Origin of the sequence: Billgrantia lactosivorans (assembly GCF_003254665.1) — a bacterium.
GTDB classification, from domain to species: domain Bacteria; phylum Pseudomonadota; class Gammaproteobacteria; order Pseudomonadales; family Halomonadaceae; genus Halomonas; species Halomonas lactosivorans.
Map to the genome: position 1 here is coordinate 1 of NZ_QHGY01000007.1, position 55,342 is coordinate 55,342.

At 63.1% G+C, this 55,342-nt stretch carries 60 protein-coding genes and 3 tRNA genes; 49 read left to right on the forward strand and 14 right to left on the reverse strand.

Annotated features, from left to right (window positions below):
- Positions 1–146 precede the first annotated feature (146 nt).
- Positions 147–551, reverse strand: coding sequence for an SMU1112c/YaeR family gloxylase I-like metalloprotein (gene gloA2 / locus DIS04_RS14340; RefSeq protein WP_111414478.1), 405 nt, complete (start codon positions 549–551; stop codon positions 147–149).
- 46 nt (positions 552–597) lie between these two features.
- Positions 598–1,653 carry a histidinol-phosphate transaminase gene (hisC, locus tag DIS04_RS14345; RefSeq protein ID WP_111414479.1) on the reverse strand — a complete coding sequence of 352 codons (1,056 nt, stop codon included), beginning with the start codon at positions 1,651–1,653 and terminating at the stop codon, positions 598–600.
- Between the two features lie 116 nt (positions 1,654–1,769).
- Here hisC and DIS04_RS14350 point away from each other — a divergent pair, with 116 nt between their 5' ends.
- The 5 genes from DIS04_RS14350 (at position 1,770) to mnmH (ending at position 6,916) form a co-directional block, all read left to right on the forward strand.
- Entirely contained in the window at positions 1,770–2,666 is an 897-nt protein-coding gene (locus tag DIS04_RS14350; RefSeq protein ID WP_111414480.1) for an AEC family transporter, read from the forward strand.
- Positions 2,667–2,781: 115 nt separating this feature from the next.
- Positions 2,782–3,231 (forward strand): copper resistance protein NlpE N-terminal domain-containing protein, encoded by a 450-nt coding sequence (locus tag DIS04_RS14355; RefSeq protein ID WP_111414481.1) that lies wholly within the window; start codon positions 2,782–2,784, stop codon positions 3,229–3,231.
- A gap of 99 nt (positions 3,232–3,330) precedes the next feature.
- Complete coding sequence (gene radA, locus DIS04_RS14360; RefSeq protein ID WP_111414482.1) at positions 3,331–4,707, forward strand: DNA repair protein RadA; 1,377 nt, start codon at positions 3,331–3,333, stop codon at positions 4,705–4,707.
- Positions 4,708–4,760: 53 nt separating this feature from the next.
- Positions 4,761–5,798, forward strand: coding sequence for a selenide, water dikinase SelD (gene selD / locus DIS04_RS14365; protein ID WP_111414483.1), 1,038 nt, complete (start codon positions 4,761–4,763; stop codon positions 5,796–5,798).
- Positions 5,795–6,916 carry a tRNA 2-selenouridine(34) synthase MnmH gene (gene mnmH / locus DIS04_RS14370; RefSeq protein WP_111414484.1) on the forward strand — a complete coding sequence of 374 codons (1,122 nt, stop codon included), beginning with the start codon at positions 5,795–5,797 and terminating at the stop codon, positions 6,914–6,916. Before selD ends, mnmH begins: the two co-directional genes overlap by 4 nt.
- Positions 6,917–6,919: 3 nt before the next feature.
- Here the strand turns inward: mnmH and DIS04_RS14375 are convergent, their stop codons facing one another.
- The gene (locus tag DIS04_RS14375) at positions 6,920–7,615 is read right to left on the reverse strand and encodes a type 1 glutamine amidotransferase (protein ID WP_111414600.1); all 696 of its coding nucleotides are present in this window, start codon (positions 7,613–7,615) and stop codon (positions 6,920–6,922) included.
- A gap of 46 nt (positions 7,616–7,661) precedes the next feature.
- On the opposite strand from DIS04_RS14375, the gene DIS04_RS14380 reads away from it, so the two are divergent.
- Positions 7,662–7,955 carry an MGMT family protein gene (locus DIS04_RS14380; RefSeq protein WP_111414485.1) on the forward strand — a complete coding sequence of 98 codons (294 nt, stop codon included), beginning with the start codon at positions 7,662–7,664 and terminating at the stop codon, positions 7,953–7,955.
- 52 nt (positions 7,956–8,007) lie between these two features.
- Positions 8,008–8,598, forward strand: a complete 591-nt coding sequence (locus DIS04_RS14385; RefSeq protein ID WP_111414486.1) for a YjaG family protein — start codon at positions 8,008–8,010, stop codon at positions 8,596–8,598.
- Positions 8,599–8,616: 18 nt separating this feature from the next.
- Here DIS04_RS14385 and DIS04_RS14390 read toward each other — a convergent pair whose 3' ends face one another.
- The 5 genes from DIS04_RS14390 to hisB form a co-directional block, all read right to left on the reverse strand.
- Positions 8,617–9,084: a hypothetical protein gene (locus DIS04_RS14390; protein WP_245904573.1), complete on the reverse strand. Its 468-nt coding sequence runs from the start codon at positions 9,082–9,084 to the stop codon at positions 8,617–8,619.
- A 79-nt stretch (positions 9,085–9,163) separates the two neighbouring features.
- Positions 9,164–9,937 (reverse strand): imidazole glycerol phosphate synthase subunit HisF, encoded by a 774-nt coding sequence (gene hisF / locus DIS04_RS14395; protein WP_111414488.1) that lies wholly within the window; start codon positions 9,935–9,937, stop codon positions 9,164–9,166.
- Between the two features lie 3 nt (positions 9,938–9,940).
- The gene (hisA, locus tag DIS04_RS14400) at positions 9,941–10,699 is read right to left on the reverse strand and encodes a 1-(5-phosphoribosyl)-5-[(5-phosphoribosylamino)methylideneamino]imidazole-4-carboxamide isomerase (RefSeq protein ID WP_111414489.1); all 759 of its coding nucleotides are present in this window, start codon (positions 10,697–10,699) and stop codon (positions 9,941–9,943) included.
- A gap of 92 nt (positions 10,700–10,791) precedes the next feature.
- A complete protein-coding gene (gene hisH, locus DIS04_RS14405; protein WP_111414490.1) occupies positions 10,792–11,433 on the reverse strand; it encodes an imidazole glycerol phosphate synthase subunit HisH in 642 nt (213 codons plus the stop codon).
- A gap of 30 nt (positions 11,434–11,463) precedes the next feature.
- Positions 11,464–12,057 carry an imidazoleglycerol-phosphate dehydratase HisB gene (hisB, locus tag DIS04_RS14410; protein ID WP_111414491.1) on the reverse strand — a complete coding sequence of 198 codons (594 nt, stop codon included), beginning with the start codon at positions 12,055–12,057 and terminating at the stop codon, positions 11,464–11,466.
- Between the two features lie 187 nt (positions 12,058–12,244).
- Between hisB and DIS04_RS14415 the strand changes: the two genes are divergently transcribed.
- The 36 genes from DIS04_RS14415 to DIS04_RS14605 all read left to right on the forward strand — a co-directional run bounded on the left by DIS04_RS14415 (position 12,245) and on the right by DIS04_RS14605 (position 45,214).
- Positions 12,245–12,700, forward strand: a complete 456-nt coding sequence (locus DIS04_RS14415; RefSeq protein ID WP_111414492.1) for an acetyl-CoA sensor PanZ family protein — start codon at positions 12,245–12,247, stop codon at positions 12,698–12,700.
- Positions 12,697–15,048, forward strand: a complete 2,352-nt coding sequence (locus tag DIS04_RS14420; RefSeq protein WP_111414493.1) for an AsmA family protein — start codon at positions 12,697–12,699, stop codon at positions 15,046–15,048. Before DIS04_RS14415 ends, DIS04_RS14420 begins: the two co-directional genes overlap by 4 nt.
- 73 nt (positions 15,049–15,121) lie before the next feature.
- Complete coding sequence (gene mutY, locus DIS04_RS14425) at positions 15,122–16,213, forward strand: A/G-specific adenine glycosylase (RefSeq protein WP_111414494.1); 1,092 nt, start codon at positions 15,122–15,124, stop codon at positions 16,211–16,213.
- 33 nt (positions 16,214–16,246) lie between these two features.
- Positions 16,247–16,519: an oxidative damage protection protein gene (locus DIS04_RS14430; protein WP_111414495.1), complete on the forward strand. Its 273-nt coding sequence runs from the start codon at positions 16,247–16,249 to the stop codon at positions 16,517–16,519.
- Positions 16,520–16,597: 78 nt separating this feature from the next.
- Positions 16,598–16,673 (forward strand) — tRNA-Phe (locus tag DIS04_RS14435).
- A 6-nt stretch (positions 16,674–16,679) separates the two neighbouring features.
- Positions 16,680–16,754 (forward strand) — tRNA-Gln (locus DIS04_RS14440).
- Between the two features lie 43 nt (positions 16,755–16,797).
- Positions 16,798–16,873: transfer RNA gene (locus tag DIS04_RS14445), tRNA-Thr, on the forward strand.
- Between the two features lie 107 nt (positions 16,874–16,980).
- The gene (locus tag DIS04_RS14450; protein WP_111414496.1) at positions 16,981–17,841 is read left to right on the forward strand and encodes a ParA family protein; all 861 of its coding nucleotides are present in this window, start codon (positions 16,981–16,983) and stop codon (positions 17,839–17,841) included.
- The gene (gene dnaB, locus DIS04_RS14455; RefSeq protein ID WP_245904574.1) at positions 17,828–19,231 is read left to right on the forward strand and encodes a replicative DNA helicase; all 1,404 of its coding nucleotides are present in this window, start codon (positions 17,828–17,830) and stop codon (positions 19,229–19,231) included. The genes DIS04_RS14450 and dnaB overlap by 14 nt, the downstream gene beginning before the upstream one ends.
- Positions 19,228–19,413 carry a hypothetical protein gene (locus DIS04_RS14460; RefSeq protein WP_111414498.1) on the forward strand — a complete coding sequence of 62 codons (186 nt, stop codon included), beginning with the start codon at positions 19,228–19,230 and terminating at the stop codon, positions 19,411–19,413. Before dnaB ends, DIS04_RS14460 begins: the two co-directional genes overlap by 4 nt.
- Positions 19,414–19,615: 202 nt before the next feature.
- Positions 19,616–19,957, forward strand: a complete 342-nt coding sequence (locus DIS04_RS14470) for a hypothetical protein (RefSeq protein ID WP_111414500.1) — start codon at positions 19,616–19,618, stop codon at positions 19,955–19,957.
- 275 nt (positions 19,958–20,232) lie between these two features.
- Positions 20,233–20,664: a hypothetical protein gene (locus tag DIS04_RS20490; RefSeq protein WP_162623076.1), complete on the forward strand. Its 432-nt coding sequence runs from the start codon at positions 20,233–20,235 to the stop codon at positions 20,662–20,664.
- Positions 20,665–20,692: 28 nt separating this feature from the next.
- Complete coding sequence (locus DIS04_RS14485) at positions 20,693–22,591, forward strand: ParB family protein (protein ID WP_162623077.1); 1,899 nt, start codon at positions 20,693–20,695, stop codon at positions 22,589–22,591.
- Positions 22,588–23,235, forward strand: a complete 648-nt coding sequence (locus tag DIS04_RS14490; protein WP_111414504.1) for a DUF2857 domain-containing protein — start codon at positions 22,588–22,590, stop codon at positions 23,233–23,235. The genes DIS04_RS14485 and DIS04_RS14490 overlap by 4 nt, the downstream gene beginning before the upstream one ends.
- Positions 23,220–24,569 carry an STY4528 family pathogenicity island replication protein gene (locus DIS04_RS20495; protein ID WP_162623078.1) on the forward strand — a complete coding sequence of 450 codons (1,350 nt, stop codon included), beginning with the start codon at positions 23,220–23,222 and terminating at the stop codon, positions 24,567–24,569. Before DIS04_RS14490 ends, DIS04_RS20495 begins: the two co-directional genes overlap by 16 nt.
- A gap of 87 nt (positions 24,570–24,656) precedes the next feature.
- On the forward strand, positions 24,657–25,412 hold the full coding sequence (locus DIS04_RS14505; RefSeq protein WP_162623079.1) for a PFL_4669 family integrating conjugative element protein: 756 nt from the start codon (positions 24,657–24,659) through the stop codon (positions 25,410–25,412).
- Between the two features lie 522 nt (positions 25,413–25,934).
- Positions 25,935–26,453, forward strand: coding sequence for a DUF3158 family protein (locus tag DIS04_RS14510; protein WP_162623080.1), 519 nt, complete (start codon positions 25,935–25,937; stop codon positions 26,451–26,453).
- A 71-nt stretch (positions 26,454–26,524) separates the two neighbouring features.
- Entirely contained in the window at positions 26,525–27,025 is a 501-nt protein-coding gene (locus tag DIS04_RS14515; RefSeq protein WP_111414509.1) for a single-stranded DNA-binding protein, read from the forward strand.
- Positions 27,026–27,027: 2 nt separating this feature from the next.
- The gene (locus tag DIS04_RS14520) at positions 27,028–27,594 is read left to right on the forward strand and encodes a hypothetical protein (RefSeq protein ID WP_111414510.1); all 567 of its coding nucleotides are present in this window, start codon (positions 27,028–27,030) and stop codon (positions 27,592–27,594) included.
- A gap of 617 nt (positions 27,595–28,211) precedes the next feature.
- Entirely contained in the window at positions 28,212–30,254 is a 2,043-nt protein-coding gene (locus DIS04_RS14525) for a DNA topoisomerase III (RefSeq protein WP_111414511.1), read from the forward strand.
- A gap of 752 nt (positions 30,255–31,006) precedes the next feature.
- Positions 31,007–31,678, forward strand: a complete 672-nt coding sequence (gene pilL2, locus DIS04_RS14530) for a PFGI-1 class ICE element type IV pilus protein PilL2 (protein WP_111414512.1) — start codon at positions 31,007–31,009, stop codon at positions 31,676–31,678.
- Between the two features lie 40 nt (positions 31,679–31,718).
- Complete coding sequence (locus tag DIS04_RS14535) at positions 31,719–32,507, forward strand: TIGR03759 family integrating conjugative element protein (RefSeq protein ID WP_162623081.1); 789 nt, start codon at positions 31,719–31,721, stop codon at positions 32,505–32,507.
- A 41-nt stretch (positions 32,508–32,548) separates the two neighbouring features.
- Positions 32,549–33,316 carry a lysozyme family protein gene (locus DIS04_RS14540; protein ID WP_111414601.1) on the forward strand — a complete coding sequence of 256 codons (768 nt, stop codon included), beginning with the start codon at positions 32,549–32,551 and terminating at the stop codon, positions 33,314–33,316.
- A gap of 16 nt (positions 33,317–33,332) precedes the next feature.
- Positions 33,333–33,884, forward strand: a complete 552-nt coding sequence (locus DIS04_RS14545; RefSeq protein WP_111414514.1) for an integrating conjugative element protein — start codon at positions 33,333–33,335, stop codon at positions 33,882–33,884.
- Positions 33,885–33,898: 14 nt separating this feature from the next.
- A complete protein-coding gene (locus DIS04_RS14550; RefSeq protein ID WP_162623082.1) occupies positions 33,899–34,453 on the forward strand; it encodes a hypothetical protein in 555 nt (184 codons plus the stop codon).
- Positions 34,450–36,636 carry a type IV conjugative transfer system coupling protein TraD gene (traD, locus tag DIS04_RS14555; RefSeq protein WP_111414516.1) on the forward strand — a complete coding sequence of 729 codons (2,187 nt, stop codon included), beginning with the start codon at positions 34,450–34,452 and terminating at the stop codon, positions 36,634–36,636. The genes DIS04_RS14550 and traD overlap by 4 nt, the downstream gene beginning before the upstream one ends.
- Positions 36,637–36,686: 50 nt before the next feature.
- Positions 36,687–37,385, forward strand: a complete 699-nt coding sequence (locus DIS04_RS14560) for a TIGR03747 family integrating conjugative element membrane protein (RefSeq protein WP_111414517.1) — start codon at positions 36,687–36,689, stop codon at positions 37,383–37,385.
- Positions 37,386–37,538: 153 nt separating this feature from the next.
- Positions 37,539–37,889 (forward strand): integrative conjugative element protein, RAQPRD family, encoded by a 351-nt coding sequence (locus tag DIS04_RS14565; protein WP_111414518.1) that lies wholly within the window; start codon positions 37,539–37,541, stop codon positions 37,887–37,889.
- Entirely contained in the window at positions 37,889–38,113 is a 225-nt protein-coding gene (locus DIS04_RS14570; protein WP_111414519.1) for a TIGR03758 family integrating conjugative element protein, read from the forward strand. The genes DIS04_RS14565 and DIS04_RS14570 overlap by 1 nt, the downstream gene beginning before the upstream one ends.
- Before the next feature lie 41 nt (positions 38,114–38,154).
- Positions 38,155–38,526 carry a TIGR03745 family integrating conjugative element membrane protein gene (locus tag DIS04_RS14575; RefSeq protein WP_111414520.1) on the forward strand — a complete coding sequence of 124 codons (372 nt, stop codon included), beginning with the start codon at positions 38,155–38,157 and terminating at the stop codon, positions 38,524–38,526.
- 13 nt (positions 38,527–38,539) lie between these two features.
- Positions 38,540–38,920 carry a TIGR03750 family conjugal transfer protein gene (locus tag DIS04_RS14580; protein WP_111414521.1) on the forward strand — a complete coding sequence of 127 codons (381 nt, stop codon included), beginning with the start codon at positions 38,540–38,542 and terminating at the stop codon, positions 38,918–38,920.
- A complete protein-coding gene (locus tag DIS04_RS14585; protein WP_111414522.1) occupies positions 38,917–39,558 on the forward strand; it encodes a PFL_4703 family integrating conjugative element protein in 642 nt (213 codons plus the stop codon). The genes DIS04_RS14580 and DIS04_RS14585 overlap by 4 nt, the downstream gene beginning before the upstream one ends.
- Complete coding sequence (locus DIS04_RS14590; protein WP_111414523.1) at positions 39,555–40,403, forward strand: TIGR03749 family integrating conjugative element protein; 849 nt, start codon at positions 39,555–39,557, stop codon at positions 40,401–40,403. The genes DIS04_RS14585 and DIS04_RS14590 overlap by 4 nt, the downstream gene beginning before the upstream one ends.
- Positions 40,400–41,830 carry a TIGR03752 family integrating conjugative element protein gene (locus DIS04_RS14595; protein ID WP_111414524.1) on the forward strand — a complete coding sequence of 477 codons (1,431 nt, stop codon included), beginning with the start codon at positions 40,400–40,402 and terminating at the stop codon, positions 41,828–41,830. Before DIS04_RS14590 ends, DIS04_RS14595 begins: the two co-directional genes overlap by 4 nt.
- Positions 41,793–42,311, forward strand: coding sequence for a TIGR03751 family conjugal transfer lipoprotein (locus tag DIS04_RS14600; RefSeq protein WP_111414525.1), 519 nt, complete (start codon positions 41,793–41,795; stop codon positions 42,309–42,311). The genes DIS04_RS14595 and DIS04_RS14600 overlap by 38 nt, the downstream gene beginning before the upstream one ends.
- Entirely contained in the window at positions 42,308–45,214 is a 2,907-nt protein-coding gene (locus tag DIS04_RS14605; RefSeq protein WP_111414526.1) for a conjugative transfer ATPase, read from the forward strand. The genes DIS04_RS14600 and DIS04_RS14605 overlap by 4 nt, the downstream gene beginning before the upstream one ends.
- A gap of 116 nt (positions 45,215–45,330) precedes the next feature.
- On the opposite strand, the gene DIS04_RS20955 is transcribed toward DIS04_RS14605, so the two are convergent.
- Together DIS04_RS20955 and DIS04_RS20895 are read right to left on the reverse strand one after the other, a co-directional pair.
- On the reverse strand, positions 45,331–45,465 hold the full coding sequence (locus DIS04_RS20955; protein ID WP_422668052.1) for a hypothetical protein: 135 nt from the start codon (positions 45,463–45,465) through the stop codon (positions 45,331–45,333).
- Complete coding sequence (locus DIS04_RS20895; RefSeq protein ID WP_340148173.1) at positions 45,462–45,686, reverse strand: hypothetical protein; 225 nt, start codon at positions 45,684–45,686, stop codon at positions 45,462–45,464. Before DIS04_RS20895 ends, DIS04_RS20955 begins: the two co-directional genes overlap by 4 nt.
- Before the next feature lie 163 nt (positions 45,687–45,849).
- Here DIS04_RS20895 and DIS04_RS14615 point away from each other — a divergent pair, with 163 nt between their 5' ends.
- Genes DIS04_RS14615 through DIS04_RS14635 form a run of 5 tightly spaced genes read left to right on the forward strand, consistent with a single transcriptional unit; the run spans position 45,850 to position 50,669 of the window.
- Complete coding sequence (locus DIS04_RS14615; protein ID WP_245904575.1) at positions 45,850–46,335, forward strand: TIGR03757 family integrating conjugative element protein; 486 nt, start codon at positions 45,850–45,852, stop codon at positions 46,333–46,335.
- A complete protein-coding gene (locus DIS04_RS14620; RefSeq protein WP_111414527.1) occupies positions 46,332–47,306 on the forward strand; it encodes a TIGR03756 family integrating conjugative element protein in 975 nt (324 codons plus the stop codon). The genes DIS04_RS14615 and DIS04_RS14620 overlap by 4 nt, the downstream gene beginning before the upstream one ends.
- A 14-nt stretch (positions 47,307–47,320) precedes the next feature.
- Positions 47,321–48,751 (forward strand): hypothetical protein, encoded by a 1,431-nt coding sequence (locus DIS04_RS14625; protein ID WP_111414528.1) that lies wholly within the window; start codon positions 47,321–47,323, stop codon positions 48,749–48,751.
- Positions 48,748–49,128 (forward strand): hypothetical protein, encoded by a 381-nt coding sequence (locus DIS04_RS14630; protein ID WP_111414529.1) that lies wholly within the window; start codon positions 48,748–48,750, stop codon positions 49,126–49,128. Before DIS04_RS14625 ends, DIS04_RS14630 begins: the two co-directional genes overlap by 4 nt.
- Positions 49,128–50,669, forward strand: a complete 1,542-nt coding sequence (locus tag DIS04_RS14635; protein ID WP_111414530.1) for a conjugal transfer protein TraG N-terminal domain-containing protein — start codon at positions 49,128–49,130, stop codon at positions 50,667–50,669. Before DIS04_RS14630 ends, DIS04_RS14635 begins: the two co-directional genes overlap by 1 nt.
- 31 nt (positions 50,670–50,700) lie before the next feature.
- Here DIS04_RS14635 and DIS04_RS20500 read toward each other — a convergent pair whose 3' ends face one another.
- From DIS04_RS20500 to DIS04_RS20960, 3 genes are all read right to left on the reverse strand, one after another.
- Entirely contained in the window at positions 50,701–51,060 is a 360-nt protein-coding gene (locus DIS04_RS20500) for a hypothetical protein (protein WP_162623083.1), read from the reverse strand.
- Positions 51,061–51,310: 250 nt separating this feature from the next.
- Positions 51,311–52,150 carry a tyrosine-type recombinase/integrase gene (locus DIS04_RS14640; protein WP_162623084.1) on the reverse strand — a complete coding sequence of 280 codons (840 nt, stop codon included), beginning with the start codon at positions 52,148–52,150 and terminating at the stop codon, positions 51,311–51,313.
- A gap of 26 nt (positions 52,151–52,176) precedes the next feature.
- Positions 52,177–52,530, reverse strand: a complete 354-nt coding sequence (locus DIS04_RS20960) for a helix-turn-helix domain-containing protein (protein WP_111414532.1) — start codon at positions 52,528–52,530, stop codon at positions 52,177–52,179.
- Positions 52,531–52,830: 300 nt separating this feature from the next.
- Between DIS04_RS20960 and DIS04_RS20505 the strand changes: the two genes are divergently transcribed.
- A complete protein-coding gene (locus DIS04_RS20505; protein WP_162623086.1) occupies positions 52,831–53,595 on the forward strand; it encodes a hypothetical protein in 765 nt (254 codons plus the stop codon).
- A 241-nt stretch (positions 53,596–53,836) separates the two neighbouring features.
- Here DIS04_RS20505 and DIS04_RS14650 read toward each other — a convergent pair whose 3' ends face one another.
- Entirely contained in the window at positions 53,837–55,294 is a 1,458-nt protein-coding gene (locus tag DIS04_RS14650; RefSeq protein WP_111414533.1) for a YfjI family protein, read from the reverse strand.
- Positions 55,295–55,342 lie beyond the last annotated feature (48 nt).

The window sequence follows — 55,342 nt, forward strand, 5'->3', positions numbered from 1 at the left end:
GGCATCTTTTCAGAAACCCAGCTTCGAAAGAGGCTGGGTTTCGCCGTTTAGGGGCCTCCCACGGAGAGTAGCGGGGAGCCGCCCTGGACATCGTCAGGCATCTTTTCAGAAACCCCGGCCATCTGGTCGGGGTTTTTCTTTGCCTGTCAATTTCGTTCGTAAAGCTCGATAGGGGTGCCGTCGGGGTCGCTCAGGAAGGTGAAGCGGGATCCTGTCAGCGCGTCGGTGCGCACCGGTTCGGGTTCCACGCCGTGTGCCCTGAGCGTACTTACGCAGGCGTCCAGATCGGTGGTGGCCAGGGCCAGGTGACGCCAGCCGCAGGCCTCGGGGTAGCTGGGGCGGGCCGGCGGCTCGGGAAAGGAGAAGAGTTCCAACTGGATACCGCCCGGCAGGCGCAGGTCCAGCTTATGGCTGTCGCGCTCGGCACGGTAGGTCTCGTTGAGGACTTCGGCGCCCAGCACATGGAGATAGAAGCGCTTGGCCCTGGGATAGTCGCTGGTGATCAGGGCGACGTGATGGACTCCCGTCAGCGGGAGGGGCGACGTGGACATAGGGCACCTCGGCTGGGACGGGCGCCTTGCGGCGCCCCGGGATAGATCAACGACAGAGCAGCTCGAAGGCTTCGACCAGGCTGTCCATCTCGTCGTCGGTGCCGATCGAGATGCGCAGGAAGTCGCGCAGCGCCTCGGTGTTGAAGTGGCGTACCAGGATGCCTCGCTCGCGCAGGCCGACGAAGAGCTGGGCGGCATCGTGCCCGGGGTGGCGCGCAAGCAGGAAGTTGGCCTGCGAGGGCAGAACGTCGAAACCGAGCTCCGTGAGCCGCCGTACGGTGCGCTCTCGGGTGGTGATCACTCGCTCCCGACAGGCGTCGAAGTGCTCACGATCCGCCAGTGAGGCGATACCGAGCGCGCTGGCCAGGCTGTCGACGGGATAGGAGTTGAAGGAGTCCTTGACTCGCTCCAGCCCCTCGATCAGCTCGCGGGAACCGATGGCGTAGCCCAGGCGCAGGCCGGCCAGACTGCGCGACTTGGAGAACGTGCCGGTCACCAACAGGTTGGGGAAGCGCTCGATGAGCGGCACGGCGCTCTCGCCGCCGAAATCGACATAGGCCTCGTCGACCAGCACCACAGGTTCCGTCACACGCTGCAGCAGTCTGGCGATGGCGGCGCGCGGATGCCCATGCGCCGTCGGCGCATTGGGATTGGCGAAGATGATGCCGCCGCTATCGGCAGCGAAGGCGTCCAGGTCGACGCGCCACTGGTCGTCGAGCGGCAGGCTGCGTCTCTCGATGGCGTACAGCTTGCAGTAGACCGGGTAGAAGCTGTAGGTGATGTCGGGCATCTCGAGCGGGCGGTCGTGGCAGAAGAAGGCCTGGAAGGCCAGGGCCAGCACTTCATCGGAGCCGTTGCCCACGAAGACCTGCCCCACCTCGACGCCATGCTCCCGGGCAAGCGCTTGCCGCAACGCGAGGGACTGCGGGTCGGGATAGCGACGCAGGTGATCGACCGGGTAGTCGCGCAGCGCCGCCTCGACGCCGGGGGCCGGCGGGTAGGGGTTCTCGTTGGTATTGAGCTTGATCAGCTTCTCGCGCGGCTGCTCCCCGGGGACGTAGGGCGTCAGCTCGCGCACCGCCGGGCTCCAGAACTGGCTCATGGTGTCTCGATTCTCGCTGGGACAGGACGTCGGGCCATGTTGACCGCTGCGAGCTGACCGCGCAAGCCACTAGCGTGCTAGCCTAGGCGCTTTCGCGTGGATGCTGGAACCGAGACATGACCGCCCAGATCATTGCCACCCTGCTGCCGGTCTTCCTGATCGCCGGCTGCGGTACCCTCTACGGCCGTTTCCGCACGCCCGACATTCGCAGCCTGAACACCCTCAACATGGAGATCTTCGTGCCCATGCTGGTGTTCGCGGTGCTGGCGGATCGGCAGGCACCGCTGGCGGATTACGCCGGCCTGGCGCTGGGGGCGGCCGTCGTGGTGCTGGGCTCCGGGGTGGTGCTGTGGCCGCTGGCCAGGCTGCTCGGTCTGGACACCAAGACCTTCCTGCCGCCGATGATGTTCAACAACTCCGGCAACATGGGCATTCCGCTGCTGGTCCTCGCCTTCGGCGATGCGGCACTGCCCGCCGCGGTGGTGGTGTTCATCGTCGAGATGCTGCTGCACTTCTCGGTGGGGCTCTACATGCTCAGCCCCCGTACGCCGCTGTGGCGGCTGTTGCGCATGCCGATCGTGCTGGCGAGCCTGGCGGGCCTGGGCGTCAACCTGGGCGGCATGCCGCTGCCCGGCTGGCTGCTCGAGGCGCTGCACATGCTGGGCGGGGTGTGTATTCCCCTGATGCTGTTCGCCCTCGGCGTGCGCATGCTCGATATCGACTTCGGCGACTGGAAGACCGGCCTGCTCGGCGCCGTGCTGTGCCCGCTCTCGGGGCTGGTCCTCGCCGCGCCGATGATCCTGTGGCTCGAGCTGACGGGGCTGCAGGCGGCAACGCTGTGGGTATTTGCCGCGCTGCCTCCCGCCGTGCTCAACTATCTGGTGGCCGAGCAGTATCGGCAGGAGCCGCACAAGGTGGCCTCGCTGGTGCTCATCGGCAATCTGGGCAGCCTGGTGGTAATGCCCATCGTGCTGGCGCTGGTCTTTACGCACGTGCTTTCAGGGACGGGCTGAAGCGAACATGACGGACCAGGGCAGAGGAGGCTGTCTGCCAGCGGCTTGAGGGGTTATGCTGTGACATACGCTGACATGGTACTTGGCGACAAACCCATAGGTTAGGAGTGTGCAAATGCAAGTAAGGACTCTGCTGGCTGGCTCGGCCATGCTGGCCTTCCTGGCCGGTTGTGCGGCCGGCCCGGCTGATGACCGTGCCGACATGGCAATGGACGATGCCGAAGTCGTTTACCAAGGTACCCTGCCCTGCCGCAACTGCGCGGGTATCGACCTGAGCGTGACGCTGCGAGGTGACGAGCAGGCAGCGCTCGAGGAGCGAACCTTCGACCTGCGTGCCAGTTACCAGGAGCATCCCCAGGAGCCGCCCGACGAAGAGTATGCGGGCAATTGGGAAGTGCTCAGCGGGACCGCCGTCGACCCCGATGCCACCGTGTACGAGCTGACACCGGACGGCGAGGGCCAGGTCTACTACTTCCTGCGCGTCGACGACCAGACCCTGGAGCTGATCGACCCTCAGCGGCGTCGTTTCCAGAACAACGAAGCCCTGCAGCTGCAGCGCCAGTAAGCCCTGGCGCGAGCGGAAGCGAAGGCGGCCTGCGGGCCGCCTTCGCGCGTCTGGCTGGCCTGGTAGAATGGGCCGAACCGAAGCCTGAGAGGGGCCAGCATGGCCAAAGCGAAGAGCGCCTTCGTCTGCACCGAGTGCGGCGCAGAGTACCGCAAGTGGCAGGGGCAGTGTTCGAGCTGCCTGGAGTGGAACACGCTCAGCGAGGTGCGGCTGAGCGCCCCGCGCCCGGGCGCGGCGTCGGCGAGCGGTGCCGGCCGCAGCGGCTATGCCGGCAGCCTGTCGAAGGAGGTCGTCGACCTTGGCAGCGTCGACCTCACCGAGGTGCCTCGGCTCTCCTCCACCTTCGGGGAGTTCGACCGCGTGCTAGGCGGGGGCCTGGTGCCCGGCTCGGCGGTTCTGCTCGGCGGCCATCCCGGCGCCGGCAAGTCGACCCTGCTGCTGCAGACCGCCTGCAAGCTGGCCCAGGCGCGCAAGGTGCTCTATGTCACCGGCGAGGAGTCGCTCTCTCAGGTGGCGATGCGGGCGCATCGCCTGCAGCTGCCTACCCAGGGACTCAAGATGCTGGCCGAGACCAGCGTCGAGACGGTGCTCGCCGTGGCCGAGCGCGAGCGGCCCGAGATACTCGTGATCGACTCGATCCAGACCATGCACCTGGAGGATATTGCCTCGGCCCCCGGTGGCGTGGCTCAGGTGCGCGAGTCCGCCGCAGTGCTGACACGCTTCGCCAAGCAGTCCAATACCGTGTTGCTGCTGGTGGGTCACGTGACCAAGGATGGCACGCTGGCTGGTCCCAAGGTGCTGGAGCACATGATCGATGCCTCGCTGCTGCTCGAGGGCGGCGCCGACTCGCGCTTTCGTACCCTGCGTGGCCAGAAGAACCGCTTCGGCGCGGTCAACGAACTCGGCGTCTTCGCCATGCTCGAGCACGGCCTCAAGGAGGTGAAGAACCCCAGCGCCATCTTTCTCTCCCGCAGCGAGGAGCAGGCTTCGGGCAGCCTGGTGATGGTGGTGTGGGAGGGCACGCGGCCGCTCCTCGTCGAGGTGCAGGCGCTGCTCGACGAGTCGGCGCTGGGCAATCCGCGGCGGGTCGCGGTGGGCCTCGATCAGAATCGCCTCGCCATGCTACTGGCAGTGCTGCATCGCCATGGCGGGCTGTTCACCGGCGATCAGGATGTCTTCCTCAACGTCGTCGGCGGGGTCAAGGTGCTCGAGACCAGCGCCGACCTGGCCGTGCTGCTGGCGGTGGTGTCGAGCCTGCAGAACCGCTCCCTGCCGCGCGAGCTGGTGGCCTTCGGCGAGGTGGGGCTCTCCGGTGAGATCCGGCCCGTGCCCAGCGGCCAGGAGCGTATCGTCGAGGCGGCCAAGCACGGCTTCACCCGCGCCATCGTGCCGCGGGCCAATGCGCCCAAGCGAGCGCCCGACGGCATGGAGGTCGTCGCCGTGGACAAGCTGGCCGATGCGCTCGAGGCGCTGTGAGAAAGCACCGCTCACTGCGATAGAATGACGATACGACCGCCAAGGAGAACGAGATGAGCGCGATTCGCCTGACCCAATACAGCCACGGTGCCGGATGTGGCTGCAAGATTGCCCCCGATGTACTCGACGGCATCCTGGCCAAGGCCGGGCCGGGGGCCACCCATTCGCGTCTGATCGTGGGCAACCAGGGCCGTGAGGATGCGGCCGTGTATGACCTGGGCGATGGCCGCGGCATGATCGCCACCACCGATTTCTTCATGCCCATCGTCGACGACCCCTTCGATTTCGGTCGCATCGCCGCGACCAATGCCATCAGCGACGTCTACGCCATGGGCGGCAGGCCGGTCCTGGCGCTTGGCATCCTCGGCTGGCCGCTGGACAAGCTGGGGGCCGAGATCGCCGGGGACGTGGTGGCCGGCGCCCAGGGCGTGTGCCGCGAGCTGGGCCTGGCGCTGGCCGGTGGCCACTCGATCGATGCGCCGGAGCCGATCTTCGGCCTGGCGGTCAACGGCCTGGTCGATCTCGAGCACTTGAAGCTGAACAAGGGCGCCCAGGTCGGCGACCTGCTGTTCCTGACCAAGCCGCTGGGCGTCGGCTTCCTGACCACCGCCGAGAAGCAGGGGCTGCTGGAGTCCGGCCACCAGAACCTGGCCCGCGAGACCATGCTGAAGCCCAACCAGATCGGCATGGCGCTGGCCAAGGTCAAGGGCGTGCATGCCATGACCGACGTCACCGGCTTCGGCCTGGCGGGGCATCTCACCGAGGTGTGCCAGGCCAGCGGCGTGGCTGCGCGCATCGACTTCCGCCGCCTGCCGCGGCTGGCCGAGGCCGAGGCGTATCGCCGCCGCGGTGCGGTACCCGGCGGCACCGGCCGCAACCGCAACGCCCTGGGAGCGGCGCTCAAGGACATGGACGAGCCGCACTGGCAGTGGCTGTGCGACCCGCAGACCTCCGGCGGGTTGCTGATCTCGGTGCACCCCTCGTGGGAAGACGACGTCGAGCGCATCGGTCGCGAGCACGGCATCGAACTGGCGCCCTTCGGCGAGGTGGTCAAGGCCGAGGGCCAGGCCCTGATCGAGGTGCGTGGGTGACGCTGCCGCTGATCGAGCCCGAGCTCTCCCTGCTGCGCCAGGGACGGGTACTGATCGATGTGCGCGCGCCGGTGGAGTTTGCCCAGGGCAGCCTGCCCGGGGCGGTCAACCTGCCGCTGATGGACGACGAGGAGCGTCGCCTGGTAGGCATCGAGTACAAGCTGCGTGGCCAGCAGGCCGCCATCGAGCTGGGGCAGCGGCTGGTCAGCGGCGGCATCCGAGCGGCGCGTATCGCGGCCTGGCGGGGCATGGTCGAGGCACATCCCGATGCCGTGGTCTACTGCTTCCGCGGCGGGCTGCGCTCGCAGATCGCCCAGCAGTGGCTGGCCGAGAGCGGCGTGGTGCGTCCGCGCATCCGCGGCGGCTGGAAGGCGATGCGCCAGGCGCTGTGCCAGCGCATCGACACGGCAGCCGAACGGCCACTGCTGGTGGTCGGCGGGCTCACCGGCTGCGCCAAGACGGCGCTGATCCAGGCGCTGCCCAATGGCCTCGACCTCGAGGGCTGCGCCCGGCACAAGGGCTCGGCCTTCGGCCGGCATCCGCTGCCGGCACCCAGCCAGATCGACTTCGAGCACGCCATGGGGAGGTGCCTGCTCGAACTCCCCGGCCCGCTGGTGGTGGAGGACGAGTCGCGCCATATCGGCGCGGCCAACGTGCCGCTCGCCTTCTGGCGCGCGATGGAGCGTGCGCCTCGGCTGCGCGTGGAGATGCCCCTCGACTGGCGCCTGGTCCAGATCCGCAAGGACTACATCGACGATCTCTGGGCGATCTATCGCCATCAGTGCGGCGAGTGGCTGGGCTGGACGCTGATGCGCAAGCAGCTCTCGACGGCGCTGGCGAGGCTGAAGAAGCGCCTGGGCCATGCCCGCCTGGCGCGCCTCCAGCGGCTTCAGCAGCTCGCCTTTCGCGAGCACGAGCGCGGTAACCGGCAGGCCCACGAGGCCTGGCTGGCGCCGCTGCTCACGGAATATTACGACCCCATGTACCGCTACCAGCTGGAGAAGCGCGACCCGGAGCGATTCCTGCACGTCGGCGATTGGGACAGCTGCCTGGAAGCCGCACGCACGTGGTCGGCGCAGGCGGCGCGTGAGTCCTCGGGACAGGCCCAGCCGGCCTGAACCTCAGGCCGCGGCGCCGCGTAGCCACTGGCTGAGCAGGCGATCGAGCAGCGGCGCCAGGCGGTCGAAGCGCCTGGCATCGGCCAGGATGCTCTCGGCGGGCTGGGCATGGGGGCTCGCCTCGCTGCCTTCCGGCCTTTCGCTGCTCGCCAGCAGCGCGTCGACACCGGCGCGGGTGATCTCGAGATGGCACAGCAGCCCGAGCGCTCGCCCGGCATCCCAGGCGAAGCCCTGCACCGGGCTACCGGGGCTGCCGCCCAGCGGCAAGGCGTCGTCGGGCAGGGCGAAGACGTCGCGATGCCACATGAAGGCGGTGAAGCGCTCCGGCAGGTCGAAGGGGCTCTGGGGGGCCAGCGTCACCTCGTGCCAGCCGACCTCGGCGTAGGTGCCGCGGCCCACCGTGGCGCCGAGCTCGGCGGCGATCAGCCTGGCGCCCATGCCGATGCCCAGCAGTGGCTTGTTGCCGTCCAGCGCCCTGGCAATCAGTTTGCGCTCGCGCTTGAGCCAGGGATGGCGCTCGTCGTCGAGGATGTCCATGGGACCGTCGAGCAGGATCAGTGCATCGCCGTCGGCCAGGCTCGGGGGCGCCTCCCCGGCGTGAAGATGGAAGACGGTATGGCTGTGTCCCATGCTGGTCAGCCAGTCGGCGATGCGGCCTGGGCCATGGAGCGGGCTGTGCTGGAGAAGATGCAGGTGCATGGAGACCTCGCCATTCAGGAGATGCGAAAAGGGAGCGGCAGCGTACATGAAACCGGCACTGCGGGAACAGATCCTGACCATCCTGGCCGCGATACCGCCGGGGCGGGTGACCACCTACGGTCGCATCGCCGCCATGACCGAGGGCGCTACGCCGCGCCTGGTCGCCAGGGCGCTGCGCGAGCTGCCCGACGACCATGGCCTGCCGTGGTTTCGGGTGATCACCGCATCGCGTCGGGTGGCCGACCATCCGGGCGCCCTCGAACAGCGCCAACGGCTGGTCGCCGAGGGCGTGCTGTTCGATGCGCGGGGGCGCGTGGCGCCCGAGGCGCTGTGGCCATGAGCCCAAGGCGTCCCATACCTTTCATCTGACCGTCAATTCACGAGGAGAATCCATGAGCCAGCCATCCGCGGGCTTTCATGAGCGGCTGCAGGCGCTCTCGCCGGATCGACAGCAGGCCTTCATGGCGGCGCTGTGTGAGCGGCTGCTGCCCAACTACGCCCTCTACGCCCAGATGACGGGGTCCGGCAATCCGGCCGGCTTGCGTGCGATCCTCGACCTGGTATGGGAGCAGCTCAGCGTGCGCGAGGCGCGCATCGACTTCGAGCGCCAGGCCGAGAAGCTTGCCGAACTCGAACCACCGGCCGACGACGACAGCTTCGGCGCCCGTCGCGCCGTGGAAGTGGTGGTCGCGTTGAGCTCGCTGCTCGACACCCTGCGTGGCGGATCTCCCGACGCCGTGCTCGAGGTCAGCCGGATCTCCAAGGGCGGGGTGCGCGCCTACATCGAGCTGACCGAGGGCGAGGAGGATGCCGGCCGGCTGGCGAAGCTGGTGCGCGAGCATCCCCTGATGGCGGACGAGAACGATTTCCAGGACGCCGTGCTCGAGGCGGCGGAGGGCAAGCTAGACCGCGAGGCGCTCAAGGCGCTGCGGCGCCTGGGGCGCAACGACGGCGTGAGCAATCTGGGGCTCGAGGCCGGCTAGGCGCGGAAGGGCCGACGCCTAGAACCGGATACCGCCGATGATCATGGCGCCGGCGGTACCGAACACGACCAGGTCGACCTCGACGCGCCCCCACTGCAGGCCCACGCTGGGCAGGGCGGCGGGTGCCGTCCCGTAGCGATTGAACGGAATGTTGTCCTGGTACTCGCCGCGGTAGCCGTGCAGCAGCCCGGCAGTCAGCTTGGCGCGCACGGTGACGTTATCGCTCGGATGCCAGAGGGGGAACTCGCGCCCGCCATAGAGGTAGAAGGCTTCCTGGTCGAAGGAGGTCAGGAAGCGGGCAGCGCCGACCAGCCAGCGCTGCGGGTTGTGCAGCTCGAGGCCGATCAGTTCCTGGCGGTCGTTGTGATCGGGCTGGGAGTCGAAGTGCCGCGTGACGAGGCTGGTCTGCAGCAGCGCGTGATCGAGTTCGAGCCGCGGAGGCCAGCTCGGGTGCTGGGCGGCCTGGCACACCGGCAAGGACAGCACGGCCGCGACCAGGGCTGCAGCGCTCCGGCGCCCTATGGCCTTGCCTACGGCCCGCACGCGCATGCTCCTCGCCGCCGCCTCAGAGGCGCATCTCGATGCCACGCTCGGCCATGTAGCGCTTGGCCTCGGGGATAGTGTACTCGCCGAAGTGGAAGATGCTGGCGGCGAGCACTGCATCGGCGCCACCCTCCCGTATCCCGTCGACCAGGTGATCCAGATTGCCGACGCCGCCCGAGGCGATCACCGGCACCGTCACGGCATCGCTGATGGCGCGGGTCACGCCCAGGTCGAAGCCCGCCTTGGTGCCGTCGCGGTCCATGCTGGTCAAGAGCAATTCGCCGGCGCCGTACTCGACCATCTTCCTTGCCCAGGCCACGGCGTCCAGCCCGGTGGGGCGCCGCCCGCCGTGGGTGAAGATCTCCCAGCGCGGCGCTTCGCCTTCGGCGGAAACGCGCTTGGCGTCGATCGCCACCACGATGCACTGGCTGCCGAAGCGGTCGGCGGCCTCGCGCACGAAGTCGGGGTTGTTCACCGCGGCGGTATTGATCGAGACCTTGTCGGCACCGGCGTTGAGCATGGTGCGGATATCGTCGCAGGTGCGGATGCCGCCGCCTACCGTCAGGGGGATGAATACCTCGCCGGCGATGCGCTCGACCATCTCCACCGTGGTGTCACGGTCTTCGTGACTGGCAGTGATGTCGAGAAAGGTGATCTCGTCGGCGCCCTGCAGGTTGTAGCGCTGGGCAATCTCCACCGGGTCGCCGGCGTCGCGGATGCCGATGAAGTTGACGCCCTTGACCACGCGCCCGGCGTCGACGTCGAGACAGGGGATGATGCGTTTGGCCAGTCCCATGATTCAGCTCCCGGCTCGGTCGAGCCCTGCAGTCAGTTCGTCACACAGCTTCTGGCCCTCGGCCACGTCGAGGCTGCCTTCATAGATGGCCCGGCCGGTGATGGCGCCGAGGATGCCCGGCTCGCCCGCGGCCACCAGGGCGCGCAGGTCGTCGAGGTCGGTCACCCCGCCCGAGGCGATCACCGGCAGCCCGCCCTCGCGGGCGAGGGCCGCCGTGGCCTCGACGTTGACGCCGTTCAGCATGCCGTCGCGGGCGATGTCGGTGTAGACGATGCTGGAGACGCCGTCGTCGGCGAAGCGCCTGGCCAGATCCACCGCCTTGACCTGGGAGACCTCGGCCCAGCCGTCGGTGGCGACGTAGCCGTCGCGGGCATCGAGGCCGACGATCACGTGGCCGGGAAAGGCGCGGCACATCTCGCCGACGAAGGCCGGCTCCTTGACCGCCTTGGTGCCGATGATGACGTAGGAGACCCCGGCGGCGAGATAGTGTTCGATGGTATCGGCGCTGCGGATGCCGCCGCCGATCTGGATGGGCAGCTCGGGCCAGCGCCGGGCGATGGCGGTCACCGCCTCGCCGTTGATCGGCTTGCCCTCGAAGGCGCCGTTGAGGTCGACCAGGTGAAGCCGGCGCGCCCCGGCCTCGACCCAGCGCGCCGCCATGGCAACCGGGTCGTCGCCGTAGGTGGTGGCCTCGTCCATCCGCCCCTGCTTGAGGCGGACGCACTTGCCGTCCTTGAGATCGATGGCGGGAATTACCAGCATGTCGTGTCCTCTCGGTGCGCTCGCGGCGCCGGGTTGTCGGGCGGCCAGGCCGGCGGAAAATGAACGCTGCGCCTGGATGACCTGGTGGAGCCTCAGGGCGCCCAGGTGACGAAATTTTCCAGTAGCTTGAGTCCGGCCCGTGAACTCTTCTCCGGATGGAACTGCACGGCGAAGGTGGCGTCACGGCCAATGGCCACATGGGCATCGACATGCCCGTAGCGGGTGGTGCCGTAGACGCAGGCGTCATCCTCTGCCGCCACGTAGTAGCTGTGCACGAAGTAGAAGTGCTCGTCCTGGTCGATACCCTGCCACAGCGGATGCTCGTGGTACTGGCGCACCAGGTTCCAGCCCATGTGCGGCACCTTGAGGCGGCTGCCACGGTCATCGACCATGTCGGTGGGGAAGCGCTTCACTTCCCCGGCGAGGAAGCCCAGGCAGGTGATGCCGCCGCTCTCCTCGCTGTGGTCGAGCAGCATCTGCTGGCCGACGCAGATACCCAGCAACGGCTTGCTCTGCTTGGCCAGCAGCTCCTGTACCAGTCCCCGCAGCTCGGTCTTCTCGAGCTCCCCCATGCAGTCGCGGATCGCCCCCTGGCCGGGCAGGACCAGGCGGGTGGCACCCTGGATGCGGCGTGGGTCGCGGGTGATGACCACGTGCTCGTGGGTGACGTGTTCCAGCGCCTTGGCAACCGAGTGCAGATTGCCCATCCCGTAGTCGATGACGGCAATGGTCATGGCGGCTCCTTTCTGATTCGCTCGTCTGCGCTACAGGCAGCCCTTGGTGGACGGCATCTGCCCGGCCATGCGCGGGTCGGGCTCCACGGCCATGCGCAGGGCGCGGCCGAAGGCCTTGAAGATGGTTTCGGCCTGGTGGTGGGCGTTGAAGCCCTTCAGGTTGTCGATGTGCAGCGTGACGCGGGCGTGGTTGACGAAGCCCTGGAAGAACTCCCAGAACAGCTGGGTATCGAGCCGGCCGATCGTGGCACGCGTGAACTCGACGTCCATGTACAGCCCGGGGCGGCCGGAGAAGTCGATCACGACGCGCGACAGGGCCTCGTCCAGCGGCACGTAGGCATGGCCATAGCGGTGGATGCCGCGCTTGTCGCCGATGGCCTGGCCGAAGGCCTGCCCAAGGGTGATGCCGAGGTCCTCGACGGTATGGTGGTCGTCGATGTGCAGGTCTCCCACCGCCTTGATGTCGAGGTCGATCAGGCCGTGGCGCGCCACCTGATCCAGCATGTGGTCGAGGAAGGGCACGCCGGTCTCGCAGTTCAGCCGACCCTCGCCATCGAGATTCACGGTGACCGTGATCTGGGTCTCCTTGGTGTCACGGGTTACCGTGGCGATTCGCTCGGACATGTCGGACTCTCTCTGGCGCTGGTGCGCGTCGCATGGTATGGGCCCGGCGCGGCCAAAGGCGGCTCCCGGGCGGGCAAGCCACTGCGCTTGCCGTCATGGGCCGTCCATTATAGAGAATCGTCCCCCCCATCCGCTACAATGCGCCCATCACAGCGGCGGCTCCATGCCGCGGCGCAGGGAGACCGCCATGCCGGTAACGCTTCACCACGTAGACAAGAGCGTCTGGGCGTCCGACCCACAGGTGCAGCACGACTTGCAGCGAATCTATGCCGATGCGCCGGTCGAGCGACTGGGCAGGGGGGTGGACGCCTTCCTCCGCGAGCACCTCGAGGCCGGCCACTTCTTCGCCTGCGCACGGTTCAACGATCGCCTGCTGGGCGCGGTGGCGGTGAGCGCCGACGATCAGGCCTGGTGGCTATCGGAACTGTGCGTGCGCAAGGCCACCCGGCGGCGCGGTGTCGGTTCGCGTCTGCTGGCGCTGGTCAGCGATGCCGCCCGCACCGCGGGCCGGGAGCTGCGCACGCACTCTTGGCAGCTGCCGGTCGCCGATCAGGTGCTGCTGACGCGTCTGGGGTATCGCCTGGATATCACCGGCGACCATTTCGTATTGGCTCCACCGCTGCAAGGAGGCGGTAATCCATGAAGCGACTGTTGCAGATGCTGCTGGCCGCCATCGGGGTACTCGGTGTCGTGGTGGCGGCGGCCGTGGTCTATGTCACGACCTTTCTCGACCCCGAGGACTTCAAGCCGCGACTGGTCGAGGTGGTGCGTGAGCAGAGTGGATTGGAGCTGACCCTGGACGGGCCGCTCTCCTGGTCGTTCTATCCGCGCCTGGGGGTGAGCGTGGAGCAGGCCGAAGGCCGCCTCCCCGAGCAGAGCGACGAGGAGGCACCGTTTCTCGCCTTCGCCCATGCCGAGGTCAGCCTTGCCTTCGCGCCGTTGCTGCGTGGCGAGATCGCCATCGAAGGGCTGACGCTCGATGGCATGCAACTGAGCCTGGCGCGCGACGAGCAGGGGCGCGGCAACTGGGAAACACTGCTACAGCGTCTCGACGAGCGCCGCGAAGGGGCGGAGTCGGCGCTGGCGCCGGCCAGCGCGGGGCCCAGCCGGGAGAGCGGGAACCTCGCCGTGGCGCTCAACATCGCCAGCGTCCAGGTGCGCAATGGTGCGGCGAGGTACCGCGACCTGGCGGAGGGAACCGAGTGGATGGTCGAAGAGATCGATTTCTCCGGCACCAACGTCAATCCCCAGCGCGCCTTTCCGTTCAAGTCCTCCTTCCGCTTGAGTTCCCATCCCTCACTCGACTGGCGGGAGCAGGAGCGCAGCCCATCCCTGGAAAGCGACATCTCGCTCGAGGGGCGAATGCGCCTCGTCCTCTCCGAGCGACGCTACCTGCTGGAGGGGCTCAAGCTCAATACCGCCAGCGCCCTGTCGGGCGTCGAGGGCCGGCAGCGGGTCGATCTCAGCGGGGAGCAGTTGATCCTGGATCTGTCGCAGCAGCGTCTGCAGCTGCAACAGGGCCGACTCGAGGCCGGGCTACAGCATCCCGGCCTGGGCGAGGAGCCGGTGCCCCTGGCGCTGGCGCTGGAAGTGGATGCCGACCTGGCGGAGAGCACGGCACAGCTGCGCGACCTGCAGCTGACCGGGCCCGATGAACTGAGCGTGAGCGGGCATCTCAACCTGGCCGACCTCGATCAGTCGCCCAGCTACAGCGGCCAAGTCAGCGTGGCGCCCTTCTCGCTGCGCCCCTGGCTCTCGCGCCTCGACAAGATGTCCGAGATGGCGGACCCGGAAGCGCTCGCCGACGTGGCGCTCACCAGCCCGGTGAGGGGCGACCTGAAGCGCCTCGAGCTGGCGGGCCTGACCATGGTGCTCGATGGCAGCACTTTCACCGGCAGGCTGACCACTGGCTTCGACGGCCAGCTGGTCGATTTCGAGCTGCAGGGCGACCGTCTCGACCTGGACCGTTACCTGCCCCCGGCCGAGCCCGTCGACGACAGCGCCGCCCGGCGCGACCTCCCGGGCATCGACAAGGCCTACGCTCAGGATGCTGCCACGCTGGTGCCCGTCGAGTGGCTGAGCCAGCTGGCCCTGGACGGCGAGCTCGACCTGGCGCAGCTGCGCCTGTCCGGGCTCGACTTCACCGAGGTAGAGCTGGCTCTCTCCGGCAGCGACGGCGAGCAGCGCCTGGATCGCTTCGAATCGGTCTTCTACGACGGCGAGCTGAGCGCCAGCGGCGCTCTCGACCTGACCCGCGAGCCGATTCGCTGGCAGCTACGGCCCAGTCTCTCACGGGTGCGCCTGGAGCCGTTGCTCCAGGCCTTGAACGACGACGACGACGCCCCGGCGCCGCTGCGCGGTCGACTCACGCTCGACGGCGAACTCGAGACGCGCGACAACCGCTGGCCGGCGCTCAAGCGCAACCTCAACGGGCGCCTGGCGGGGCACATCGACGAGGGCGCCGTGCTCGACGTCAACGTGTCGCAGGAGCTGTGTTCGCTGGCGGCCGCGGTCGAGGGCAGCGAGACGAGCCGAGAGTGGAGTGCCGATACGCGCTTCGAGCGCGCCGAAGCGAGCCTGCGCATCACCGATGGCGTGGTCCGCAGCGAGGACATCCTGGTGCTCATCCCCGGCATCGAGCTGGGCGGCAGCGGCGAGTTCGATCTGGGCAGCGAGCGCTTCGACCTGCGCGCCGCCGCCCGCTTCGTCGACGGCGCGGATGCGGCCTGCACGGTCAACCCGCGGCTGGAACGCGTGCCCCTGCCGGTGCGTTGCAGTGGAGAGCTGTCCGGGGAGCGTGGCGAATGGTGCCGCTTCGACCGTGAAGCCTTCCAGGGGACCCTGGCCGAGCTGCTGCGCGACGAGGTCTCCCGGCGTGCCGGCGACGAACTGGAGGAACGCCTGGAGCGCCCGCTCGAGAAACTCGAGGAGCGCCTGGGAGAGGGGGCCGGTCGGGAACTTCGCGACACCCTGCGTGGTCTGTTGAATTGAACACCAACAAGCCAGTCCCTGCGCCGACTCACCGTCGGCGCTTTTTTTCGTCACGTCTGCGTGAAGGTGGTTCATGAGTGAAATGCCTGCGCCGGTGCTCGACGCCGCCGTGTTCCAGCGCCGCCTGTTGGGGTGGTTCGACCGCGAGGGGCGTCACGATCTGCCCTGGCAGCGCAAGCGCACGCCCTACCGGGTCTGGGTCTCCGAGATCATGCTGCAGCAGACCCAGGTGACTACCGTGATACCCTACTTCGAGCGCTTCATGGCGCGCTTTCCCGGCCTGGCCGAGTTGGCGGCGGCCACCCAGGACGAGGTGCTGCACCTGTGGACAGGGCTCGGTTACTATGCCCGCGGACGCAACCTGCACAAGGCGGCCCGGCGGGTCATGCACGAGCACGCGGGCGAGCTGCCGGTGGAGAGCCACGAGGCGCTGGCGGCCCTGCCCGGCATCGGCCGCTCCACCGCCGGGGCCATCATCGCCCAGAGCACCGGCCGGCGAGCGGTGATCCTCGACGGTAACGTCAAGCGCAGCCTGGCCCGCCTGCACGCGGTGGAGGGTTGGCCCGGGCGGCCGGCGGTGGAGCGCCGGCTGTGGGAGCTGGCGGAACACTACACCCCCGGGCAGCGCGTCGCCGACTACACCCAGGCCATGATGGACCTCGGCGCCACCCTGTGCCGCCGCGGCACCCCCGAGTGCGGCCGCTGCCCGTTCGCCGACGTCTGCGTGGCCCATGCCCGCGGCGAGCCACGCCGCTTCCCCGAATCGAAGCCCAGGAAGGCGCTGCCGACGCGCACCACGCAGATGCTGGTGCTGCGCGACGCCGGGGGCCGGGTCCTGCTCGAGCAGCGCCCCGCCAGCGGCTTGTGGGGCGGCCTGTGGAGCCTGCCCCAGTTCGACGACCGGGAAGCGCTGCGCGGCTGGCTCGGCGCGCACGCCCCGCGGGCCGAGCTAGAGCCGGCCTGGGCGACCTTCCACCACACGTTCAGCCACTTCAGGCTCGAGATCACCCCGCAGCCGGCGCGGATCGACGGGCTGGATTCGGTGGGCGAGGGACGTTGCTGGTACGATCCAGGCAACCCCGGGCGCATCGGCCTGGCGGCGCCGGTCAAGTCGCTGCTCGCCTCGCTCGCTCCGTTCGCCCTGAGCGCCCCGCAGGGGCCCTGAGCGCCCGGCTACCTACACGACGAGGAGTACGTCATGAGCCAGACCGTTTTCTGTCGCAAGTACCAGCAGGAGCTCGAGGCGCTGCCGTTCCCGCCGCTGCCGGGAAAGAAGGGCCAGGAGATCCAGGCCAGCGTATCGAAGCGCGCCTGGGAGGAGTGGCAGGCGCTGCAGACCCGGCTGATCAACGAGAAGCACCTCAACATGCTCGATCCCGAGGCCCGGGCCTACCTCAACGAGCAGATGGAGCGCTTTCTCGACAATCGCGAGACCGACCAGGCGGAGGGCTATGTACCGCCCGAGCGCTAGCCTGGATCACGGCATCTGCATGAAACGAAAGGCTTGACGCTGCAAGGATGATCTTGTTTAATACGCACCGTTGGCAGCGGCCAGATAGCTCAGTCGGTAGAGCAGGGGATTGAAAATCCCCGTGTCGGCGGTTCGATTCCGTCTCTGGCCACCACACTGCTGGGGTATCGCCAAGTGGTAAGGCACCGGTTTTTGGTATCGGCATTCCCAGGTTCGAATCCTGGTACCCCAGCCACGCCAACCCTATCCGATCTGCATCTCGCCTGGATCGGTCCCGAGCCGGCATAGCTCAGTTGGTAGAGCAACTGACTTGTAATCAGTAGGTCCCGGGTTCGACTCCTGGTGCCGGCACCATCTCGGGGCATCGAAGGGTTCGCAGATCAGTCACAGCCTCCCACCTGTGACGCAATGCCAAACAGTCCGTTGATCACCGTTCTGTCCAACAGGAACGGGGATTTGGCATGCGTATTACCGCGATACTTTCCACTAAGGGCGGCGTGGGCAAGACCACGACCACCGCCAACACCGGCGGATTGCTGGCCGATGCAGGGCTCCATGTCCTGCTTATCGATCTCGATAGCCAACCGTCGCTGTCGAGCTACTACCCGATCACCGCCCACGCGCCCGGCGGTATCTATGAACTGATCGCACTCAACGAAACCCGCCCCGAGCGGATTGTCTCGCGCACGGCGATCGACGGGCTCGACATAATCGTGTCCAACGATTACCAGGGGCAGCTCCCCCAGCTGCTGCTCAACGCCCCAGACGGGCGCTTTCGGCTCTCGCATCTCCTCGGTAGCGGCGCCCTCGCCGACTACGATGCCATCCTGATCGACACCCAGGGCGCACGCTCCATCACCCTGGAGGCGGCCGTGCTGGCGGCCGATCATCTCCTCTCCCCGATCACGCCCGACCTCCTGTCGGCTCGTGAATTCGTGCGCGGCACGATCGGCATGCTGGACGAGCTGGAAACGCTCACCCGGTACACCTCACTCTCTGTTCCGCCGCTCTCGCTGCTCCTCAATCGCCTCGATGAGACCCGCAATGCCCGCGACATCACCCAGAGTCTGCGCGGCATGTTCGAGAACGATCTGCGCGTCCATGTCATGGACGCCCACATCCGCTTGCTGGCGTCCTTCAAGATGGCCGGGGCCGCGGGGGAGCCAATCCATCGATTCGAACCGGTCAAACCCGCCAGGCGCGTCACTCCCGCCGGTGCCGACCTGATCAAGGCCATGGTCAAGGAGATCAATCCGGATTGGGCTAAGGCCATTGACGCCCTGTCCCCCAGCAAGGGGGGGCTGTGTCATGTCTGCCACTGACACCCTCACCATGCCGGCCACCAACGCGGCCCTGTTCGGCTATTTGCCGCCGCACAGCGTCGAGGCGGAGCAGTCCCTGCTGGGCGCCCTGATGCTCGATAATGCCATCTGGGACGATGTGGCCGATCGACTGTCGAGTGCCATGTTCTACCGCCCGGAGCACCGTCTGGTCTTCGACGCGATGCGGCAACTGGGCGATGAAGGCACCCCCATGGACGTGGTGACCCTTTCGGAGGCCCTAGAGGCCAACGCCCAGCTTGAGCGCATCGGGGGGCTGACCTTCCTCGCCGAGCTCGCGCGCAACACCGCCTCCACGGCGAATGCCGTGGTCTATGCCGGCATCATCCGTGATCGGTACCAGCTTCGGCAGCTGTCGCACACCTGCATGGAGGTGAACCGACAGGCCCTCAATCCCGAGGGACGGTCGGCAAGTGTCATCATCGAGGAGGCCGAGCGGGAGCTGTTCCGCATCGTCGAGGATCAGCCGCAGGAGCCCAGCAGCGTCAGCGTAATGCTCAGCCGTGCGGTGAATGTCATCGATGCCGCGTGCCAGTCCGACGGTGGCATCACTGGCGTCCCGACGGGCTTCGCCGATCTCGATGCCATGACCGCCGGCTGGCAGCCCGCCGATCTGATCATCCTCGCCGGACGACCCTCTCAGGGCAAAACCACCCTGGGTCTGAATCTAATCGAGAACGCCCTGTTCTCGGCGGCCATCGCGGCGCGAGGACCGGTGTTCGTGTTTTCTCTGGAGATGCCCGAGGAACAGCTGATGCTGCGCTTGCTGGCCAGCGTCGGCCGCCTGTCGCTGCAGAAACTGCGTACCGGCAAGCTGGAAGATGAGGACTGGCCGAAGCTCACCGCCGCCGTGGCGCGGGTGAAGAAACTGGAGGGACGGCTGTTCATCGATGACGAGTCGGGCATCTCAGCCTCGTCCCTCAAGGCTCGCGCCCGACGCCTGGCGAGGCGTCATGGGCACCCCTCCCTGATCCTCATCGACTATCTGCAACTGCTCCATGAGCCGGGCGGCGAGAACCGCAACCTCGAGATCAGCACGATCAGCCGGATCCTCAAGGAGCTGGCCAAGGATCTCCGCGTGCCGGTGATCGCCCTCTCGCAGCTCAACCGTCAGCTCGAAACCCGCCCCAACAAGCGGCCCTGCATGGCAGACCTGCGTGATAGCGGAGCCATCGAACAGGATGCCGATGTGATCGCCTTCGTCTACCGCGATGAGGTGTACCACCCGGATAACCCCGATAACCAGGGGCTTGCCGAGCTGATCATCGGCAAGCAGCGCAACGGGCCGATCGGCACCGTCAATCTCGTGTTCCAGGGCGACTGTACCCGATTCGAGACCCTGGAATGGAAACATCGGGAGGTGACGATATGAAACTCCAACAGCTTCCTGAAGTAAGTCAACTCGCTTTCTTGCTGGCTCTGGCCCGCACTATGCCGCATCGCTATCCAGCCATGGAGCGTCAGGCCTATTCGCAGCCGCTGTCGAGGGAGCGCGCCAGGCAAGAGGCGATGAGACTGCTGGGCTTCGAGGTCAACACGGAGGACCGGGAATGAGAAGCGAGACCCTCAACGACTCCAGCACCGTGTATGTCCACTGGGTGGAAGATTACGTCCTCCGACGGCCTGGCCTATCACTGCTCATCGATGGCGGCACTTGGGGCCGCCCAACGTGGTGGGGCGATGCCGATAACTTGGAAGCGGCACTGGAGATCGCCAAGACCGGGCGGCGCGGGAGGCAGCAGGGAGGACATCTCTCATGACCCTTATCGAAACCGTTCTGGGAGCAGAGCCGATCGTCTACATGGACTGGTCACGCCCCCTGTTGCTGCGATCCTTGGGACTTGATGCCCAAATTCTGACCGCCAACCCCTTCGAGTCCCCTATGGCGGACCGCTATGAGGCCGGGGAGCTCGCTTGTACGGAATCTCCCGAACTGTATGGCGTGACACCTCCCGAAGGGTATCGGCTGCTGACAAGCGGGCCGTCCGAAGATGGCGAGCTGGTTTGGGCCATCTACGTGTGCCCCGTCACCCGTCTCGGCGAGCGGTTCCTGGAAGAGATCAGCGGGGCGGACTGCCGGGAGGTGCGCCATGGTTGATTACCTTCGCGGAACTAAACGTGGGATCGAGCGCGTCGTGCGCTATGCCGAGGCACACGGCTGGAGTGTCGAGCGTACTCGGGGTGGCAACGTAAAGCTCAGCAAGTCCGGATGCTCCCCAGTGTTCACTAGGTTCACACCCAGCGATAGCAAGCGCTCTGCGGGCGTGACGTCGACGCAACGAGAGGGACTGACCCATGGCTGACCTCATCAAGCTCCATCGACAGCCGCTGTCGACGGGATGCCGATACTTCGAGATCCCTCGGTGGAACGTCATGACACTAGGAGTAGGCACCCAGCATCTCGACGCCTTCCGTGACCGGTTCCAGGCCTGGCTCGAGGTGCGCCCTCATCGCCAGACCCGTCACAACCACCAGACGCTCTCCCTGCTGGCCGATTGTCGGGTACTGCTGCAGGCCGCTACTTGCCGCCTGAGTACACCCCATGAACGCCTGCGCTGGCAGGTCCTGGAAATGAGCGAACTGACGGATCGCCAACTGATGCTCGTTATCCTCGACACCCTTGGCGAGGTCGATCGCAGTCTGATCGCCCTGCGTCGCGACGAGTGTCGCCTCACCGGCGAACCCGACCGGGAACTGACCCCAATCATTCACAACCTGCTCCGGTTCGTTCGGCGAATCGAACACCTGCTGGACCCAGCGCCGGGTAAGGTGCTGACGCTCAAGGAGGATTCATCGCATGAGTAAACATAGGCACCCCTCCCAGGAGGAGCTGATGGAAAAGCTCAGGACGCCGGGACCGGCCCTTCAGAGCGAGCCGGTCGAGACCGTCGGTCCGCCTCTGGCCGAGCAGGGGATCGAGGTCACCCTGGACAAACTGCGGCCTTACGACCGCAACCCCCGGACGCTGCGCAACCCGAAATACGAGGAGATCAAGGCCTCGATCCGCGAGGTCGGGCTAAAGCATGCACCGGTGGTCACGCAGCGTCCCGGCGATGACAAGTACATGATCAGCGACGGGGGCAACACCCGACTGCAGATCCTGCGCGAGCTCTACGAGGAGACAGGCGAGGAGCGGTTCCGCAAGTTCCACTGCATTTTTCGCCCCTGGGTCTCCGAGGCGCATATCCTCGCCGGCCACCTGTCCGAGAATGAGACCCGAGGCGACCTCTTCTGGATCGAGAAGTCGCTGGGTACCCAGCAACTCAAGGAAACGCTGGAGGCCGAGGCCGGCAGGACGCTTTCCCAACGTGAATTGGCCAAGCGTGCCAAAGAGTTGGGGTTTGCTCTGAACCAAAGTCACATCAGCAAGATGCTCTACACGGTCGAGCACTTCTGGCCGACGCTGCCCCTGACGCTGGAAAGCGGTATGGGCAAGGATCAAGTCCAGAAACTTATCGGTTACCGCGAGGCCTGCCTGCTAATCTGGCGGCGCTGCGAGGTCGACGAGAGCGACTTCGGTCCCGCCTGGCACGAGACCATGGCCTACTTCGATCACGAAGGCCAGACGGTACTGCCGTGGTCCATCGTCGAGGACCGCCTGCTGGGTATGCTCGAGGATGCCACCGGGGCGCACCTCAATCCCATCGATTACGCGCTGCGGACGATCCTCGATTTTCGCAAGCGGCGCTGGTCACTCGAGGAGCACGACGAGGATATCTGGCGGCCGCTTGATGTGGAGATGGAACGCTTGCGCGATCCCGATGCGCATCCCTTGACCTATTTTCCGCCTCTGCCCGGTGAAGAGAGCAAGGGGGAGAGTGGCCGGCGGCGGGCGAATGCAAGACCCACCCAGCCGCAGGAACCGGATTCCATCCCCTTGCCACCGTCTCCGTCAACTGTCCGGAACGACGGGAAGATGGATGACCCGAACCGACAGCAGGATGAAGAGCAACCGGCGGCCACTTCCCGACACGAGCTCGAGGAGCTGAGGCAACAGGTGGAACGCCTGCAGCAGGAGAATGCCTCGCTGCAGAGCCCGCCGTCCTCATTCCAAGCGGCGCCCGATTTCGACGTTGGTGATGACACGGAACTGTCGATGCCTCTGGCTGCCCCGTCCGAGCCGCTGAATGACGAGGAGTGTCAGCGGCGCCTCGATGCCCTGAGCCTGGGAAACAGCCAGGACTCGGGAGAGACGGAGAGTTTCCGGCGCACCCGCGAATGGTTGAGTCGCCAGCAGGGCGAGGAGCCCATCGACTTCGAGGACAACGCCCTGCGTGCCGTGCCGCTGCGCTCGGCAGAACCGATCTATCCGGTCATGGACATCTGGGCCATCGAACCGGCCTTTCGTGACGCCGACCGCATGCGCACCGAGATCGGCTATTTCGCCGTGGCCATCGCTCGCTGGGGCGGCATCAATCTTCCTCACGAGCATCAGGCCGTGATTCCGCATCACGTGAAGCCACATTACAAGGGCCTCGGGTACCACCTCGAGCCGCTCTCGGACGAGCAGGTTCAGAGCCCCCGGGCCCAGCGGGTCTGGCAGCTATTGGCGGGGCTGATCGGCGAAGTGAATCCCGCTTATCCCATCGATGTCACCCTGATGGGTGAACTACTGGGTACAGCCTCGAATGACGACATCTTGCCCGACGAGATCCTGGTGCGCCTTTACCGCATGGTGCGGTTGATGCGCGCCCTGCGAGCACAACTTGGCGAAGGGGGCGAAGACTCATGAGCATGCGGACGTTGACTCATGCACTGCTGGCCCAGGCGATTGGATACGTGAGGGAGGGCAACATGCGCCGCGCCCGGGCCCTCGGCTTCAGCGATGATGAGCTCCGTGAACTGCGGCGCATGTCCGCGACGGATCTGGCATCGCTGGCTAGTGACGGTCCCGCTGTGTGCCGTCTCTCCGTCGATCACGAGATGCTGCTGGCAATCATGCGACGATTGACCCAGGACCACGATCGCGAGCTGCAGATTGATCGCTGTCTGGCGCTCGGCGCGAGCGTTCAGATGATGGGCGACTTCTTTGGTCTCACCGGTAATGATTGCTCGACCCGCCGCTCCTTGCTGGGCCTCGAGACGCGACAGGGCCGTCTGGCCATGCCCGTGGAGGAGGATGAACATGATGCCTGGCATCGCTGGCAGCAGATCGCTCAGGAGCCCCAGGATCCTCAACGGGCGCCTGAGGACATTCGGGGCATGATGGTGTTGGCTGAGGAGACCGGGATCCCCTTGGCCGTGGTCTGGCATCTGGTCAAGGCTTGGACATCTCCGGATGAGCCGCTTAGCGAGCTCCCTCACCACGATGAGCCGGAGGAGGACGAGAGCGAGGATAATCAACTGACGGGAGGGCGGGTATGGGCCGCCATGTAGCTGACTGGCGAATTCTGGTCGGTCGCGCGGCAGCAGCCATTACCCAGCGCCGAGGCCCTCATGCCTCGGCGCTGGAGAGTGGCGACGAGAGTCCGGATGGCCTGCTCTTCCTGGGTAATCCACACGAGACCGTGCCGCGTGCGCTGTTACTCGATCGTCGTCTGGGTGCCGTCGACATCCTTGGCTGGCAGATGATTCGTTTACTGGCCAATGCGGATCGCACGACAGCCTTCCCCACCTACGACGACCTCCAGCCACTGCTGCGCAATGGCGTCGATAGCCAGGCTTCCCGGGGAACCGTTGCGAGGGTTATCGCCGTGCTGCGATTGACCCGGTGGCTGAGTCTGGCGCATCGCGCCAGGAACGAAACCAATGGTCGGGTTATCGGCAATGTATACGTCCTGCATGACGAGCCGGTGGATACAGCGGAAGCCAGTCTGCTGGATGACGGCTACATCGATTTTGTCTTGCAGAGCTGTCGTCACAAGAACCGCATCGTGCGAGAGGTCGCGATTACCATGCGGGCCGAGCTCGAAGAAGCGGGTGCCCTTTCCGATGCGGGTGCCGCGGACCTGGCCGCCGACATTACTCCGGTGACGAGGCTGAATCGTCGGTCTCGGCGTTTCCAGGAGATGCAGTCGCAAGAGAGAGCTCAAAGTTCACCTTGTGATTACGGACAGTTCGCGATCGATTCCCGACAGTTCGCCACGCGAACTCAGTCGAAAAACAAGGGTTTATCACTTAGTTCTCCACGCGAACTAAGTGGCCCTGCTTCGCGAACTGACCTCAGTTCTCCACGCGAACTCATTGAGGAATCAATGCCTTATCGCTTAGTTCGCGACGCGTACTCAGTCCCTACAGTAGTACGTAGTAGTAAGATACTTACTACGAGTACCAGTATTGGAAACCAGGACTCGCGACACGAGCTGTTCTGGTCGGATCATCTCGAGCTGAGCGCCGATGAGAGGCGGGTGCTCAAGGATGGAATGAGCGACCTGCCCAACGATATCCGTCAGGCGGTCTTGGACGAAACGTCGGGACGCGTGGCCGCCGGCAAGAGCGACAATCCGCGAGGTCTCCTCCATGCATTGATACGGCGTGCCAAGACGGGGGAATTCCGTGCAACCCGATTCGCTCAACAACAGGCAGAGCGCCGTGGTGAGCGTTACATCACGGACACTTCGGACTCGGACAAGTCCCATTCACCAAGTGACACATCGCCGACAAGGCCCGTTCCAGCCCACCATTTCGTGAGCCCACCGCCGGCAGTGACTCGCCAAGAGGCGGAAGCGGCCAGAGCGGAAATGCTCGCGTCACTAGGAATCAAACATTAGGCGGGAGCACAGGAAACACGTTTCTGTGCAATTACGTTTTCATATAGCCCGCCGTAGAGCGCACGCGCCACAGTGCAGATCACATTGATGATCAAACTGGAAGGGGGACCGGATATGGCCCTAGAGGCGAACTCGATGGGTGCCTTGCGCAGCAAGATCAATCTAAGCCTGCATACCTATCACGCTACCAGGCTGTGGTGGGGGCGTGGGGTTGAGAGTGGCAAGCCTCAGATCATCGGCTTGCGACAGTTTCTCTTCCTCGTTGGTGCGATCCAGCGCAATGCCACTCGCGACGATCCTTACGCTGATCACTGGATGCTGCTGATCGATGGCAAGCTGGAGGAAGTGCGGGACAAGCTGGATACCGCACTGGCCGATGCCGAGCGGCTCCTGGAGCAGATCCCCAGTGAGCTCACCATCGAAGAGAACGTCAACCAACGGCCCTTCACCACCCCAGTCTATACCGGTGGCCAGCAGGGCTGGTTGGCCCTTCGTCTGCTGATCGACTTCGATCGTTTGGTACGCCACCTCTTGCTCGCTAGCCATGTAGCCATCCTGTCGAGGGATGGAACATACGATCGACTACGGACAGCCAATCACGCGTTGCGCAGCCTGTGCGCCTTTCCCCAGCGCTACCCTGGCTACAGCGGCATCACTCGTGATGACGTTGCCGCCAACAACGCCAAGGCTCGAGAGGCGCGGGAGAAGTTCGGAGAGTTACCCCAGGATGTGCTCGATGGGACGCGGCGCAGCCCGTATGCCCCGTCAGTCCAAAAACCTCAGCAGGTGGCAGCAGAGGATACCGTGTCCGAGGCCAATCCCGATCAAGGTTCCAACAATTAGAAGGAAGGGCCGCTGAAAGGATCGCCTTGAGATCGAGGTAATGGCGATTGGTGACCGTGTCACAAGGAAGCCGTGTGACCATGGCAGAGATAGGACCTCAGGGTGATTCCGCCGGAATCAATTTAACTTAGGGTCACGGCAGCCAGTGGAGGACCTCAGAGTGATTCCGCCGGAATCAATTTAACTTAGGGTCACGGCAAGCCAGTGGAGAACCTCAGGGTGATTCCGCCGGAATCAATTTAGCTTAGGGTCACGGCAGCCAGGTGGAGGACCTCAGGGTGATTCCGCCGGAATCAATTTAACTTAGGGTCACGGCAAGCCAGTGGAGAACCTCAGGGTGATTCCGCCGGAATCAATTTAACTTAGGGTCACGGCAGCCAGGTGGAGGACCTCAGGGTGATTCCGCCGGAATCAATTTAACTTTGGGCCATGACAGGGCGGATGGAAAAGCGTCACAAGTGAAAGCTCAAGCAAGATGGCTAGGGAAGTGATCCTCTTTTGAATGACACAGGACGCATGGACATGGCAATCGAAATGATGGCACCAAGTCGCTACCACGGATCAGCACCAGGTAGCTCCAGTGAGGCCGCACCCAATGCCTACGCAAAGGGCCTTTTGAAACCCTTTAAGGGTAAGGGGGGCATGATCCGATTGAGAGATGAACTCGAGGCGGAAGCAGCGGCGATGGTTCAGGAGGCCGTGAATATCGAGCAGCAATATAACTTCGGTCTACTCTCCAAACTCGGTCTGCTGATACGACATCATGGAGAGCACAATCACCGAGTGCCCTACCTCAGGTGGCGTGACCGAAAAGCCAGGAAGATGGGAAATGCCTTATGGGAGGGAGCGATGGCGCGGCGAGACCTCTCAGAACCAATGCGACGAGAGCTTTATGACATCGAAGTGCTTCGGTGTCTGTTCAATGCCCAGGCGGGCGTCATCAATTCCGAGCTGCGTCGGCTTCGTTCGGTAATCCCCACCTTGGAGCGGGCCGATCAAGTCTTGGCAAGAGAAGTGAAAAAACCTCTCGATATTTTTTAACATTTTCCCGAGACAGACTTGGGCCTTCGCAGGACTCTAGTGGCACACCCCTTGTGGCATAGGAGCTTCTGATGAGCACACGGTTTATTGGTGAGGGCAACATCGGGTCCGATCCGATCGTTAAGATGTTTCCCGACAACGGCAACCAGCCGCCCCGTGGCGTGATGCGCTTGAATGTTCGCTTCGACAACCTGGTACCAACCGAGCATGGGCTGATCGATCGTGGCGGCTTCTGGGCCAATGTCGAAATTTGGGGACGCCAGGTCGAGGAGTGGTCGACGTTGTATCAGCGCAGTCAGCGTGTCCTGGTGATAGGACGCATGGTACTGGATACCTGGGAGAAGGATGGGGAGGAGCAGTCGGCATTCAAGGTCCAGGCGGATCGAGTCGGGATCCTGCCGTATCGAGTTTTGGCTGTGGAGATGGACAGCGCCGCTTCTCAGAGTGGGACGCCGCCGGAACAGCGTACCGCTGTGCCGCCAGCCGACATGCAGCCTTCAACCGACGCCTCCGGCTATGGTGCCGCTGACGGATCTGGCACTGATGGCGGCGGCATGCGAGAGAGGGTGTGACGATGAGGAGTTATTTCCTGCTGCCATTTGGGGTCGCTGCTTTGGCCATCGCCGGGTGTACCACGCACGACCATGTATATTCCCAAGGGCGGTGTTTGACCTGCATCAACAACCCATTCACGGGTGAGCCCGTCAACTACGATACGGAAGATGAGCAGCCGATGCCCTCCGAGCATGCATCCAAGGCAGCAAGTGCTCCCGTAGTGCCGACTACGTTCGTTCTCAACGTCCCGATCGATGTCGATACAGCCTATGCGAGGCTGCGGAGTGCTTTCGGATTCCGGTCGGACGCCGACTTCAATAACGATCTTCGCAGTGATCGGCTCATGCAGATGGATGAGGCATATCACTATGAAGCCACTCCTGGGGCTTTCTATCGTCTCAGCGACTATGACAAGCAGGTGGTCGACGGTGTGGAGCACAGCATCATTCTGAGGGCTGAGATCCAACGAGATGGAGTTGGCTCTAGGATTCAGATGGGGTTCATGCCGGCAGGGAGCAGTCGCACCTTCGACCTCGACGCAATGAAGGCGGCAATTCAGCAGCGTGCCGAGGCCGCGCTGTTGTAACGAGGCAATATGGACCACAGATGCAGATCTGTTCATCACCGATGCCTGGAGGGGACAGCGGAATTCCGGGTGCGCAGCCGAGGAGTGGCTGCTAAAGGATCCAGGCCGTCGGCAAGTGCCTTGCTCCCCCTTGCGGTCTTCTATGTGGCGTTGGCAATGTAGATTACCCACGCACAGATCCGCATTGACGCGCAGGTGGCTTGGCTGGCCGTATCGTGAAAGTTAGGGAAGCCAAGGAGTCAGTTGATTGGCCACGGAGCGAGCTACAATTTTGGAGAACGAAGAATTTGATAGATAAACTGCGCAATGAGCGCATCGGCGTGTCCAATGCCGCCCAACTCCTCGGTGTCAGGGTCTCCGAGCTCAAGGAGGCACTGCGCCAGGGGACGGACCTTCGAGGCCACCCTCCTCCAACACCACTCATCAAGGGAGCTGGTTCTACCGGTACTCAGATGCTGTTCCGTCTCGGTGATGTCATGGACCTAGCTGAGAAGATAGGGAATGGGGACCGGTGATGTCACTCAGGCCAAATCCTTCAATCCCGCGTTATCGTTTCTCCTTTCACCCCACCACAGGCTGACGGAGCCTGTTTCCCCATAATCTCATGGGAGACAGACATGAAGCTTTTTCTCTGCGAGAAGCCGTCACAGGCCCGAGATATTGCCATGGTGCTGGGAGCAAATCAGAAAGATGACGGCTGCTTGCGCGGCCATGGCACCGTCGTCACCTGGGGCTTCGGGCATTTGCTCGAGCAGGCCCCGCCCGACGCTTATGACCCCGCGTTCAAGCGTTGGGCGCTTGATACCCTGCCGATCCTGCCGACGTCCTGGAAGTTGGAGGTCAAAAAGAGTGGACGCAAGCAGTTCGAGACGATCCGCAAGCTGCTGAGGGAGGCCACGGAAGTGGTGGTGGCCACCGATGCCGATCGCGAGGGTGAGACCATCGCCCGTGAGATCCTGGAGTACTGCGATTACCGCGGGCCTGTGAGCCGCCTGTGGCTGTCGGCACTGGACGATACCTCCATCCGCAAGGCTCTGGCCGACATTCGTCCCGGAGACTCGACCTATCCGCTCTACCTGGCTGGCCTGGGGCGAAGCCGTGCCGACTGGCTGGTCGGCATGAACCTGACCCGGGCCTACACTGTGATCGCCAAGCAACAGGGGCACGATGGGGTGCTGTCTGTCGGTCGAGTCCAGACGCCGACGCTGCGGCTTGTGGTGGACCGTGACCGAGAGATCGCGGACTTTGTGCCCAAGCCCTTCTGGGAGTTAGAGGGGCTGTTCCAGGCCAAGGGCAGTACTTTCAAGGCGAAGTGGAAGCCGCGGGACGAATCGCTGCTGGATGATGCGGGACGTTGCATCAACGAGGCTGCCGCCCGGGAGCTGGTCCAGCGTGCTTCTGACGGTGAAGGGCAGATCTCCCGTTTGGAGACGGCGCGCAAGAGGGAGGCGCCGCCGTTGGTGATGGATTTGGCCACGCTGCAGCAGGAGGCCTCGCGGCGCTATGGGTACGGGGCGCAGCAGGTGCTGGACGTTGCCCAGACGCTCTACGAGACCCACAAGGCGACCACCTATCCCAGGACCGATTGCCGCTACTTGCCGCTCTCTCAACTGGAGGAAGCCGAGGGGGTGATGACGGCGCTACTGAAAACGGATCCTGAACTTTCTCCGCTTCGCGATCATCTGGATCTGTCGCGCAAGAGCCGGGTCTGGAACGACAGCAAGATCACCGCTCACCACGGAATCATCCCAACCACCTCGCCTTGCGACATGTCCCGCATGAGTGAGCCGGAGCGGTATCTCTACGATCTGATCCGTCGTCACTATCTCGCTCAGTTCCTGTCTCCCCACGAGTACGATCAGACCGATGTCGTCGTGAAGTTGGCGGGAGAGGACTTCGTGGCCACCGGCCGGCAGGTCCAGGTCGAGGGGTGGCGAGTGCTGTTCACGAAGGCAGCGAAGGAGAGCGAGGAGGAGGCCGGCGGTACGGAAGGAGAAAACGCTGGCCAGGCGTTACCGGCACTGTACCAGGGAGAGGTGTGCCCGGTGCGTTCTCTCGAGGTAATGACCAAGCAGACGACCCCGCCCAAACCCTTCACGGAAGGGACGTTGATCTCGGCGATGAAGCACGCGGCCCGCTTTGTCACCGATGAACGGCTGAAGGTCAGGCTCAAGGAGACGGCGGGCATCGGCACCGAGGCAACCCGGGCGGGGATCATCGAGACGCTGTTGAAGCGGGGTTTCCTGAGGAAGCAGAAACGCGCCTTGGTCTCAACGCTCACGGCCCGTCAGCTCATCGATGCCCTACCCGCCACGGTGACCGATCCGGGGATGACTGCCCTGTGGGAGCAAGCACTGGATGTAGTGGCGGCACGGCGGCTGCCGCTCGATGAGTTCATGGCGCGCCAGACAATCTTGATCAACAGGCTGGTCAAGCATGCGGCGGGGATAACTATGTCGCTGCCTCAGCAGCAACCGGCGCAGAAGTGCCCCGACTGCGGGGCGCCGATGCTCAAGCGCAAGGGCAGGAGCGGACCTTTTCTGGGCTGTAGCCGCTACCCTGAATGCAGAGGGATCGTGAACCTCGGGAAGCAGCGAGGGAAGGCTAAGGGGGTTGGACCGCAAGGTCGCGGGGATAAAGGGAGTGTTGCCAATGGCTGAGCAGTGGAGGGACTACATGATGTGGCTATAGTTCAGTCGTCGGGCCACTTATCCTATTGAATTACCGTGGTGAAGACTTCGTCCATGTGTTGACCGCCAAGGCTAGGCTGCCATAATGACAGGCGTACCCCGCTGGTCACTGGCGGTCATCAGTGACGCCCTTTGAGTCCTCAGTGGCTCAATTGACCCCCAAGTCTCCCGCGCCTCGTGCAAGGAGACATCCCCACGCCACCTTACGCATGCCGTGGCACCAGGTTGCACTGTCGGGGATTCGAGGCTCCCTTTACCTAGGTCAGCCTGGTGAGCTGGCCACCCTTCTACTTCCATGCAGTCTGACCAGTGAGCGATCTCTGCCTTGGGATTGCTCGCTGGCCGGATTGTCATGACTTCACGCTGGCGGTGCCCGCCGCTTGAACACTGGGCTCCCTTTGTGCGGGGATACCGTGCATATTCGCGAGACGCGAAGTACCGATCGTTACGCCGCCATAGGATCGGGTGTGAGGTTGTCGGCATGGCTGAGAGGGACGTGACCGACGTCGAACATAGTGGCCCCTTCGTGTGATCTACCTTCTCCGGCGGGTAGAGGCTAACTCAGGCATTCTCTGCTTCACCTAATCGAGACCGGGGCGCTCCCAAACCGGAGCGCCTGGCTTGCGAAATAGTCGCTGGACACGCTTAACATTCCCTGTCGATCCCCCTGTTCCTCCACGGCACTGTGAATCTGCTTTCGATCAGAGCTTCGCGAGGCCGACATGGTGCGATCTATCCCTCGATTTCTTACCTGTAGCATGGCCGTGGCCTTGCTGGTCGGCTGTGCTGACCAGTTGCATCGGTCGTCGACCGAGCATGCCGAGGCGACGCAGGTCGACGAGGCTAGCGCCCTGGAAATTGCACCTCGCGGTGAGCCCCAGACCGTTTACCGGGAGCAAGATGCCACCACCGCCCCGAATGCGCTCCGGACGGGTGTGGTGGAGGCGGATGGCCATGCACATGAGCTGCCGACAATCGAAGTGTTGCGCACGGCTCGATACCAGCTGGTGTCCACACGGGCCCCGCTGGGGCAGCGGCAGTTGCTCGAGCAGTACGTGAATGTGCGCGTCCCGTCGGACGTGTCCACCACGGTAGGTGATGGGATCGAATATGCCCTGCGAAATACCGGCTACTCGCTGTGCCACCCCAATGCCAATCCTCAGCGCTGGTTATTCAGCCGGCCGCTGCCGGCGATCCATTACCGGCTGGGGCCCATGCCGCTCCGCGAGGCACTGCAGGTGCTCGCCGGCGATGCCTGGGAGCTTGATGTCGATCCCGTGCGGCGGGAGGTCTGCTTCGAGCAGCGGGGCATCCGTGCAGCGGGGACGCTGGGTGTGGCTCATTCCTTGGTAGGTACTCCAGGTATCAATACAGCGGAGGCAGGCGATGAGTGACGACGCCAACAAGCGCGCCCAGACGAGGAGAGGGATGAGCATGATGTCGCAAGATTGGAAGGTATGGCGCAGCGGGCCGGCCTTCGGCATCGGTGCCGCCTTATGTCTCGGGTTGTTGGCTTTCCCAGCGTCGGCCCAGACGTTGGTACCGGGGGACGGCCAGACGAATTCCCAAGACACGAGTGGTATCGAGGAGCGGGACAGCCAGATCCGCGACTCACAGCGCGCCGAGGCCCGCGAGTGGGGCTTGGACGAGCGGGAGTGGCAGCGCTACGAGGCGCTGATGGAGGGCTCGCGCGGGATTTGGTCACCGGACCTCGATCCGCTGACGGCGCTGGGCATCGAGGCGGAGACAGCGGAGGAGCGTCGCCGCTACGCCGAGATGCTGGTCGAGGTAGAGAGGGAAAGAGTCGAGCGCGAGCTCGCCTTCCAGCGCGCCTATGATGAGGCCTGGCAGCGCCTTTATCCCAACGAAATGCCTGTCGAGCAGTTCCTGCTGGGCGATTCTGGCCAGGCTGGGCAGGGGAGCGTGACCTTTCTCCAAGACGCCGGCAGTTCGGCCGGTTCCTCGCGCTTGAGCGTGCATGTAGCGGCCCAGGGGTGTGCCAGCTGTGACGCCACTATCCGGGAGCTGCTGGACAGCGGTGTGCCCATGGATGTCTTCGTCATCGACTCGGAGGGTGACGACACCGTCATTCGACAGTGGGCCCGGGACAATTCAATCCCGGTGAGCCGTGTGCAGTCTCGTGAGATCACGCTCAACCATGGGAGGACGGATGCATCCCTGGGCGTGACGCGGGACAGCGTGCCCCAGATCTTTCCTCGGTAGGCAGGGTTCTGGCGATGCGTTTCCGGCGTTCGCAGACCACCATGCTTCGTCTCTGGTGCTGCTATCTCGGGCTGTGGTTTGTCTTGGCTGCCATTCCGGTGTCGGCAACGGCCGGCAACGATATACCCGAGGCCTATGTTGTCGCGGCACAGCGCCATGGCGTGCCGCCTGAGGTGCTGTATGCCGTGGCACTGACGGAATCCAAGGTCCCGCTGGCGCATACGCTGCGTCCCTGGCCCTGGACGCTGAATGTCGCGGGACAGAGCTACTACTTCGAGACGCGGGCGGAGGCCTGCGAGGCGTTGACTCGCGCGCTGTTCGAGACCGAGTTGATTGACGTGGGCGTGGCACAGCTCAATCTCCGCTGGCAGCCTCAGCTGTTCGGTGCAGGCAATCGCTTCGTGGACCCCTGTGATGCCCTCGATCCCTACGCCAATCTGGATGAGGCGGCGAAGCTGTTGCGTTCGCACTATGACGCCAGTGGCAGCCAGGACTGGGTGGCGGCCGCGGGGCGGTATCACCGTCCCGCCGGTGGCGCGCCGGCGTCACGCTACCGGCGAGCGGTGGCGGCCAATCTCGAACGCCTGGATGACGGCACGCGTCAGGTGGATGCGGCGGGTGGCGTCCAGTTCGCCTCGGCCGAGAACATTTCGCTTTCGACCGCATCATCCTCGACCGCGACTGCCGTCGAACCCGAACCCCTCAATGCCGATACTTCCCTGGTCTGGGTCGCTCCCTTGAAACCGGCTCAGTGGGTCGATCCGGAGAGACGCTGGGATCGGCTCGTTGCGTCGGTGGCGGCACATTGATTTGAAGGAAACACTCATGAAGACACCCTTGATCACCATGGTCGGCCTGGTCGCTTCGACTGTCGTTCTCTCCGGCCACGCACAGCAACCGCCGCGGCCGCCGGGATTACCCGAATTGACGGTGGTGGCTGACCACGGTGGCGAACCCGCCCGGCCGTACTACGTTGCTATCGGCATGGCCGGGGTAGACGAGGAGGACGGCTATGTGCCCGATCCCTCGGCGCCGGTGTCCATCGACGAGCGCGACATGCTCCCGGTGGAGAGTGAGACCCTGTCGCCCGGACGAGTCCAGCCCCGGTCATTGGAATTGCCCCCGAGCATGACGCCGTTCTTTCTGGTCGGCGCTGACGATCTTTCGGTGGAGTGGTTGAAGCAGCGTGGGGCCATCCTTCGGGAGATGAATGCCGTGGGCTTGGTGGTCCAGGTGGCTGGTTTGGAGGAGCTGGAGCGGCTCAGAGACCTGGGGCAGGGGCTGGAAATGCGGCCGGTATCCGCTGACGACCTGGCGGAGCGGTTGGGGTTGTCGAAATACCCGGTACTGATTACCGCCGACAACATCGAGCAGTGAGGGAGGAAGGCACCGTGACTTTGATGCTTCCCGACACTGCCTTCGATGCACTGGACGTACCGCAACTTGGCCATCAGCCCGAGGATGCCGAGCGACGTATTTTGCTCGCGGCGCGATTGATCCAGCTCGGCGTGCTTGCCTGCCGTCGGCTGGATCGACCGCTCAAGGTGACGACCCTGCTGCCCCTGGTAGAGCGCATCGAGGCCCTGGACGCCCTGGCGATCGACTTTGCCGCTGTGGTGTTGCCGGCGGAGGCTTGGCAACGGATTGCCGCGAAGCTGGCGGGGTTCGGGGAGCGCTCGATACCCCGAGCCTACCAGGGACGCGACAAGCGCATCCCCGCCCTGTGGCTCTATCTACGCGAGGCACCCTGCGAGAACCCGGAGGCATCCCGTCTCCTGGATGGCTTCGCTTCCGCCTGCCGCTACGACAGTGCCCATTACAACGCCATCCTCGCCAACCTGGCCGGTGAAGGGATCCTCGAATCGGCGGCCGTGCAAGTGCTGGAGCGTCTCGACGGCGGCAGCGAAAACGGATCGGCCGCCATCGAGAAGGAGGGCTCGGCGTGAACCAGACCCATCCCCTCGAGTCGCTGTTGCGGCCTGCCGTGGAGCTGAACACGGCGGTTGTGTGTTTCGCCTGTGCTCTGATGTGTGTGTTCGCACCATGGGCCTTGGCGTTGACGCCCAGCGTGGGGATCGGCATGGCCTTTGCCTTCATGGGCTTCGGCCTGTGGCGGGGGAGGCAGGCGTGGATCGTCTTGCGGTATCGCCGCAACATGCGCCGCCTGCCTCGCTTCGCCCTGCGCTGCGACCAGGTCCCGGTGAGTACCCGGAGCCTGTGGCTGGGCAAGGGCTTCAAGTGGGAGGCCAGGCATACCCAGCGACTTCACGAGAGCCAGCAGCCCGAGGCCGAGCGCTATATCAAGCCATCGCGTCCCTATCGGATTGCCCGCCATCTGGAGAATCGTCTGGAACGTGTCCGCTCCCTCTCTTTCCTGATTCGGCTCCTAAGCGCGAACAGCGCCCTCAATCCCTTCCGCCCCCTGCCGCCGGTCGGGGGGATTCCCGCCTTGCATGCCGTGGAGTGGCGGGAGATAGACGTGCGCCTGCCACTGGGCGAGCGGGTGGCACATACGCTGGTGGAGGGCACGACTCGGGTCGGCAAGACTCGCCTGGCCGAGGTGATGATCACCCAGGACATCGCTCGGGCGGCTCAGGATGTGGTGATCTGCTTCGACCCCAAGGGCGATAGCGACCTGCTGATCCGCATGTACATCGAGGCGCTGCGGGCAGGACGTGGCGACGAGTTCTATGTCTTCCACTTGGGCTATCCCGGAATAAGCGCTCGCTACAATGCGGTAGGACGCTTCGGGCGGATCAGCGAGGTGGCGACCCGCATCTCCGGTCAACTGTCCGGCGAGGGCAACAGTGCGGCATTCAGGGAGTTCGCCTGGCGCTTCGTGAATATCGTGGCAAGGGCACGCCACTCCCTGGGACAACGGCCCACCTATGACCAGATCCTCTCCGATGTGGTCAATATCGATGGCCTAATGATCGAGTACGCCCAGCAGACCTTGGCGAAGCACGATGCCCATGCCTGGGACCGAATCAGCGAAATCGAGGGCAAGCTCAACGACAAGAACATCCCCATGGCCATGAAGGGCCGCGACAAGCGTGTGGTGGCAATCGAGCAGTATCTGCAGCAGGCCCGGATACGCGATGCCGTGCTCGAGGGCTTGAGGTCCGCAGTGCGTTACGACAAGACCTACTTCGACAAGATCGTCGCCAGCCTGCTGCCTCTACTGGAGAAGCTGACCACGGGGCGCATCGCCGAACTGCTCTCGCCGGACTACCACGACCTGGAGGACCCGCGGCCGATCTTCGACTGGCAGCAGATCATCCGCAAGCGGGGCATCGTCTACGTCGGGCTCGATGCGCTTTCCGATTTCGAGGTCGCCCAGGCGGTGGGCAACTCGATGTTCGCTGATCTGGTGTCGGTGGCGGGCTACATCTACAAGCACGGTATCGACGATGGGTTGCCCAAGGTGGACGGTGGCGGATCCGGCAAAGTGGCAATCAACCTGCACTGCGACGAGTTCAACGAGCTGATGGGCGATGAGTTCATCCCGCTGATCAACAAAGGCGGCGGCGCGGGGATCCAGGTGACGGCCTATACCCAGACCATGAGCGACATTGAGGCGCGTATCGGCAGCACCGCCAAGGCGGGCCAGGTCATCGGCAACTTCAACAACCTGATCATGTTGCGCGTGCGCGAGGAGCGAACCGCCAGGCTACTCACCGACCAACTGCGCAAGGTCAACGTGGCCTCCCGCATGCTGGTGTCCATGGCCGGCGACAACCCGGATGTCGACTCCTCGGTCGACTTCACGAGCTCCGGGGGCGACCGGATCAGCACCGTTCAGGTGCCCATGATCGAGTCGGCCGACGTGGTGAGCCTGCCCAAGGGGCAGGCCTTCGCATTGCTCGAGGGCGGACAACTCTGGAAGATCCGCATGCCGTTACCGCTGCCCGACAAGGGCAAGAATCTCCCCAGCAACATTCAGGACATCGCCGAGGACATGCGGGCACGATACAGCACCGCCGAGCGGTGGTGGGAGGATGTCATGCCGCCACCTATCCATTTCGACCCGCCGCAACTTGGGGAAGTAGCAAACCAGGCAACTTACCAACCGCCCCCCGTCGGGCCCTTGGACATGGGGGAGGCCAGCGATGTGCCGTGGCAGGAGTGATGCCGAACAATCCGGCGCTCGGTCGAAGATGACGCGAGGGAGGGTAGCTTATGACCACGCAGACCGCTGAACGGACCCACGAACGCCGCGGCGGGCTCTTCTCGCGTTCGATCGGCATCCCCATGCAGCTGGTCGGTATCCTGCTGGTGTCCCTGCTGTGTTCGATCCTGATCGAGTGGGCGGGAATCTTCTGGGAATGGTGGGCTCAGCCAGGAGCCGAACACGCTCGAATGACCATGGAGCGCGAGATGGGCTGGTTGGATAGCGAGTTCTCGCGATCGCTGGTGGTCTCGCGGCCGGTGGAGTCTGCCACCTGGTTCATCGGGATGTCGTATGAGTGGGTCTTCGTCAAGACCGGCATCTCCCCCTTCCTGGAGAGCAATGCCAACAGCGGTGGCTGGCTGGGCACGCTGAACCAATACATGCAGGCTGCGGTCTATGTCACGCTGATGACTTTGACCCGGGTCGTGATCCTGGTTTTGACCTCGCCACTGTTCGCCCTGGCCGGTCTGGTGGGAGTGGTCGATGGTCTGGTGCGACGAGACTTGCGGCGTTTCGGGGCGGGACGTGAGTCCGCTTTCATTTATCACCATGCCAAGCGCATGGTCGGACCGGTCTTCGTGGTCGGTTGGATCATCTACTTGAGCGTACCTTTCGCCATTCATCCCAATGTGTTTCTGCTGCCCTGCGCGGCCCTGTTTGGCTTGTTGGTGAGTGTCGCCACGGGGAGCTTCAAGAAGTACCTGTAATCCACCATTCCCCTGCACGTTCCCTGCTTTGACGCCCTCCGTGGCGTCTTTTTTTTGCCCGGAATACCCCATGTCGGCGCTTAACATTTCGGGGTGATCGGCTGGTCGGTTCCCGCAACGATGCGGGTATAGATGGTCGACTAGAGCCGAGCCATGTCTGCTTCAACCAGATGCCTTCTAACCGTCGTCACGGCCTGCGCTGTCGCTGCCACATTACCTGCTTCGTTGCAGGCGCACGCCGACGGACGAGATGAAATCCTGCGTCGTGACCTGGCCGTGATCCAGACGCAACTCGACCAGATCGGGGTCGTCGTTGACCGGATCGAGGCTCGCCAGGACCTGGCTGATCCGGCGACAACTCGATTCTTCCTCGACACACGGCAACTACGCGATGACCTGACACGCATTGCCGATGGCATCGATGAGTATCTCGAACCACCTCGGCTCCCGCCGCGTGTCCCGAGTGCACTGTCGGGGGACTACCTGAGGCAGGAGGTTCCTTGATGGACAGCACGGCCGCCTTCGAGACCGGTTCGGGGTTCGAGATCTCCGGCTTGTATCTGCTGCTGGCCGGAGTGGGCTGTGTCGCGATCCTGTTATGGGCCGCTTGGGCTGCCATATCGGCATACAGAGGTTGGGCGAAGGGCAACGTCAAGGGCGATGTCTTCGCTGGGGTCGCCGTGCGGCTGTTGCTGCTAATCCTGATTTTCATCTGGCTGTTCGTATGAACAGCCGCGCAACGTAGTGCAACCGAAGGAGTGAAGTCACCATGAAATCCTCGATGATGATTCGGCACATCGCTCGTGCCAAACGGTCGCTGGCGCACCTCGTCGGTCTCGCCATGTGTCTGCCTGGCATCGCCATGGCACAGGGGCTTCCCGAGCTGGAAGAGCCCTCCACTGGTGGAGGGGGGCTGAGGGATACCATGCAGGGCTATCTGTATGACTTTGGCATCTTGATCGGTCTGTTGCTGGCCACCGCTGTGTTCCTGGTTGTCGGCTCCGCCTCGATCGCGTCATTCAAGGAGGCCAGGGAGCGCGAGACCTGGGGAAAATTCGCTCTGACAGTCGTGGTTGGGGTGGTGTTGGTCATCGCCATCATCTGGCTGACCACGGAAGCCGCGCCAATCCTGATGCCTTGACCGGAGAGGCACCATGCCGAGCATCGCCTTCATTCCCAAAAGGCTGAATGAGCCACCCGTGGTGTTCCGTGGCATGACCGGCAAGGAGGTCGTCATGATGGCGGTAGTCGGTTTCGCCTCGGGGCTGCCATTGGGCATCGTCAGTGCTTGGGTGCTGGGAGCCATCGCCATGGTGCCCACCGTGTGCTTCCTCTTCGCAGGGGCGGCCCTGTGGTTTGGCGGCACGGTGATGCGCCGCCTCCGCCGTGGCCGCTCTACCATCTGGTTCTACCGCCATGTGCAGTGGAAGCTCGCCTGCGCTGGTCTGCCCATGAGCGACGCGGGCTCCCTGATCACTGACTCGACCTCCTATCGGATTCGGCGCGACTCCTACCGACACGGAGGACGCTCATGAGCCGTTATCGTCACGCCCTCGCTGGAAGGGACGCGCATATCACTACCTTGCGGGGAATCATCCTGGTGCTGGTGGTCATCTGCGGCGGTCTTTGGTGGGGATGGAATACTGCCCCCGAGAACTTGACCATCCACAATCCGCCAGATCTGCGCAGCGGCAGCACGCGGGCCTGGTGGGAAGTCCCGCCCTCCAGCGCCTACGCGTTCGGTTTCTACGTTTGGCAGCAGATCAATCGTTGGCCGACGAACGGGGAGGTGGATTACGAGCGCAACCTCCACTCGCTCCAGCACTTCCTGACGCCCTCCTGTCAGATCGAGCTCGAACGCGACTACGAGCGGCGTCTCGACCGCAATGAGCTGTCCGGCCGGGTGCGAGGCATCTACGAAATCCCGGGTCGAGGCTATCGGCCCGCGGCGGTGAAGATCCTGAGTCGAGACGCCTGGGTGGTGACCCTGGATCTGGCGATCGATGAGCAGTACGCCGGCACCCCGGTACGAGACGTGTTCATCCGCTATCCCCTGCGAGTCGTCCGTGCCGACGTCGATCCCGAGCACAACCCCTGGGGGCTGCAGGTCGACTGCTTCGAGGGTACGCCCAAGCGCCTGGAGGTGCCCAACCAGGAAGGAGCTGACGTATGAAGCTGATCCGTCGTATGGCACTGCTCGCGGCCGCGACCTTGATGGCTGGGTCGTCCTGGGCGGTGGAGATCGTCGAGTGGGACCGGCGACCGATGACTATTCCGCTGCCTGTTGGCAGCGAACGGATCGTGGTTCTGGATCGCAATGTTCGGGTCGGCCTGCCGTCTTCCATAGCCGACCCGGAAGTCCTGCGGGTACAGAGCACCGGTGGCGTGCTCTATCTGCTGGCTCACGAGAACTTCGATACCCAGCGCGTACAACTGCAGGATGTCGAGAGCGGCGAGATCCTGCTGGTGGACTTATCGGCACGGGAGGGGGCCAGCGACGAGGATATCCGCATCGTCGAAGCCGAGGAGTCTGTCCAATCGGCTCCCACTGATGGGCATGCCTCAGCCGAGGACGCTCAGGACACCGACCGGGGCCGGCCTCTGGCACCAACGCCGGTTGCGCTGACCCGCCATGCCGCTCAGTCCCTGTACGCACCGATGCGTGCCATCGAGAACATGACGGGGGTGAGGCGGGTGCCGATGCGGTTGCCCGATTCTCTTCCGACGTTGCTGCCGTCCCTGCCGCTGGAGGCCAAGCCGCTGGCGGCGTGGACGCTCGGCGGCTACACGGTGACGGCTGTGCGATTGACCAACCAGGATCCGCGGAGCTTCGAGCTCGATCCGCGTTACCTGCAGGGGGAGCTGTACAGCGCGACCTTCATGCATCCGAGCATTGGCCCGCGGGGTAGCGTCGAGGACACGACGACGGTGTTCGTGGTGACGCAGGGCGGTGGACTCGCCGAGTCGATGCTGATGCCGCCCGAAGCGACAGGCCAGGATGAAGGGGATGACGCATGACACTCAAGAGTAATGCCCTTCTGAAGCTCCTGGTGCCGTTGGTGGTGATGATCGCTCTGGTGGTGATGCTGCGTGCCTGCAACGAGGGTGGTGAACAGGCCACGGCCGAGCAGCGGGAGGATCCGACGCTGAGGCTCTCCGACGACGAGATGGACGCGCTCGGTATCGAAGGGGACACCCCGCGGGATACCGTGGCGACCCTGGTCGGCCAGGTCCAGTCCATGCGCGATGAACTGGATCGCTCACAGGCAGAGACCGAAGCGTTACGCGAACAAAATGCGCAACTGGTCCAGCGCAGTCAGAACATCGACCAGCGGATCGACGAGGCCCTGCGCGAGGAGCGGGAAAGACTGCAGGCCGACAGGCGGCAGCAATCACAGCAGGAGGAGGGCCTGCTGGGCTCTTTGCAACAGCAACTCAACCAGCTGCAGAGCCGCATCGACTCCAGTGGCGACGCAGAAGCCGGTGAGGAGATGCCCATCGGTTTAGGCCTTGAGGACGGCGGTGCCACATCCAGCATGTCCTGGGTCGATCCCATGGATTCCCGGGAGGGGTCGGCGAGTGGCCGCAATGATGAGCATGTGAACTTCCCGTCCTCCTTCGGAGAGGCCGCCGGCTCGGCCAGTGACGCAGCCAGGCGCTCCGTCGAGGCGGTAGAGAGCCGGGTGACCGGCGAGCCTCCGGATTCGACCGTTGAGCCCGTCTACACCGTGCCGGAGAACTCCACCCTGATGGGGTCGCTGGCCATGACGGCACTGATTGGGCGCGTGCCCGTGGATGGCACGGTGACGGATCCGTTTCCGTTCAAGATCATCGTCGGCCAGGACAATCTCACCGCCAACGGCATCGAGGTGCCGGAAGTGCAGGCGGCGATCATGAGTGGTACCGCCACCGGGGATTGGACGCTGTCGTGCGTCCGCGGTGATGTGCACTCCGTGACCTTCGTGTTCCAGGACGGCACGGTACGTACCCTGCCATCGCCTGAGGACCTCGACAGTGGCGACTCCGACTCGCGCACCAAGATCGGCTGGATCTCCGATGAAATGGGTATGCCCTGCGTGAGCGGTGAGCGTAACAGCAACGCCAAGCAATACCTGGGCACGCAGTCGCTGCTGACCGCTGCGGGGGCCGGTGTGGCTTCAATGCTGAGCGATGAGGGTGATATCGCGACGACGATCAACTCCGATGGCTCCGTGACCCAGGCGATGACAGGCAGCCAGGCGACCCAACAGATCATGGCCTCAGGTGTCAACGATATGTCGCGGTGGGTCAATCGTCTCTATGGCGAGGCCTTCGCTGCGGTCTTCGTGCCCCCGGGCCGTGATGTGGCCGTGCATATCGACCGCGAACTGCAGATCGACTACGAAACCGTAGGCAGGAGGGTGCACTATGATCGCGATCTATCGCTCCGCAACGACATGCCGTAACCCGCTTACCGCGTTGGGTCTGTGCATCTTCCTTGGGTCGTCGCTGCTGATCTCCGGGTGCGCAACCTCCAAGGACGAAATGTGGGACGGCGAGGGCGTGACCATGCAGGAGTTGTGGCGACAGGACGCCGGCGGTGGTGAAGACATGACCCAGCGCGGTCTGCTCGATGCCCGTGGAGAGCTGCGCCGTCAGCTCGGCGATGGCGTGATGGTGGATGAGCGCATTGCCTATACACGCGAAGCGGCCAAAGAGATCTACAGCCAGTTCACACGGCTGGATAACCCCGACCTGGTGATGTACGTCTTCCCGCATCTCGCCGGCGCAGATCCCGTGCCTATCCCGGGCTATTCCACGGTGTTCCCGCTCTACTCACGGCTGCAGTACGCCATGCCGGGCGAGACCGCCCGGCCGCGGGCGCTCGAGGAGACTGGTAAGCGACGCGGTCGTGTCAGCGTCGAACTCGTGGGAGGGCGGCCATGAGCGCGTTTGATCGGATGATGACCCGGCTGTTTCCGCCCACCGGTCCGGACAAGGAGGCCAAGCGACTGTCCGGGAGCGGTGACCCCGAACCCTCGGCCCTGGCCGAGGCGCTGTTGACCGATGAAAACGGTCGCCCCCTCTCTCTGCCACGGGGAAAGTCGATCACCCAGGACGCCCTGCGCAAGGCGTACCGCTGCAAGCCGAGCTTCGCGTCCCGCCTGCCGTGGGTCGAGTATCTAACCGAGTCGGGGTGCTTCCTGCTCGAGGACGGCATCTCCGTGGGCGTGGTGGCCGAGGTTATCCCGGTGCCGACGGAGGGGCGTGGCGAGGAAGCTCTGGAAGCGGTGCGCGATACCATCTGCGCGACCCTTCAGGACTGCCTGCCAGAGCACGACCATTTTCCCTGGGTCCTTCAGCTTTACGCGCGGGATGAGACGGACCCGCGCGAGGACCTGGAACGGCTCCAGAGCTACGCTCACCCCGATGTGCGCGATACCGAGTACACCCAGGCTTGGCTCGACAGCATGGAGACCCACTTGCGGGCCACCACCAAGCCGGGCGGGTTGTTCGTCGACGATGTAGTGACCGACACCCAGTGGCGTGGTCAGTCAAGGCGGACTCGCCTGGTACTGTATCGCCGATTAGGTAGCGGCAAAACGAAGCTGGGTGAGCGCCGGTCGCGTCGCGATCTACGGCCCGAAGATGCCGTCAATCATGTGTATGGCCGCCTGGAGGCCTCCCTCAAGGCGGCTGGCCTGCGCTTGCGGCGCTATGATGGCCGCGACTTCCATCGCTGGATGATGCCACGCTTCAATCCGCGACCCCGATACTCACCCGAGGATCCCCAGCGGTTCTACGATGTTTTCGATTATCCGCGGGAGGAGGTGAGGCTGCTGCAGTACGATCTGGCCGAGGGGATGCTGGCGAGTTCCCCTTATGGCGATGTCGAGTCGGGTTGGTGGTATTTCGATGGAATGCCCCACGCCGTGGTGCCGGTGGAGGAGATTCGTCAGGTGCCCAAGGTGGGACACCTGACAGGTGAAGTTCCCAAGGGCGACGGCATCTCCACCACCGCCAAGTCCAATGCATTGATGGATTTACTGCCAGAGGGTACCGAGGTCTGTTTGACCATGGTGGCTACCCCCCAAGAACCCCTCGAAGACCATATCAACCAGCTACGCAAGAAAGCGGTGGGAGATACCGTCCTGGCCGAGTCGGTGCGTCGGGACTGCGACGAGGCGCGTGAGTACCTGAGCAAAAGTCATAAGCTGTACCAGAGTAACCTGGTCTTCTATGTGCACGGGGCGGATGAGTGCGAATTGAACCGACACCTCCTTGAGCTCACCACGTACTTGACCAATGCCAACCTTAAACCGGTGGAACCCGAGGATGAGGTTGCGGCGCTAAACACCTATCTGCGCTGGCTGCCCATGGCTTACGATCCCGAGTTGGATCGTGGCGGATGGTATACCCAGCTCAACTTCGTCCAGCACATCGCCAACCTGGCACCCTTCTTCGGCCGCGCTCGGGGTACCGGACACCCTGGCTTGTCCTTCTTCAACCGTGGGGGCGGGACCTTTCACGTCGACCCCCTGAACTATGCCGACCGGTCCGCTAACGCGCACATGCTGATCTTCGGTCCGACCGGGGCCGGGAAGTCTGCCACCCTCAACGGCATGCTCAGCCAGGTAATGGCAATGCATCGCCCGCGGCTGTTCGTGATCGAGGTCGGCAACTCCTTCGGCATGCTGGGTGACTACTTCCAGCGGATGGGATTGACGGTCAACAAGGTGCGCCTGGCTCCCGGCTCGGGGGCCAAGTTGCCGCCTTTCACCGAGGCCCACCGCCTGCTCGAGGACAACATGGAGGCGGCACGCAAGCAACGCGATGCCGAGGACCACAATCTCTATGAAAACGTATCCGTCGAGGATCTGATCGAGAGTGCCGATAGCGATGACGACGAACGCGATTTGATCGGCGAAATGGAGACGGCCGCTCGCCTGATGATCACCGGGGGTGAACCCAAGGAGGAGGCGGACTTCAAGCGCGCCGACAGACGGATGGTGCGAGATGCGATCTATCGGGCGGCTCGTACCACCTATGAGGAAGGGCGCCAGTGTCTGACCGAGGACGTGCGTCATGCCTTTCGTGAGATCGCTAGGGACTCCGAGCTGCCCGAGCAGGCCCGCAAACGAGCCTATGACATGGGCGAGGCCCTTGGGCTCTTCGTGGATGGTTTCGACGGTCAGATGTTCAATACCGAGGGCGAGCCATGGCCCGAGTGCGATGTGACGATCATCGACCTGGCGCACTACGCCCGCGAGGGGTATGAGGCTCAACTGGCCCTGTCGGTGATCTCGATCACCAACATGATCACCAACCTGGCCGAACGCGAGCAGTACTCGGGTCGACACATCATTCAGGCCATCGACGAGAGCCACATCGTCACCGTCAATCCGCTGCTCAGCCCCTTCTTTGTCAAGGTGGGCAAGATGGGGCGCAAGCTGTCCCACTGGTTGTGGTTCGCGACCCAGAACCTGGCGGATTTCCCCGCCGCGGCAGAGAAGTTACTGAACATGTGTGAATGGTGGATACTGCTGACGTTGCCGCCCGACGAGGTCGAGCAGGTGGCGCGCTTCAAGACGCTGACGCCGGAGCAGCGTCAGCTCATGCGCTCAGCCACCAAGGTGCCGAAGAAATACACCGAAGGGGTAGTTCTGTCGGGCCGGGTCGAGGCCCTGTTCCGAGTGGTTCCGCCTAGTCTGTACCTGGCCCTAGCCGGCACGGAAGGCGAGGAGAAGGCCGAACGCGACCGGATCATGAAGGAGCTCAAGTGCTCGGAGCTCGATGCGGCGATCAAGATCGCTAGGCGGCTGGACGAAGCAAGGGGAATCGGCTCATGACAGCGTATGTGTTCCAGGTCGAGCGCTCGGTCGTTGGTGCTCCGGCGCTCTTTGTTATAAATCTAATACTGCCTGCGCACTTGCGGTTAAAGTATTAGCGTAAAGCGCCGAACGGATCAGTCCTCGACCCTGACTAGCCAGGACTCCACCGTCTCCTCATCGAACTCCGCTTTCCAAGCTTTGAGTGTGTTTTGGTTGGCCCCGCGTGTTTCGACGACCTCGCCGGTATAGGGGTTTTCGTAGACCTTCAACTCCGCTTGCGCCCGCTTTGCGACGACTTTGCGTGGCCGGTCGGACTCAACAGATCCAGGACCTCAGCCGCTGACTTGTCATGGTCCGACATCAGGGCTTCCAGCTTGGTCTTGAATTCGAGTTCCTTCTTGAAGTGCGGATTGCTCTCGAGTTCCGTCAATTGATCCTGGAGTTGCTTTAACTGTTGTTCTTGTTGCAGGTAGGAGTTGAGCAGTGACATGCGTTGTTGGCCTCTTAGTGTGATTCAATACTTATTTAAGATATCACTATACCAACTGAATTATCCACGCCTTCAAGAAACCTACTCGCACCGTTTAACATTTCCTGCTGTGGCAGCCGCTGGGGATTGGTACTTCTGAGCCAGTCCATCCTTCGGAGTGGCCATGATGCAGAGACAGCACTCGAACACCTTCCATTTGCTGGCCAGGTTGGTCGCCACCGCTTTGGCTCTGGTACCGGTAAGTGTGCTGGGCCAAGCCCACCTGAGTGATCCTTCCCCCGTTGCAAAGGGGGTTTACAACGTTGAGATCTTCACGGTGGCCGGTGAGCCCGTCACCAACGTTCCGTCAGGGGCTGCCGTCATCGAGCTCGATGCGCCGGCACGCCTCGATGCCGAATTGTCCGAGGATCTTCCAGCCGAGGCGGAAGCCGCCAAGGCCGTCATGCTCGAGCGGATGCAGTCACCGAAGTGGGTAGACATCACGCAGCGGTACGCCGAGCGGCACATCGGCGTGACGCGCGCCTGGATGCTCGGCGTGGAGAGCGTGCCCGCCGTGGTGGTGGACAGCCAGTACGTCGTCTACGGCGAGCCCGATGTCAGCGCTGCGGTCATCGAGATTCTGCGGGCTCGCGAGGAGGTGGTGCGATGATTGGTGTGTATCCGCCCCGCTGGCTGACGGCTGTGCTGGCGGCCGGGGTCTTAGCTCTGGCATGCGGCTTAGCACCCCAAAGTGCCAGAGCGACGAGCATCACCACCCCGGAGATCGTGGAGTCCGCACTGTCGACGGAGTGCCTCGACTACAACGTTATCGGGATCTGCGTGTGGCTCCACTGCACTACCTTCGGTTGCAGCATCCGAACCTCCGTCAAGGTCCGCCACTACATCCCGGAGCTGGTGGTGTCCAGCTATGAGAACACCGGGGGGAACCCTTGGCGCGAAATCGCCATGGTGTCACCTCCCGCCGGAGACGCCTTGGCAGGCGGCCAGAGCACTTCCGAGGCACAGTCGGACATTCAGGAGCACCTGCGCTTCAAGAATGTCGATGCCATCGGTCACCCTGGTGCTGAGCTCTTCAACCAATTCGCCAGTGCCCTCGGGTACACCTGCTCCGGGGCCGCACAGGCCTTCCAGCCCTACTTCGTCTCGACGTTGGACGCGCTGGCGTGGCGCTCTGGCATCCCCGAGACGGCCTATCCCGAGGCGCTGATCCCTGGCCGCCGTGAGCTGGGGCAAATGGGATCGGATCTCTGGGGCAACATCTATCCCCGGAGCGGCTTCATCAACCAAGTGCACGATTACAAGTCAGCCGCTCTGATGGCCCAGCGCTCCGCCGATATCGTCACACGCGAGGGCCAGCCTCACGTCTACCATCCGCTGGTGAGTTCTGAGAGGGATGGTTTCTGGCCACCGGATCCCGTAGTGGAGGGGGACAATGACCACCGGTGGCAGCATCTGATGCCCAAGATGAGCCGGTCCTGCGTCGTATGGCCCGACCGCAGTCCCACTGACACCTATGCCGATCGCATCGATGAAGCCGGCGATTACGTCTTCGCCCTATGGGGGCGCTATCGCTGCTGCCGGCGGAGAGGCCAGGAACTGCTTTACCACACCGGCGACTAGGCAAGGAGATCATCATGAAGCGAACTTTCCTGAGTCCCATTTTGCCCGTAGTCGCGGCGATGGCCATGACCCTGGGTCAGGATGCCCAAGCCCAGTCCTTCGCCGACGATCTCTACTACGATATCGGCGGGGCCTCTCCATTCTCGATCTCTGCCGGTCGTGGTCACAATCCATACAAGACGGGCATGGGCATCCGTTGGAACATGAATTCCTCATGCGGAAACTTCGACATCGGTGCGACAGTATCAAACCAGCTGAATGGCCACTCCAACGGCTTTCAGAACCTGATGGGCGAGGTCGTCCAGAACGCCCAGGCCGCTGTCGCACAGCTCCCGGCCATGATCATCCAACGGGCCAATCCCGGTCTCTACGATCTGCTGTCCAATGGCGTCCTCCAGGGGCGCATGGACTTCGATAAGGGGAAATTATCGTGCCAGCAGATGGCCGAGCGGATGGCCGACGCAGCGATGGGTGCGGGCCTGCACGAAATGGCAGTAGCCGAGAGTTGGCAGGATGCTGCGACAAGGAATGACGACGTCGTGGCAGCGCAAGAGCAGGTCGAGCGGTCCGGCGGGAACGGTGGTACGACCTGGGTTGGTGGCCAGAGGCGGGGCGGCAGCAACCAGGAGCCCATCCGAGTCGTAGAGGATGTGGCCACTGCTGGCTACAACCTGCTGCATGGGCGCGACGACATCACGAGCAAGGCAGCGGTGACCGGCGGCGGCGGCTGGGGATCGGTGCCCACCAACGAGGGTGACTGGATTGGCGGCGGCAACGGATCAGGCGGGGGCGGGAACGGCGAGTGCCAGGGGGGGATGTGCACCGTTTGGGGCAGTCCGGAAGACGCCGCCGAGTGGACCATCGCCGTGATCGGTGAGGATGAGCTGCAGACTTGCGAAGACTGCGAAAAGCAGCGGTCCCAGGCCGGTACCGGGCTGATGCGTGAGCTTGAGAAAGAGCAGCGTGAAGTGTACGAGAAACTCGTGGCGTTGGTGGCCGGCAATGAGCCGCCCACCCCCGAGAACCTTCGGGAGGTATCCGCGGGCGATGGGCTTACCGTGTCTCGTGGGGTGATCGAGTCGCTGCGCACCGACCCCCAATCCAGCTTCCTCGTGCATCGCCTTTCCAGCGAGATGGCGCTGGCACGCACGTTGACCAAGGCCATCTGGGCAAGGCGGATGATGCTCGCCGGGGTCAGCGAGCCGGGAATTGCCAACAATGATCCAGCCATGACAGCTATCGATCGCCGCGTTGCCTCTCTGGACCGCGACATCAATTCCCTGAAGTCCGAGATGGAGATCCGCAAGACCTTGGCCGGCAGTGCCGCGGGTACCGCATTGGAACGGGCCGCCAACCGTGCGGCAGGTTCCACCCGAGACGAGACAGCACGTCCCGGGGCAACTCTGGATAGCCGTGGCCGGCCGATGAATGGGGAAGAAGAGTGAACCGCTTCCGGCACGCTTGGTACCACCCGAGGCGTTGGCCGTCGCTGGTGGTCTTCGTGGTGTCCCTGGTGGCTGTGGTCTTCCTCAGCGGTGTCATCGCCTCGATCGGCATCCGGATGGCCGGCAGTCTGTCTGCCTGGAGAACCATCATGGACACTGCGACCCCACTACTAATGGGATGCCGTTTGGTGTTCTACGGCGCGATCACTTGGCTGTGGCTCCGTTACTGGAAGCCCAGCGTGCTGGTAAGTGTTGAGGATGACCGAGACGGCGGCGTGCGAGCCCGCCACAAGCTCAAGCGCACCGAACTCGTGTCGGTAGGCTTCATCGTCATGCTCGAGACGATGAACGTAGCCAACTGGCTTGGAGGCATGTGATGGAGGGAATACTCACGGCGCCGCTGGTGGTTTTCGACTACCTTACCAACGCCTTGGTCATGCTTGGCTGGTTGATCCATAACGCCATCTGGAACGTGATGACCAGTACCGCACTGGCGGCGATTCCGTTCATCGCTCTGATTGCTTCTGAATGGTACAAGGCTCGCCAGGAGGGCGATGACGAGGGCAACAAGGGAGTCTTGACCATCAACCGCATAGAGACGCGGTTGTACGCCATGGCGCTGATCCTCCTGTTCACCTGCCAGCCGATTCTCCAGGTACAACTAACCACGGTAGATGTGGACCAGAGACGCAGCCAAGAGTGTGGGACGCGTCAATTCGCTAGCGGAGGGTGGGGAGAGTCGACTCTCAGTGCGATCGATGGGGAGACAGCGAACATCCCCGTCTGGTGGGCTTTCGTCCATGCCGTATCTCATGGCATGACCGGGGCGGCCATTACAGCCATTCCATGCAGTACCGACTTGCAGTCGATTCGCACCGAGCTGGACTTGAACTCGATCGAGGACCCGGTGCTCGAGCGCGAAGTCGGCGAATTCCAGTTGGCCTGTTTCGGGCCCGCCCGTAACAGGCTCTTCCAGGAGCATGGAAGCGTCGAGCCCTCTCGCGCCCAGGATGTCGACTGGATCGGTAGCCGCTTCTTTCTGGATACCCCAGGCTATTACGACAGTTTTCATGCTGGTCGGCCGGTAACAGGCTTCCCCTATGACGCAGAGCGGGACGTGTCTCGGCCCAACACCGGCCCCGGTCAGCCCGGCTACCCAACCTGCCGGGAATGGTGGTCGTCGTCCGACATCGGCCTGCGAGCGAGACTGCACGACCAGGTCGATTCAGGGTTCTGGGACAGCTTCCGCAGCGTATTCACCAGTAACGAAGCCGAGGACTACGTGATCCGGCGGATGGTTAGCCCCAGGTCGGGAGCAGCGAGCGGGAACTTGGACCAAGCCGTTGTAGGCTACCGGGACCTGGGCGGAGGCGGCCGAGCAGGATTCTGGGATTCGATTGTGATGGGGGCAGGCGCGATTGGTGGCGGTTTGTCTATTCTACCGTTCTCGGCGGGGATGGACATGCTGAAACAGGCACTGCCCATGGTTCAGGCTACCCTGGTGATGGCCTTGGTGATCTGCCTGCCCTTCGTGACGGTAATCTCGGGCTATTCGTACAAGGCGGTGAGCATGGCCACTTTCGGTCTATTCGGAACCTGGTTCCTGACGTTCTGGTGGGAACTGGCGAGATGGATCGACTCGAAGCTGATCGATTTTATCTATAACAGCGATGCGGCTAAGATGAGCTGGATGGCTGCTGCCAACAATGCCTACGACCAGCTGGTATTGCAGTTCGTCGAGGGCATGATGTTCCTGGTGCTGCCATCAATCTGGCTTGCTGTGCTGAGCTGGGCAGGCTTGAAGGCCGGAGGAGCCATCTCCAATAGCATGGGGGATGGAGGTGCAAAATCCCAGAGAGTCGGCGAGAAGGGAGGGGGCCAGGCCCAGTCCGCTGCTTCTGGAGGAAAAGCAAAGTAAGGTGGTGAATCACACGGGACTCGACACTTACTCAGTCTAACCTATTACCATCCTTACCGTAGTAGCCATAACCAGCGCCAAAATCCCCCCAGCCAAGATCCTGTTTCTCTTCCTCGCTGTCGGAGGACGGTGAGGCAGCGGACTGAAACATGCCATGGGCGAGACCAGCGGCAAGTGCCAAGCTACCAGCGAGCAGTTTGCCTCCTAAGCTGCTAGCACGCTTCCATCCATCAACGGTGGCTGCTGCCTTGGCGGTGGAACGGACACTGGAAAATGCAGACTTTCTCAAGATTCTGAGGGATTCTGCAGTGGTGGTTTGGGTATGCCAGCCGTTAGACCAGCCATTGCCAGCCTTCTGTGGAGTGTCAGAGCGAAGGAATTTATGACTCATGGTGAACTCCTCGCCGCTGTTGCAGCTACAACAACTTCTTAGCAGTGTGCTTGTGGGCCAGACATTGCGTTCATCCCGCTCTACTGGCAGCCGCGACGCATGCCAGACGTCTAATACATTTCACCCTTAAGGTAGCATGAAATTCAAAATCCGCCGGGTGCAAGCCCTTGTCGGTTCGAGTCCGACCGCCGGTACCACTTGGAAAACAGTCGCTTACGAGCGGCTGTTTGTGTTTCTACCCTCCCTTTTTCTAGTGTGTGGTCGCAGTTTGGTCGCAGAAGGCCCCGCTCAAGCTCGGCAGGCGAGCGCCGATATCGTCCAGACCCGCATCGAACATGTGCGAGTAGCGGCTGGTGACGATCAGGCTGGAATGCCCCAGCAGATCGCGCACCGTGGTCATGCTCTCGCCGGCCTGGGCCAGCATGCTGGCATAGCTGTGGCGCAGGTCGTGAAAGCGCAGATCGGGCCGCCCCACAGACTGGCGAGCGTGTTCCCACACCGTTCGCAGGCGATGATAGGTCGTCGCGAAGGGTAGCTCCTCCAGCCATGCCCGGGCGTCCTCCGGTACCGGCACCACCCGGGCCTTGCCGCTCTTCGTCTGGTCTGGTCGCAGCAGAATGCGACCACCTTGGACGTTCTGCGGGTCCAGCGCCAGCAGCTCGCCCTGGCGCAGCCCGGTGAGCGCTGCCAGGGCGATCACCCGCTTCTCGACAATCGAGTGATCGGGGATGGCTTGTAGCAACTGATTCACCTGCTCGATGGTCAGGTACACATGCCGTTCGTTCTTGGGCATCTTCTTGCGGATCTTGTCGCCCAGAGGGCGGTCCAGCCATCCCCATTCCCGATAGGCAAGGTTCAGTACCCGCTTGACCACCTGCAGATGGTTGTTGATGGTGCTCTGCGCACGCCCTTGCTTGCGCAGGTCTCGGGCCATCTCGCGGGCCTTGTCGACGCTGTCCATGCCGAGCAGCACCCGGTCGCCCATGTAGCGAGCCACCGGGCGGATGGCCTTCGCCTGACTGGCCACGTCGTACTCGTCGATCCATCGCTCGAGACCGTCGATGAAGGTGCGCCGCGGTTGGCGCCCCATGGCTTCACCCTGGAAAGCCGCCTCGTTCAACTCTGCCTGGCGCTTCGCTGCGTATTCCCGCGCCTGTCGCTCCCCTTCTCGATTCCCCGCAAACGTTCGTTGATATCGGTGACCGTGGTACGTTTCCGTGACCACCCACCGGTTCCTCTTTTCCCTGTATCTGACTGTGATTCCCATTTGTCGCGTTCCTCAAGCTGAGGGCCGCGCTTGCAGCTCTCAGCGTACCTCTCCACTGCGCTCCGCTCAAAGCGAACCGCACTACCGATCTGCACGAAACCGATGCGGTGCTTGTTGCCGTACACCCAGCTCGTGCTCATGCCCAGCCATTCAGCTACCTGATCGGGTCGTAGTAGTTGTCCGGCCATCGCTGCTCCTCTCATTGGCTGGCTTAATGGCTAATCTTTGCAACCAGCTTTCATCTGCGTACCGGCGTTGCTTAATAAGCTCCTAGCTTTAAGGAGCGCTATTGACTTGAATGGATTTGTGTGATTGGGGTTGTGCTGTATGGCAGGGTGGCTTCAGCCTTGGTCTGGTGTTATACAAGCGTGACTGCTCCCGATTGGAGGTTAATGATTGGCCGTCCACCCTTAAAAAGGGCTTCTAATAAAGCGAGTGGTCAATCAAGCGGAAATTTCAGATAACGAGTGTTGGGGTCGTTGTTTTATTTCATGGGGGTGATGATGAGTCTGGTTGAGTCGTGGTCAGCTATTCATTGTTTGGCAGGAAGAATGCTGAAAGAGTATGTTAGCAAGCATTCAGAATATAAGGGTGAGGCAATAGATTGCGATGCACTTATCCTAAAAGCGAAAGAGGATTTGTCTTACGGACGCTTTGACCAGTCGGAGCGCGAATTTCCACTCAATGTTTTTCAAGGGAAAGAAGATTTTGAGGAGGGTGTGGAATATCATTTCAATGCATCTGTTCGTCAATTCGTTGCGGCCAAGATGGTTTATGAAAACGATATGAAGTATGTGGTAAAGGAGTTTTCTGATTATGAGCAGGAGGAGTTAATATATAAGCTTGGTAAGGACATGATAGCAAAGTATTCCTGCGCAATTCAGCATACTGCTGCTTGTGACGTATTAAAATACTTGAAGAGTAATTTGCCTAAAATCCTCTCTAAAAACATGCGCAAGGCGAATGAGGATAAGAAATATGCTGAACGAGTATTGCTGACTGCAATCGTAAAGGAAATAATAAAAGGGCATCGTCCGAAAGATGGTTGGTCGGGTGCTGTTGTTGCCTCACAAGACATTACTAAAAAAATAATTGCGTTGAATGAAATATGCCCTTTGCCAATTGAGCATGATGAAAATAAGTTGTTCGATAAAGTATCAAAGCTAATTGAGCTGGAGCCTTCTGTGATCAAGGTATATAAAGAAGCTGCTAAAAATTCACGCGAAGACCCTGCTGCCCTAAGGAGAGTGAAGTTTGGAAAGTGGTGAACATGTCAGGTAAATACCGTCACACCTCACTTGAGGACTCGACACGGCATTCGACGCCTCGAACGGTTCAAGGCCAGCATTGGCGGCGGGAGTCGCCAATGCTGGCCTTGTTGGCGTTGTAACATGTAGAGAGTGTCTGATTGGCAAGTGATCGCCATGCCGACTCCCTGTTGGGGCAGGTCAAAAGTTGCTGCTGAAGGGTAAATTAAACTCTTCAGTCGGGCGCCAAGCGAAGCGAGAGTCAGAGCATGCTCAGGTCTGGCGGCCCCTGCCAAGGCATCAAGTCGATGTAGCGTGTTCGGTGGTGATGAAAAACTACCACCTGCTGATGAGCTATCAGCACATCCAGAGCGTCCTTGAGGCGTTTTTTATCACGCAGCGAGCGAGGGGCTCGTTGGCGCACATCGTTGTACCGCATGATGCGCCAGCTGAACTGCCGGAGCTCATTGAACCACTCGGTTAGCCGATAAGCATCTTGCTCTTCCTGGGGAGGTGGCATGAAAACCTGCTGGAAGTGGCCGGAGTGATAGAGGCAGATATCCATTGCCGCCAGCACTGTCTCGGGGATGATTCCCCCCTCATGACCCTCGAAAATGTGTATCAACGCTGCTACGCGAGCCACATTTTCCGCAAGCTTTGAACCATGATCGGGGCATGCCTCGAAATACCCACCTGGGCCCATCTGTCGCTCGATCTCATTAGCCACTTGTACCCAACAGGCCGCCGCCTCCTTTGTAAATTCCAGCACTTCTCGTGGCGTGTCAGGCGACTGGGCCAAAATCAGGTTCTCCCGCGTCAAGGTGGTCAGGCGTGCCTCAGCCTGCTCCCATGCTTTCCATTCCGTGTCGGAGGACTGCAGAGAGTAGAAGCGCTGACCGCGAAACGACAGCGGTGCGCATACGAGGAAACGGGCGAGCATGCCTGAATTTCTTGCCTGCTGACCCTGAGTTTCCATGTACTTTTGCAGGATGCCGGGCTGCACCATCAGCAGCAGCATCAGGCGTACATCGTCCAGCACGATATCTTCTTTAGTGGCCCGTGTGATGAGCGCGCTACCGCCACTCCACAGTGTGCTGATGTGGCTGCGGGCCCGGTTCATGGCGCCCTTGAAGAAGACTTCCGCCTCGTCGGTGGCTAGGGCGGCGCTTGGGATGGCCTTTTCCAAGGCCCAGAAGAGGGCTTCGGGCGTGGTGTCCTGATACAGCAGCCGGAACTCGCGGGGAGGCTCGGGCTTACGCTGATGCAGTTCTCGCAGCAATTGACGTTCATGCTCCGCTGTACCACCTTTGGTCTGTTTTCGGTAGATCGCCTGAGTCAATACCTTCTCATCGGTGCGCCATTCCTCTAGCTCTCCATGATATGCATCCAGCCGTTTACGCCACTCCCGGTGCTGTTTGCGCTGCTCTTCTTGAATGGGATACAGCACTTTTTCGGTAAGAGGAGATTTGCCCTCACCAGAGCCTGCCACGCCCAGTACATTGATCGAGATGGGCTTGATCGCGCCGTAGGGCATCTTCAGATCGTAGCGGCCCTGAGCCACTATGCTGACGCCCGCTAGTAGGGTCAGGACGGTGAGATCCATCGACACCTGACAGTTCTGACTGAGCTCTTGGCTGGATCGCCACAATAAAGTGGATTCGACGCGCTGGGGGGTGAAGCTGCCGGGGACAGGCAGTATCGGTTGAAAGGGATAACTCATGTCACTCTCCTGTTTAGTTTTGTGGTTGCCACCGGGCCTTTTTGGTGG

Coding starts and splice junctions, on each gene's coding strand:
- gloA2 (WP_111414478.1), bottom strand. CDS start 551: ATGTCCACGTCGCCCCTCCCGCTGACGGGAGTCCATCACGTCGCCCTG.
- hisC (WP_111414479.1), bottom strand. CDS start 1,653: ATGAGCCAGTTCTGGAGCCCGGCGGTGCGCGAGCTGACGCCCTACGTC.
- DIS04_RS14350 (WP_111414480.1), top strand. CDS start 1,770: ATGACCGCCCAGATCATTGCCACCCTGCTGCCGGTCTTCCTGATCGCC.
- DIS04_RS14355 (WP_111414481.1), top strand. CDS start 2,782: ATGCAAGTAAGGACTCTGCTGGCTGGCTCGGCCATGCTGGCCTTCCTG.
- radA (WP_111414482.1), top strand. CDS start 3,331: ATGGCCAAAGCGAAGAGCGCCTTCGTCTGCACCGAGTGCGGCGCAGAG.
- selD (WP_111414483.1), top strand. CDS start 4,761: ATGAGCGCGATTCGCCTGACCCAATACAGCCACGGTGCCGGATGTGGC.
- DIS04_RS14375 (WP_111414600.1), bottom strand. CDS start 7,615: ATGCACCTGCATCTTCTCCAGCACAGCCCGCTCCATGGCCCAGGCCGC.
- DIS04_RS14380 (WP_111414485.1), top strand. CDS start 7,662: ATGAAACCGGCACTGCGGGAACAGATCCTGACCATCCTGGCCGCGATA.
- DIS04_RS14385 (WP_111414486.1), top strand. CDS start 8,008: ATGAGCCAGCCATCCGCGGGCTTTCATGAGCGGCTGCAGGCGCTCTCG.
- hisF (WP_111414488.1), bottom strand. CDS start 9,937: ATGGGACTGGCCAAACGCATCATCCCCTGTCTCGACGTCGACGCCGGG.
- hisA (WP_111414489.1), bottom strand. CDS start 10,699: ATGCTGGTAATTCCCGCCATCGATCTCAAGGACGGCAAGTGCGTCCGC.
- hisH (WP_111414490.1), bottom strand. CDS start 11,433: ATGACCATTGCCGTCATCGACTACGGGATGGGCAATCTGCACTCGGTT.
- hisB (WP_111414491.1), bottom strand. CDS start 12,057: ATGTCCGAGCGAATCGCCACGGTAACCCGTGACACCAAGGAGACCCAG.
- DIS04_RS14415 (WP_111414492.1), top strand. CDS start 12,245: ATGCCGGTAACGCTTCACCACGTAGACAAGAGCGTCTGGGCGTCCGAC.
- DIS04_RS14420 (WP_111414493.1), top strand. CDS start 12,697: ATGAAGCGACTGTTGCAGATGCTGCTGGCCGCCATCGGGGTACTCGGT.
- mutY (WP_111414494.1), top strand. CDS start 15,122: ATGAGTGAAATGCCTGCGCCGGTGCTCGACGCCGCCGTGTTCCAGCGC.
- DIS04_RS14430 (WP_111414495.1), top strand. CDS start 16,247: ATGAGCCAGACCGTTTTCTGTCGCAAGTACCAGCAGGAGCTCGAGGCG.
- DIS04_RS14450 (WP_111414496.1), top strand. CDS start 16,981: ATGCGTATTACCGCGATACTTTCCACTAAGGGCGGCGTGGGCAAGACC.
- dnaB (WP_245904574.1), top strand. CDS start 17,828: ATGTCTGCCACTGACACCCTCACCATGCCGGCCACCAACGCGGCCCTG.
- DIS04_RS14460 (WP_111414498.1), top strand. CDS start 19,228: ATGAAACTCCAACAGCTTCCTGAAGTAAGTCAACTCGCTTTCTTGCTG.
- DIS04_RS14470 (WP_111414500.1), top strand. CDS start 19,616: ATGACCCTTATCGAAACCGTTCTGGGAGCAGAGCCGATCGTCTACATG.
- DIS04_RS20490 (WP_162623076.1), top strand. CDS start 20,233: ATGACACTAGGAGTAGGCACCCAGCATCTCGACGCCTTCCGTGACCGG.
- DIS04_RS14485 (WP_162623077.1), top strand. CDS start 20,693: ATGGAAAAGCTCAGGACGCCGGGACCGGCCCTTCAGAGCGAGCCGGTC.
- DIS04_RS14490 (WP_111414504.1), top strand. CDS start 22,588: ATGAGCATGCGGACGTTGACTCATGCACTGCTGGCCCAGGCGATTGGA.
- DIS04_RS20495 (WP_162623078.1), top strand. CDS start 23,220: ATGGGCCGCCATGTAGCTGACTGGCGAATTCTGGTCGGTCGCGCGGCA.
- DIS04_RS14505 (WP_162623079.1), top strand. CDS start 24,657: ATGATCAAACTGGAAGGGGGACCGGATATGGCCCTAGAGGCGAACTCG.
- DIS04_RS14510 (WP_162623080.1), top strand. CDS start 25,935: ATGGCAATCGAAATGATGGCACCAAGTCGCTACCACGGATCAGCACCA.
- DIS04_RS14515 (WP_111414509.1), top strand. CDS start 26,525: ATGAGCACACGGTTTATTGGTGAGGGCAACATCGGGTCCGATCCGATC.
- DIS04_RS14520 (WP_111414510.1), top strand. CDS start 27,028: ATGAGGAGTTATTTCCTGCTGCCATTTGGGGTCGCTGCTTTGGCCATC.
- DIS04_RS14525 (WP_111414511.1), top strand. CDS start 28,212: ATGAAGCTTTTTCTCTGCGAGAAGCCGTCACAGGCCCGAGATATTGCC.
- pilL2 (WP_111414512.1), top strand. CDS start 31,007: ATGGTGCGATCTATCCCTCGATTTCTTACCTGTAGCATGGCCGTGGCC.
- DIS04_RS14535 (WP_162623081.1), top strand. CDS start 31,719: ATGATGTCGCAAGATTGGAAGGTATGGCGCAGCGGGCCGGCCTTCGGC.
- DIS04_RS14540 (WP_111414601.1), top strand. CDS start 32,549: ATGCTTCGTCTCTGGTGCTGCTATCTCGGGCTGTGGTTTGTCTTGGCT.
- DIS04_RS14545 (WP_111414514.1), top strand. CDS start 33,333: ATGAAGACACCCTTGATCACCATGGTCGGCCTGGTCGCTTCGACTGTC.
- DIS04_RS14560 (WP_111414517.1), top strand. CDS start 36,687: ATGACCACGCAGACCGCTGAACGGACCCACGAACGCCGCGGCGGGCTC.
- DIS04_RS14565 (WP_111414518.1), top strand. CDS start 37,539: ATGTCTGCTTCAACCAGATGCCTTCTAACCGTCGTCACGGCCTGCGCT.
- DIS04_RS14570 (WP_111414519.1), top strand. CDS start 37,889: ATGGACAGCACGGCCGCCTTCGAGACCGGTTCGGGGTTCGAGATCTCC.
- DIS04_RS14575 (WP_111414520.1), top strand. CDS start 38,155: ATGAAATCCTCGATGATGATTCGGCACATCGCTCGTGCCAAACGGTCG.
- DIS04_RS14580 (WP_111414521.1), top strand. CDS start 38,540: ATGCCGAGCATCGCCTTCATTCCCAAAAGGCTGAATGAGCCACCCGTG.
- DIS04_RS14585 (WP_111414522.1), top strand. CDS start 38,917: ATGAGCCGTTATCGTCACGCCCTCGCTGGAAGGGACGCGCATATCACT.
- DIS04_RS14590 (WP_111414523.1), top strand. CDS start 39,555: ATGAAGCTGATCCGTCGTATGGCACTGCTCGCGGCCGCGACCTTGATG.
- DIS04_RS14595 (WP_111414524.1), top strand. CDS start 40,400: ATGACACTCAAGAGTAATGCCCTTCTGAAGCTCCTGGTGCCGTTGGTG.
- DIS04_RS14600 (WP_111414525.1), top strand. CDS start 41,793: ATGATCGCGATCTATCGCTCCGCAACGACATGCCGTAACCCGCTTACC.
- DIS04_RS14605 (WP_111414526.1), top strand. CDS start 42,308: ATGAGCGCGTTTGATCGGATGATGACCCGGCTGTTTCCGCCCACCGGT.
- DIS04_RS20895 (WP_340148173.1), bottom strand. CDS start 45,686: ATGTCACTGCTCAACTCCTACCTGCAACAAGAACAACAGTTAAAGCAA.
- DIS04_RS14615 (WP_245904575.1), top strand. CDS start 45,850: ATGATGCAGAGACAGCACTCGAACACCTTCCATTTGCTGGCCAGGTTG.
- DIS04_RS14620 (WP_111414527.1), top strand. CDS start 46,332: ATGATTGGTGTGTATCCGCCCCGCTGGCTGACGGCTGTGCTGGCGGCC.
- DIS04_RS14625 (WP_111414528.1), top strand. CDS start 47,321: ATGAAGCGAACTTTCCTGAGTCCCATTTTGCCCGTAGTCGCGGCGATG.
- DIS04_RS14635 (WP_111414530.1), top strand. CDS start 49,128: ATGGAGGGAATACTCACGGCGCCGCTGGTGGTTTTCGACTACCTTACC.
- DIS04_RS20500 (WP_162623083.1), bottom strand. CDS start 51,060: ATGAGTCATAAATTCCTTCGCTCTGACACTCCACAGAAGGCTGGCAAT.
- DIS04_RS14640 (WP_162623084.1), bottom strand. CDS start 52,150: ATGGGGCGCCAACCGCGGCGCACCTTCATCGACGGTCTCGAGCGATGG.
- DIS04_RS20960 (WP_111414532.1), bottom strand. CDS start 52,530: ATGAGAGGAGCAGCGATGGCCGGACAACTACTACGACCCGATCAGGTA.
- DIS04_RS20505 (WP_162623086.1), top strand. CDS start 52,831: ATGAGTCTGGTTGAGTCGTGGTCAGCTATTCATTGTTTGGCAGGAAGA.
- DIS04_RS14650 (WP_111414533.1), bottom strand. CDS start 55,294: ATGAGTTATCCCTTTCAACCGATACTGCCTGTCCCCGGCAGCTTCACC.